The 46,826-nt window shown below is 69.6% G+C and carries 42 protein-coding genes; 27 read left to right on the plus strand and 15 right to left on the minus strand.

The genetic code is table 11. The annotated features are described in order from the left end of the window. Positions 1 to 211: 211 nt before the first annotated feature. Both ACFVM3_RS28340 and ACFVM3_RS28345 read right to left on the minus strand, forming a co-directional pair. Positions 212 to 1,951 carry a glycoside hydrolase family 3 N-terminal domain-containing protein gene (locus ACFVM3_RS28340; RefSeq protein ID WP_378443026.1) on the minus strand — a complete coding sequence of 580 codons (1,740 nt, stop codon included), beginning with the start codon at positions 1,949 to 1,951 and terminating at the stop codon, positions 212 to 214. Next, a complete protein-coding gene (locus tag ACFVM3_RS28345) occupies positions 1,948 to 3,438 on the minus strand; it encodes an MFS transporter (protein ID WP_378443027.1) in 1,491 nt (496 codons plus the stop codon). The genes ACFVM3_RS28340 and ACFVM3_RS28345 overlap by 4 nt, the downstream gene beginning before the upstream one ends. Positions 3,439 to 3,591: 153 nt before the next feature. Between ACFVM3_RS28345 and ACFVM3_RS28350 the strand changes: the two genes are divergently transcribed. Next, entirely contained in the window at positions 3,592 to 4,215 is a 624-nt protein-coding gene (locus ACFVM3_RS28350) for a TetR/AcrR family transcriptional regulator (protein ID WP_378443028.1), read from the plus strand. Between the two features lie 19 nt (positions 4,216 to 4,234). On the opposite strand, the gene ACFVM3_RS28355 is transcribed toward ACFVM3_RS28350, so the two are convergent. Continuing rightward, entirely contained in the window at positions 4,235 to 5,011 is a 777-nt protein-coding gene (locus ACFVM3_RS28355) for an IclR family transcriptional regulator (RefSeq protein WP_378443029.1), read from the minus strand. A gap of 104 nt (positions 5,012 to 5,115) precedes the next feature. On the opposite strand from ACFVM3_RS28355, the gene ACFVM3_RS28360 reads away from it, so the two are divergent. The 5 genes from ACFVM3_RS28360 to ACFVM3_RS28380 all read left to right on the plus strand — a co-directional run bounded on the left by ACFVM3_RS28360 (position 5,116) and on the right by ACFVM3_RS28380 (position 10,576). Further along, complete coding sequence (locus ACFVM3_RS28360; protein WP_378443030.1) at positions 5,116 to 6,708, plus strand: FAD-dependent monooxygenase; 1,593 nt, start codon at positions 5,116 to 5,118, stop codon at positions 6,706 to 6,708. Positions 6,709 to 6,737: 29 nt separating this feature from the next. Continuing rightward, positions 6,738 to 8,132, plus strand: coding sequence for an MFS transporter (locus tag ACFVM3_RS28365; protein WP_378443031.1), 1,395 nt, complete (start codon positions 6,738 to 6,740; stop codon positions 8,130 to 8,132). Between the two features lie 65 nt (positions 8,133 to 8,197). Beyond that, positions 8,198 to 8,809, plus strand: coding sequence for a TetR/AcrR family transcriptional regulator (locus ACFVM3_RS28370; protein ID WP_378443032.1), 612 nt, complete (start codon positions 8,198 to 8,200; stop codon positions 8,807 to 8,809). After that, on the plus strand, positions 8,806 to 10,074 hold the full coding sequence (locus ACFVM3_RS28375; RefSeq protein ID WP_378443033.1) for a glycosyltransferase: 1,269 nt from the start codon (positions 8,806 to 8,808) through the stop codon (positions 10,072 to 10,074). The genes ACFVM3_RS28370 and ACFVM3_RS28375 overlap by 4 nt, the downstream gene beginning before the upstream one ends. Before the next feature lie 10 nt (positions 10,075 to 10,084). Further along, complete coding sequence (locus ACFVM3_RS28380) at positions 10,085 to 10,576, plus strand: DUF6653 family protein (RefSeq protein WP_378443034.1); 492 nt, start codon at positions 10,085 to 10,087, stop codon at positions 10,574 to 10,576. 16 nt (positions 10,577 to 10,592) lie between these two features. Here the strand turns inward: ACFVM3_RS28380 and ACFVM3_RS28385 are convergent, their stop codons facing one another. Continuing rightward, complete coding sequence (locus ACFVM3_RS28385; protein ID WP_378443066.1) at positions 10,593 to 12,614, minus strand: APC family permease; 2,022 nt, start codon at positions 12,612 to 12,614, stop codon at positions 10,593 to 10,595. Positions 12,615 to 13,048: 434 nt separating this feature from the next. Between ACFVM3_RS28385 and ACFVM3_RS28390 the strand changes: the two genes are divergently transcribed. From ACFVM3_RS28390 to ACFVM3_RS28435, 10 genes are all read left to right on the plus strand, one after another. Then, a complete protein-coding gene (locus ACFVM3_RS28390) occupies positions 13,049 to 14,413 on the plus strand; it encodes a TrkH family potassium uptake protein (RefSeq protein ID WP_378443035.1) in 1,365 nt (454 codons plus the stop codon). Next, positions 14,403 to 15,065: a potassium channel family protein gene (locus tag ACFVM3_RS28395; RefSeq protein WP_378443036.1), complete on the plus strand. Its 663-nt coding sequence runs from the start codon at positions 14,403 to 14,405 to the stop codon at positions 15,063 to 15,065. The genes ACFVM3_RS28390 and ACFVM3_RS28395 overlap by 11 nt, the downstream gene beginning before the upstream one ends. Before the next feature lie 133 nt (positions 15,066 to 15,198). Next, a complete protein-coding gene (locus ACFVM3_RS28400; RefSeq protein WP_378443037.1) occupies positions 15,199 to 15,711 on the plus strand; it encodes a DUF1772 domain-containing protein in 513 nt (170 codons plus the stop codon). Beyond that, positions 15,708 to 16,163: a hypothetical protein gene (locus ACFVM3_RS28405; RefSeq protein WP_378443038.1), complete on the plus strand. Its 456-nt coding sequence runs from the start codon at positions 15,708 to 15,710 to the stop codon at positions 16,161 to 16,163. The genes ACFVM3_RS28400 and ACFVM3_RS28405 overlap by 4 nt, the downstream gene beginning before the upstream one ends. A gap of 18 nt (positions 16,164 to 16,181) precedes the next feature. Next, complete coding sequence (locus tag ACFVM3_RS28410) at positions 16,182 to 17,363, plus strand: histidine kinase (protein WP_378443039.1); 1,182 nt, start codon at positions 16,182 to 16,184, stop codon at positions 17,361 to 17,363. Then, entirely contained in the window at positions 17,360 to 18,019 is a 660-nt protein-coding gene (locus tag ACFVM3_RS28415; RefSeq protein WP_378443040.1) for a response regulator, read from the plus strand. Before ACFVM3_RS28410 ends, ACFVM3_RS28415 begins: the two co-directional genes overlap by 4 nt. Before the next feature lie 101 nt (positions 18,020 to 18,120). Next, positions 18,121 to 19,215, plus strand: coding sequence for a sensor histidine kinase (locus tag ACFVM3_RS28420; protein WP_378443041.1), 1,095 nt, complete (start codon positions 18,121 to 18,123; stop codon positions 19,213 to 19,215). Continuing rightward, complete coding sequence (locus ACFVM3_RS28425; protein ID WP_378443042.1) at positions 19,212 to 20,318, plus strand: hypothetical protein; 1,107 nt, start codon at positions 19,212 to 19,214, stop codon at positions 20,316 to 20,318. The genes ACFVM3_RS28420 and ACFVM3_RS28425 overlap by 4 nt, the downstream gene beginning before the upstream one ends. Continuing rightward, a complete protein-coding gene (locus ACFVM3_RS28430; protein WP_378443043.1) occupies positions 20,297 to 20,971 on the plus strand; it encodes a response regulator in 675 nt (224 codons plus the stop codon). Before ACFVM3_RS28425 ends, ACFVM3_RS28430 begins: the two co-directional genes overlap by 22 nt. 165 nt (positions 20,972 to 21,136) lie before the next feature. Then, complete coding sequence (locus ACFVM3_RS28435; RefSeq protein WP_378443044.1) at positions 21,137 to 21,787, plus strand: hypothetical protein; 651 nt, start codon at positions 21,137 to 21,139, stop codon at positions 21,785 to 21,787. 14 nt (positions 21,788 to 21,801) lie between these two features. Here ACFVM3_RS28435 and ACFVM3_RS28440 read toward each other — a convergent pair whose 3' ends face one another. Both ACFVM3_RS28440 and ACFVM3_RS28445 read right to left on the minus strand, forming a co-directional pair. Next, positions 21,802 to 22,749, minus strand: a complete 948-nt coding sequence (locus tag ACFVM3_RS28440) for a phosphotransferase (RefSeq protein ID WP_378443045.1) — start codon at positions 22,747 to 22,749, stop codon at positions 21,802 to 21,804. Between the two features lie 77 nt (positions 22,750 to 22,826). Then, positions 22,827 to 23,609, minus strand: coding sequence for a helix-turn-helix domain-containing protein (locus ACFVM3_RS28445; protein ID WP_378443046.1), 783 nt, complete (start codon positions 23,607 to 23,609; stop codon positions 22,827 to 22,829). Here ACFVM3_RS28445 and ACFVM3_RS28450 point away from each other — a divergent pair. Beyond that, positions 23,579 to 24,454: an FG-GAP repeat domain-containing protein gene (locus ACFVM3_RS28450; protein WP_378443047.1), complete on the plus strand. Its 876-nt coding sequence runs from the start codon at positions 23,579 to 23,581 to the stop codon at positions 24,452 to 24,454. The two genes, ACFVM3_RS28445 and ACFVM3_RS28450, sit on opposite strands and share 31 nt — an antisense overlap. Before the next feature lie 196 nt (positions 24,455 to 24,650). Next, positions 24,651 to 25,961 carry a PQQ-binding-like beta-propeller repeat protein gene (locus ACFVM3_RS28455; protein WP_378443048.1) on the plus strand — a complete coding sequence of 437 codons (1,311 nt, stop codon included), beginning with the start codon at positions 24,651 to 24,653 and terminating at the stop codon, positions 25,959 to 25,961. Here the strand turns inward: ACFVM3_RS28455 and ACFVM3_RS28460 are convergent. After that, on the minus strand, positions 25,951 to 28,647 hold the full coding sequence (locus tag ACFVM3_RS28460) for an AAA family ATPase (protein WP_378443049.1): 2,697 nt from the start codon (positions 28,645 to 28,647) through the stop codon (positions 25,951 to 25,953). The genes ACFVM3_RS28455 and ACFVM3_RS28460 overlap by 11 nt on opposite strands. 77 nt (positions 28,648 to 28,724) lie before the next feature. Between ACFVM3_RS28460 and ACFVM3_RS28465 the strand changes: the two genes are divergently transcribed. From ACFVM3_RS28465 to ACFVM3_RS28480, 4 genes are all read left to right on the plus strand, one after another. Continuing rightward, positions 28,725 to 30,089: an MFS transporter gene (locus ACFVM3_RS28465; protein ID WP_378443050.1), complete on the plus strand. Its 1,365-nt coding sequence runs from the start codon at positions 28,725 to 28,727 to the stop codon at positions 30,087 to 30,089. A gap of 26 nt (positions 30,090 to 30,115) precedes the next feature. Further along, entirely contained in the window at positions 30,116 to 30,964 is an 849-nt protein-coding gene (locus ACFVM3_RS28470) for an SDR family oxidoreductase (protein WP_378443051.1), read from the plus strand. Between the two features lie 14 nt (positions 30,965 to 30,978). Beyond that, positions 30,979 to 31,416 carry a Dabb family protein gene (locus ACFVM3_RS28475; protein WP_378443052.1) on the plus strand — a complete coding sequence of 146 codons (438 nt, stop codon included), beginning with the start codon at positions 30,979 to 30,981 and terminating at the stop codon, positions 31,414 to 31,416. A gap of 135 nt (positions 31,417 to 31,551) precedes the next feature. Beyond that, the gene (locus tag ACFVM3_RS28480; protein ID WP_378443053.1) at positions 31,552 to 32,793 is read left to right on the plus strand and encodes a DUF222 domain-containing protein; all 1,242 of its coding nucleotides are present in this window, start codon (positions 31,552 to 31,554) and stop codon (positions 32,791 to 32,793) included. 326 nt (positions 32,794 to 33,119) lie between these two features. Here ACFVM3_RS28480 and ACFVM3_RS28485 read toward each other — a convergent pair whose 3' ends face one another. Both ACFVM3_RS28485 and ACFVM3_RS28490 read right to left on the minus strand, forming a co-directional pair. Then, positions 33,120 to 35,510 carry an NB-ARC domain-containing protein gene (locus ACFVM3_RS28485; protein ID WP_378443054.1) on the minus strand — a complete coding sequence of 797 codons (2,391 nt, stop codon included), beginning with the start codon at positions 35,508 to 35,510 and terminating at the stop codon, positions 33,120 to 33,122. A 7-nt stretch (positions 35,511 to 35,517) separates the two neighbouring features. After that, entirely contained in the window at positions 35,518 to 36,522 is a 1,005-nt protein-coding gene (locus tag ACFVM3_RS28490) for a helix-turn-helix transcriptional regulator (RefSeq protein WP_378443055.1), read from the minus strand. A gap of 77 nt (positions 36,523 to 36,599) precedes the next feature. On the opposite strand from ACFVM3_RS28490, the gene ACFVM3_RS28495 reads away from it, so the two are divergent. Further along, the gene (locus ACFVM3_RS28495; RefSeq protein ID WP_126729979.1) at positions 36,600 to 36,938 is read left to right on the plus strand and encodes a nuclear transport factor 2 family protein; all 339 of its coding nucleotides are present in this window, start codon (positions 36,600 to 36,602) and stop codon (positions 36,936 to 36,938) included. Between the two features lie 55 nt (positions 36,939 to 36,993). Here the strand turns inward: ACFVM3_RS28495 and ACFVM3_RS28500 are convergent, their stop codons facing one another. The 4 genes from ACFVM3_RS28500 to ACFVM3_RS28515 all read right to left on the minus strand — a co-directional run bounded on the left by ACFVM3_RS28500 (position 36,994) and on the right by ACFVM3_RS28515 (position 40,960). Further along, positions 36,994 to 37,728 carry a hypothetical protein gene (locus ACFVM3_RS28500; protein ID WP_378443056.1) on the minus strand — a complete coding sequence of 245 codons (735 nt, stop codon included), beginning with the start codon at positions 37,726 to 37,728 and terminating at the stop codon, positions 36,994 to 36,996. Positions 37,729 to 38,021: 293 nt separating this feature from the next. Further along, positions 38,022 to 39,443, minus strand: coding sequence for an amino acid permease (locus ACFVM3_RS28505; RefSeq protein WP_378443057.1), 1,422 nt, complete (start codon positions 39,441 to 39,443; stop codon positions 38,022 to 38,024). A gap of 88 nt (positions 39,444 to 39,531) precedes the next feature. After that, the gene (locus tag ACFVM3_RS28510) at positions 39,532 to 40,146 is read right to left on the minus strand and encodes a DUF2238 domain-containing protein (RefSeq protein WP_378443058.1); all 615 of its coding nucleotides are present in this window, start codon (positions 40,144 to 40,146) and stop codon (positions 39,532 to 39,534) included. Positions 40,147 to 40,180: 34 nt separating this feature from the next. Next, positions 40,181 to 40,960, minus strand: a complete 780-nt coding sequence (locus tag ACFVM3_RS28515; RefSeq protein WP_378443059.1) for an isocitrate lyase/phosphoenolpyruvate mutase family protein — start codon at positions 40,958 to 40,960, stop codon at positions 40,181 to 40,183. Between the two features lie 97 nt (positions 40,961 to 41,057). Here ACFVM3_RS28515 and ACFVM3_RS28520 point away from each other — a divergent pair, with 97 nt between their 5' ends. Then, positions 41,058 to 41,372 carry a hypothetical protein gene (locus ACFVM3_RS28520; protein ID WP_378443060.1) on the plus strand — a complete coding sequence of 105 codons (315 nt, stop codon included), beginning with the start codon at positions 41,058 to 41,060 and terminating at the stop codon, positions 41,370 to 41,372. A 3-nt stretch (positions 41,373 to 41,375) separates the two neighbouring features. On the opposite strand, the gene ACFVM3_RS28525 is transcribed toward ACFVM3_RS28520, so the two are convergent. After that, positions 41,376 to 42,620 carry a PucR family transcriptional regulator gene (locus ACFVM3_RS28525; protein ID WP_378443061.1) on the minus strand — a complete coding sequence of 415 codons (1,245 nt, stop codon included), beginning with the start codon at positions 42,618 to 42,620 and terminating at the stop codon, positions 41,376 to 41,378. 89 nt (positions 42,621 to 42,709) lie between these two features. On the opposite strand from ACFVM3_RS28525, the gene ACFVM3_RS28530 reads away from it, so the two are divergent. The 3 genes from ACFVM3_RS28530 to ACFVM3_RS28540 are packed head-to-tail and all read left to right on the plus strand — an operon-like array spanning position 42,710 to position 45,944. Next, positions 42,710 to 44,203 carry a flavin-containing monooxygenase gene (locus ACFVM3_RS28530; protein ID WP_378443062.1) on the plus strand — a complete coding sequence of 498 codons (1,494 nt, stop codon included), beginning with the start codon at positions 42,710 to 42,712 and terminating at the stop codon, positions 44,201 to 44,203. Next, positions 44,200 to 45,099, plus strand: coding sequence for an alpha/beta fold hydrolase (locus ACFVM3_RS28535; protein ID WP_378443063.1), 900 nt, complete (start codon positions 44,200 to 44,202; stop codon positions 45,097 to 45,099). The genes ACFVM3_RS28530 and ACFVM3_RS28535 overlap by 4 nt, the downstream gene beginning before the upstream one ends. Beyond that, positions 45,096 to 45,944, plus strand: a complete 849-nt coding sequence (locus tag ACFVM3_RS28540) for an SDR family NAD(P)-dependent oxidoreductase (protein ID WP_378443064.1) — start codon at positions 45,096 to 45,098, stop codon at positions 45,942 to 45,944. The genes ACFVM3_RS28535 and ACFVM3_RS28540 overlap by 4 nt, the downstream gene beginning before the upstream one ends. 117 nt (positions 45,945 to 46,061) lie before the next feature. On the opposite strand, the gene ACFVM3_RS28545 is transcribed toward ACFVM3_RS28540, so the two are convergent. Continuing rightward, positions 46,062 to 46,706, minus strand: coding sequence for a TetR/AcrR family transcriptional regulator (locus ACFVM3_RS28545; protein ID WP_378443065.1), 645 nt, complete (start codon positions 46,704 to 46,706; stop codon positions 46,062 to 46,064). Positions 46,707 to 46,826: the final 120 nt, after the last annotated feature.

The raw sequence follows: 46,826 nt of genomic DNA on the forward strand, positions 1-46,826 counted from the left end.
GCTTTTGGGGTTTTAGGGCTACAACCCCAAACCCCCACTCACGACCAGCGCACGACCCAGGGCCGAAGGCTCCCATCACCGCATCAGACGCGACGAAGGGAGCCTTCACCCCGCCCACGAGCACGACACGTTTGACTTACCCCTCAATAAGACACCCTTGGTTAGAGCCGAAACGCCACTCCGACCACCTGTACCGACGTCCAGGCGGGGTTCAGGACGTCGGGTACCGAAGACCATGGCCGAACGGGAAAAGCGGATCGAGGCTTTCCTTCGGTACATCGGGCCTCCCGCGCTCCACTTCGGACATCGAGCGCGGAAGCTGGAACGGTAACGTCCCTTCCGGCGCCGACCGTCCGAAAAGGACATCCAGCAGCGCCCGATCGTCCGTCCCGTAGGAGGCGACCAGCGCCGAGCAGCGGCCGGCGATCTCCGGGATGACAGCGGGCCGTTCCAGGTGGATGACCACCACGGTCGGTACCGCGTCCAGCAGGGTGAGAATCTCCTTGAGGCGTTCGGGGCCGAAGTCGAGGCGGCCGGCGTGAAAGAACGACTCGAACCGGCCGGGACGCGGCTCGTAAGGCGTGCTCAGCCGCAGCACCGCGAGGTCGGCCTCGTCCGGCGTCGCCACGAGTTCGGCGTACTCGGCGACGGCCTCCGCGGCGATGCCGTGCACGTACAACCGAGGGCGTCCGCTCATCGGCAGGATCCCGCCCCGGTCGTGCAGCAGGGTCAGCGAACGCCGTTGCGCGTCCCGGCCGTCGGCTCGGAAGTCGGCGTGGCCGACGATCTCCTCGGCGGCGTCCGGATCCACGTACCGGCGGTCGTCGAACAGGCCGAGCCGGAACTTCTCGGCCAGCAACCGGGCCGCCGATCCGTCGATCCGGGATTCGGCGAGCCGCCCGGTCCGCACCAGCTCCACCATCAGCCCGGCACAGGATTCGCCGCCGAACTGGTCCACCCCGGCCTCCAGCGCCAGCAGCATCCGCCGCGCCGGATCGAGGTCCTCCACACCCCACGCCCGCGCCTGATGCGGTTCCCCCATGACGAGCTGATCCGTGAGCAGTCCCCAGTCGGTGCACACGATGCCGTCGAAACCCAGCTCCTCGCGCAACAATCCGGTGATGATGCCCTTGTTGAAGCCGAACGCGACCTCTTCGTAGACCGTCCCCATCGGTTTGCCGTAGTACGGCATGATCTGCGTCGCGCCCGCGGCGATGGCGGCCCTGAACGGCCGGAGGTGGTAGTCGAAGAACCCACCGGGGTAGATCTGTTCCTTGCCGTAAGGGAAATGCGGGTCCTCGCCGTCGGCCTGCGGGCCGCCACCGGGGAAGTGCTTGACCATCGCGGACACGCTGTCCTTGCCGTCGCCGGGTCCGCGCAGCCCCTCGAGATAGGCGATGCCCAGCCGTGTGCTGAGATCCGCGTCCTCGCCGAAGGTGCCGGAGATCCGTGCCCAGCGTGGTTCGGTGGCGAGGTCCAGCTGGGGATGCAGGGCGACCCGCAGGCCGACGGCGAGGTACTCCCGGCGCACGGTTCCGGCATGGCGGCGGACCAGGTCCGCGTCGCCGATCGCCGCCAGGCCCAGGGTTTCCGGCCACTGCGAGAACGAACCCGACAGCATCGCGGTGCCCGGATTGTCGGTGAAGGAGTGCCGGGGGTCGGTGGACAGCGTGACCGGTATACCGAGTTCGCTTTCCTCGGCCTGCTTCTGCAAGTCGTTGTGCAGCAGGGCGATTTCCCGCGCGGTGCCCGAACCCAGCAGGTTGAAATGCGTCATCCGGCTTTCGGACAGCATGTTCTCGCCGGTGCGGCCCGCCGGTGCGGGCAGCTCACCGATCCCGATCACCTGGTGGAACAGCAGCCCGGCCTTGTCCTCCAGGGTCATCCGGGGCAGCAGGTCCGCCACCCGCTCGGCGGTACCCCGGCCGGGATCCTGGTACGGGTGGGTCATTTCTGCTCCTCGTCGGTCTCGTGTCGGGGGTGGAAGGCGTCCGGTTCGCCTCGCTGTCGCGGGATGAACAGCGAAAGCACCAAGGTCGCCGCGGTCAGGATCGCGCCGATCCAGAACGCCCAGGCGAACCCCGTGTCCCGGTAGAACAGGGTGCCGTGGAAAACGGTGCCGTGTTCGGTGAGGACGGCGAACGCGATCGCGGTCACCACCGCTCCGCACAGGTTCATCAGCATGTTCAGCATTCCGCTGCCGATGCCCTGTTCGTCCTTGGACACCACGCCGACGACCAGCGCGGGTGACCCGGCGAGTACGAATCCGGCGCCGAAGTTGGCCAGGCACGCGGTCAGCACGAGTTCGATCTCGTTGCCGTGGAAGAACCCCATGAGCCCGTACCCGCTGCCCATCAGGAGCAGCCCGGTCCACCAGACGAGCCGAGCGTCGGTCTTGCGCAGCAGGCGGCTCGCGAACAAGCCGGTCACGAACATCACCAGGTTCCAGCTCACCCCGATCACCGCGTTGTGCTGCCCGGTCCAGCCGAGTCCGCCGGACACCCCGGGAATGCCGGGGAAGAGGGCGAGCATGATCCCGATGACGGGCAGGGTGAACGCGATCGACTGCGCCAGTCCGCCGGTGATCAGCACCAGGGCGACCGGGCGCCGGGTGAGCACCTTCAGGTCCAGGATCGGATGCGCGCTGCGCCGCTCCACGAAGACGAACAGGACCAAGGCGATCAGGCCACCCGCGAACCACGCGAGGGTCTTGCCGCTCAGCCAGCCCCAGCTCGGCCCCTGGCCGAGGGCGAAGACCACCGCGGTCAGCCCGCCGCCGAGGGTCAGCCCGCCGAGCCAGTCGAAGCCGGGACGGCGGTCGTGCCGCGGTGTCCGCGGCACGATGAACGCGATCAGCGTGAACGAAAGCGCGGTCATCGCGGCCAGGAACCACATCACGCCGCGGTAGCCCCAGTTGTCGACCAGCCAGCCCGCCAGGAACGGCGCCGCCAGCGCGACCAGGCCCATACTGCTGCCGAGGATGCCGCTGGCCGATTTGACCAGGTTGCGCGGGAAGATGTCGCGGACGGCCGGGAACGCCATCGCGGCGAACGGTCCGTAACAGCCGGCGATCGCGCGGCCGAGCAGCAGCACCGGGAAGCTGCCCGCGGTCGCGGCGATGATGTCACCCGCGACGCCCAGCACCAGCATCGCCAGCATGACCGGCTTCCTGCCGTACCGGTCGCCCCATTTGATCACGAACGGCGTCAGCAGGGTGGAGACCAGCACCACGGTCAGGCTGAACCAGGCCACCTGCGAGGTCTGGAAACTCTGCGCCACGCTCGCGGTCGCGTTGGCGCTCAGGATGCCGGCGGCCGCGAGCAGCTGCGTCGGCAGGGCCAGTGCGATCAGCACCGTGACCAGCCGAGGTGTCCACTTCCCGTCTTGTCCGGTTGGCGCTGGGGTGCCGAGCTGCGGGCTCGCCGACGTCGGTGTCATGAGCCGCTCCTTTCGGGGGCAGGGGAGGCGCTTCAGCGCGTGCAGAAGATGATGAGCCTAAAAGCTAGTGATCACTAGGTTTTGGCGAAGTGGCGCGCGTCACACCGTGGTCCGGGTGCTCTGCGGCCGCCCTCGTGCCCGTACGGTGACCACATGGTGACCTCGAGAGGGCCGCGCGGGGCGTACGCGGCCGGATTGGCCAGGCGCAACCAGATCCTGGACGCCGCGCTGGTGCGGTTCGGCCGGGACGGCTACCGCAAGACCTCACTCGCGCAGATCGCCAGGGACGCCGGGATCACCGATGCCGGGTTGCTGCACCATTTCCGGGACAAGCAACAGCTGCTGCTCGCCGCCGTCGAGTATTGGCACGCGCAGCTCGACGTGCGGTGGCGTCGCGTCTCGGATTCCGTGCGCGACGCGTTCCGCTGTCATCTCGAGGACGCCGAGGAATCGTTGCGAACGCCCGGAATCGTCGAGCTTGCCGTGGTGATCGGCGCGGAGGCGACCGCCCCCGAACATCCGGCGCACGAGTTCTTCAGTGGCTGGCAGGACAAGGGTGTGCGGGAGCTCACCGACCGGCTGCGCGCCGCCGCGGAAGCCGGTGAGCTGAAACCGGATCTCGACTTCGAGGCGATCGCCCGCGAGTGCGCGGCGATGGACATCGGCCTGCGCTGGCAGTGGCTGACCGCCGGGCGCTCCTTCGATCTCGTCGCCGTCATGCGCGGCCACCTGGACCGCCTGATGCGCGCGATCTCCAGCGACGGCGAGGGATTGTGATCCTCCGCCGCGGCCGGGCTCATCGCACTCGTGCCCGCCGTGCGCCGAGCGTGCGGGAAACGGCCAGCGCGGTGGCGCGGACGACCTGCTCGTAGGCCTGCGGTTTCGCCGCGTCGACCGGTACCACCACCGACACCGCGGCGACCACGCGGTCGTCGGCGTCCCGCACGGCGACGGCGACCGAGGACACCGCGGCGGGTTTGTGGCGGGCGAACACCGCGACCCCGGTCCGTCGCACGTCGGCCAGTCGCCGCCGCAACGTCGCCGCGGCGGAAGCGTCCAATGTGGACAATGTCCGTTCGCGGACGGCGGGGTCGGCGAAGGCCAGCAAGACCAGCCCGACGCCGGTGTCGTGCAGCGGCATGCGGCCGCCGACCCGGTAGGCCACCTCCACCGCGCCGAGCGTGGACAATCGCTCGACGAGCAGCGCGGCCCCCTGATCGAGCACCGCCAGCAGCACGTGCTGGCGGGTGATCTCGTGCAGGTCTTCCAGATACGGCAAGGCGGCTTCGCGCAGACCGTGACTGCGCGGCGCGAGCGACGCGACCTCGAACAGCCGCAGCCCGATGACGTAGCGCCCGCGTTCGTCGCGTTCCAGCGCGCCCCATGTCTGCAGCCGTGCGGCCAAGCGCGACGCGGTGCTGCGCGGTACGCCTGCCCGGCGGGACAGTTCGACCAGCCCGAGCGCTCGGTGTTCTTCGGTGAAGGCGGCCAGCAGCGCCAGTGCCCGGTCGACCACCGGGTCACCGCTCTTGGGGCGTTTGCCCCGGACCGGCCGCGCGTCTGGAGCCGACATGCCTCGCAGTCTGACAGGCCCAACCAATGGAACTCCTGGTGACCCCGGCCACAGTCGTTCCGCATGCTTCGCCCACCCGAACCGGTGCCGAAAAGGAGAACCGAATGCCCGAACACGTTCCGGTGCTGATCGCGGGCGGCGGCCCGAGCGGGCTCGCCGTGGCCATCGAGCTCGGCCGGGCGGGTATCCGCTGTCTCGTGATCGAACCCCGCGAAACGGTCGGCACCGACCGGCCGCGCGCCAAGACGACCAGTGTGCGCACGATGGAACTGCTGCGCCGGTGGGGGCTGGCGGACCGGGTGCGGGACGTGGCGCCGCTGCCGGTGTCTTACGCGCAGGACGTGGTCTTCTGCACCGCGGTCACCGGCCGCGAGATCACCCGGTTCCCCAACGCGTTCGGCCTGTTCGCCCACCGCCGGGACGAGTTCGCCGAATGCGGGCAGCAGATTCCGCAACCCGCGGTGGAGGCGGTGTTGCGGGAGGCCGCGGCGGAACTGCCCGCGGTGGAGCTGCGCACCGGGCACCGGGTCGCCGAGGTCCGGGACGGCGCGGACGGGGTGCGCGCGGAGATCGCCGGACCGGGAGGCTCCCGATACGTGGTCGACGCCGGGTACCTGATCGGCTGCGACGGCGCCAACGGGGTCAGCCGCGCCGCGATCGGGGCCCGGTTTTCCGGCGGCAGCGGGGAACTGCCGAATCTCAACATCACCTTCCGCGTACCGGGACTGACCGAGGAAGCGTTGTGCGCGCGGGGAGTCCACTACTGGGTGCTCGGACCCGACGGCGGCGGCATCGTCGGCCGCATGGACCTCGACGGCACCTGGTGGGCCATCGCGCACGGGGTCGACGCCCGTGCCGGCACGGGCGATCCGGCCGCGCTGGTCCGCCGGATGCTCGGCCGGGAGCTGGATGTCGAGGTACTCGCCACCGATCCGTGGGCCGCCCGGATGCTGCTGGCCGACCGGTATCGCGGCGAGCGGGTCTTCCTGGTCGGCGACGCGGCGCACCTGAACCCGCCGTGGGGAGGGCACGGGTACAACACCGCCATCGGCGATGCGGTGAACCTCGCCTGGAAGCTGGTCGCGGTGCTGCGCGGGTGGGCCGGTCCGGCACTGCTGGACAGCTACGAGGCCGAGCGCCGTCCGGTCGCCGAGCAGACGATCGCCGACGCCGCCACCCAGGAAACCCAGCTGGCGTGGGCCTACGCGCATGCCGACATCGACGCGGACACGTCGGCGGGAACCGCCCGTCGCGCCGAGGTCGCCAAGGCGCTGGCGGCCAAACGCGTCGAGTTCCACAGTCTCGGCCTGGTGCTCGGCTACCACTACGCGGGCTCGCCGATCGTCGTCGACGACGGCTCACCGGTGCCGAAGCACGAGCCCTTGACCTACCACGGTTCGGCGCGGCCGGGAGCGCGCCTGCCACACCGCTGGCTGCCGGACGGCTCGTCGCTCTACGACCACCTCGGCTCCGGCTTCACCCTGCTGCGGCTCGACGGCGCTGCCGACGTGACGCCGTTCGTGCGGGAGGCCGAGAAGCGGCGGGTTCCGCTCACCGTGCTCGACGCCCGCGGCTTGGCGGACCCGGATTCCTATCGCGCCGTCCTGCTCCTGGTGCGACCCGACCAGCACGTCGCCTGGCGTGGCGACGACGCCGCGGACGCCGCGGCCGTGCTCGACACCGTCCTCGGCTCGTAACCGTTTTCGTCCTCAACGTGGAGGAACCCATGAACGTCGAACCCGCCACCGCGGCCACCGGGGCACGCTTGCTGGCCAGGGTGGAGCGCATCCCGCTCACCCGGTTCCACTTGCGCGTCGCGTCGATCCTCGGGGTCGGCACCTTCTTCGACTCGTTCGACGCGCTGATCCTTTCGGTCGCCCTGACCGCCGTGCTGACCTCGCTCGGCGCGCCGATGTCGGTGGCGGGTCTGCTGATCGCGGCCGGGTACGTCGGGCAGATCCTCGGCGCGCTGCTGTTCGGCGTGCTCAGTGAGCGCGCGGGCCGCAAGGTGGCGTTCGTGGCCGCGTCCGCGTTGTTCGGGGCCCTGTCGGTGGCCTCGGCGCTGGCGTGGAGCGTGGAGAGCCTGATGACCTTCCGGCTGCTGCAAGGCATCGGACTGGGCGCGGAGGTGCCGGTCGCGGCGGCGATGTTCAACGAGTTCGTCCGTGCCAAGGCCAGGGGACTGGTCGTGCTGGTCTACGAAAGCCTCTTCGTCTGGGGCATCCTCGGCGCGACACTGATCGGTGCGCTCGTTCTCTCGGTCTTTCCGCCGGACGACGCCTGGCGGTATCTGTTCTTCCTCGGCGGCGTCCCGCTGCTCACCGCGGTGTGGGCGTGGTTCCGGCTGCCGGAGTCGCCCCGGCATCTGGTGCACCGGGGAGATCTGGCCGAGGCCGAAAGCGTAGTCGCCGAGATGGAGGAGTCCGCCCGCCGCGGTGGGCGGACACTGGAGGAGCCCGCCGAGGCCGCGCCCGCGCCCGCCGAACCGCCGACGAGGTTCGGCGAGCTGTTCTCACCCGGCTACCGGACGCGCACGCTGACCTTGTGGTGCCTGTGGTTCACCACCTTCCTGCCGCTGGCCGGATTCACCACCTGGATGCCGACACTGCTGATCCGCGTGGGCGGCCTGACCCCGTCGGTGGCGTCGCTGCTGACCGGCGCGATCGTGGTCGGCAACCTGGCCGCGCTCTACCTGGCCGCGTCCACTTTGGACAAACTGGGGCGGCGGTTCTGGTTCGGTGTCGGCTATGGGCTCGCCCTCGTCGGCAGCGGTGGCGGAGTGATCGCGCTCGGTCTCCTGGGGTGGCAGGGCTGGCCGGTGCTGTTCGTCTGCGGCGCGCTGGTTTTGTTCGGGGTGAACATCAACGCCCCGATCGCCTATCTCTACACCGCCGAGCTGTATCCGACCCGGATGCGGGCCTGGGCCACGATGGTGAGCAGCACGATGCGCAATCTGGCGTCGGTGGTCGCGCCGATCACCATCGGCCTGCTCCTCGGCGCGGTCACCGGGGTGCTGTGGAGTTTCGTGCTCACCACGATCGTGCTGGTGATCGGCCTGACCGTTCTGCTGCGGCACGGTGTCGAAACACGGCAGCGAAAGCTGGAAGACCTGGCCCGGTAGGTCGGCCCCGCTCGCGAAGATCCTCGTCACTTGACCGGACTGAACAACTGTTCAATACTCTGAACATGAGTTCAGTCTCCGATCTGACGGCCCGCGCCCGTATCCGCGATGCCGCGTTGGCCAGGTTCGGCGCCGACGGCATCGCCGGGACCTCGGTGCGCGCGGTCGCGGCGGACGCCGGGGTGTCTCCGGGCTTGGTGCTCCACCATTTCGGTTCGAAGGACGGGCTGCGGCAGGCCTGTGACGAGCATGTGCTCGACTCGATCCGGGGCGGAGGCGAGGCAGGTGACGACGCGCTGGCCGAGGTGCTGAGGGCGGCAACGCCGGTGCGGCGCTATCTGGCCAGGGCGTTCCTGGACGGCTCGAGCGCGGCCTCGGGGTTGTTCACCGAAATCGTGGACCGCACCGAAGCGTGGCTCGCCGACGGCGAGCGGGAGGGCTGGGCGCACCCGTCGGACGACTCGCGTGCGCGCGCGGTCGTCTACGTGTCCTGGCTGCTGGCACCACTCGTGCTCGGTGATCACGTGGGACGGCTGCTCGGCGGGGACGCCGCGGAGACCGCGACCGCGGTCCGTGGTGCCAGGGCGGGGCTGGAGATCCTGACCAACGGCCTGTTCACCGATGACCGCTGGCTGAACGCCTACGCCGCCATCGACGACCAGGAGCGGTCGAAATGAGGGCGCTGCTGGTCACCCACGGAACCCGCGGTGACGTGCAGCCGATGCTCGCCCTCGCGGTCGCCTTGCTCGCCCGCGGGCACGAGGTGGTCCTGGCCGCGCCGGACTCGTTCGCCGACGCCGCCGGCGAGTACGGCGTCGAGTTCGCGTCGCTGGGCGAGGGGCCGAACCGGATGATGAACGATCCGGTGGTGAAGGAGGCCATCGAGGGCGGATACCGGGGTGTGCGGGGCAAGATCACCGCGCTGCGGACGGCGAGCCGGGTCAAGCCGTTGATGGCGGAGGTCCTGCACAACGTCGGCGTGGTCGCGAAGTCCTCCCGTGCCGATGTCGTCGTGCACACGACCGGGGTGCCCGCCCACCACGCGGCCGAAATGCTCGGCGTGCCCGCGGTGGTCGTCGCGCTACAGCCCGGCTGGATCCCCACCGGTGAGTTCCCTTGCCCGATGATTCCCTTGCCCCGCCTGCCGAGAACGCTGAACCGCGCCACGTATCTCGCGGTGGGCGCCGTCCTGCGGATGTTCGCCGGTATCACGGCCACCTGGCGCACCACCGAACTCGGACTGCCGCGCCGCCGGGGCATGCACGACATCCTGCGCGACGCCGACGGCGAGCACCGTCCGGTACTGCAGGCGTTCAGCCGCCAGGTCACCCTCGCGGCCGCTGACTGGCCGGATTCCGTGCACACCACCGGTTTCTGGTACCTCGCCGCCACGACGGGGTGGGAACCACCCGCGGCGTTGCGGGACTTCCTCGACGCCGGACCCGCTCCGGTCTACATCGGATTCGGCAGCATGGCGGGCAGGGACTCACGCCGCACCCGCGCGGTGGTCGAGGAAGCCGTCCGGCGGGCCGGGGTGCGCGCGGTGCTCGCCACCGGCTGGGGTGGCATCGCCGCGGACGCCGGAAGCGGCGATCTGTTCGTGCTCGACCACGCGCCGCACGACTGGCTGTTCCCGCGGACAAGCGCGGTCGTGCATCACGGAGGCGGCGGCACGACCGGCGCCGCCTTGGCCGCGGGCAGACCGCAAGTGGTGTGCCCGTTCGTCGCCGACCAGCCGTACTGGGCGAACCGCATGCACGCCGTCGGCGTCGCGCCGCCCCCGATCCGCCAGCAGCACCTCACGGCCGACCGGCTCACCGCGGCGCTGCGGCAAGCCACCGGCGACGCCGGCATGCGCGAACGGGCCGAACGGCTCGGCCGGGAAATCAGGGCGGAGAACGGCGTCTCCGCCGCGGTCGCCCTGCTCGAAAACCTGACCTGACAAGGAGACCATGATGGAACTCACCGACGCGGTGACGAAAACCTTCCGCATGGACGACGAAGCCTGGCGCCGCCACGCGAACCCTTGGAGCGTATGGACCCGCTTCGCCGCGATCCCGCTGATGCTGCTCGCGATCTGGAGCCGGACCTGGATCGGCTGGTGGTGCCTCGTGCCGATCGCGGCGGTCGTCTTGTGGCTGTTCCTGAACCCATCGGCGTTCCCGGCGGTCGAACCACGCAGCTGGGCGGCACGCGGCATCTACGGCGAACGCGTCTGGGCGCACGACAAATCCTTGGTCCCGCCGGACCACCGCGCGGTGCTGCGGGTCCTGGTCGCGCTCGGTCTCGCCGGTTTCGGGTTCATCACCTGGGGCCTGATCGCGCTCGACTTCTGGCCGACCCTGTACGGCGCGACGGTGGTCGTCGTGGCACAACTCTGGCGGATCGACCGGTTCGGCCGGCTCTGGGAGCGGGCGCAGGAGCAGGCGGCCGGCACACTTTGACGCTTTCTCCGCAGGCTTACGGGTTGTGCCGGTCTTCGCCGTTGGTGTCCTTCGTGTAGAGGCCCCGGCGGATCGAGCCGGGGGCCATCTCGGGCCGGTGCCGGACCTTGGTGGAGGAGTCGAGTTGCCAGGGCACGCTGGTGACCATGACGCCGGGCTGGAACAGAAGGCGTCCTTTGAGCCGTAGTGCGCTTTGGTTGTGCAGGACGTTTTCCCACCAATGGCCGACGACGTATTCGGGGATGAACACGGTGACCACGTCGCGCGGATTGGTGGTGCGGACGCGTTTGACGTAGTCGAGGATCGGTTTGGTGATTTCCCGGTAGGGGGATTCGATGACCTTGAGCGGGATGGAGAAGGGTTGTCTGGCCCACCGGTCGAGGAGTTCGCGGGTTTCCTGGTTGTCGACGTTGACGGTGATCGCTTCGAGGACGTCGGGCCGGACCGCTTTGGCGTAGGCCAGTGCGCGGCGGGTGGGGCGGTGCAGTTTCGAGACCAGGACGATCGCGTGGTTGCGTGAGGGCAGGACGATCGGTTCGTCCTCGTCGCTGTCGTGGAGTTCGTCGCCGACGCGCTGGTAGTGGCGGCGGATCGCGGTCATCAGCAGGTAGATGGCGGCCATGGCGGCGAGGGAGATCCACGCGCCCTGGGTGAACTTGGTGACGAGGATGACGATGAGGACGAGCGCGGTCATGGAGAAGCCGAAGGCGTTGATCGCCTGCGAGCGGCGCATCCTGCAGCGTGCGGCCGGGTCGGTTTCGGTGCGCAGCAGCCGGTTCCAGTGCCGGATCATCCCGCTCTGGCTGATCACGAAGGACATGAACACGCCGACGATGTAGAGCTGGATCAGCCGGGTGACCTCGGCGTCGAAGGCGACGACGAGCAGGATCGCGGCCGCGGCGAGGAAGACGATGCCGTTGGAGAACACCAGCCGGTCGCCGCGGGTGTAGAGCTGGCGGGGCAGGTAGCGGTCCTGGGCGAGGATCGAGCCGAGCACCGGGAAGCCGTTGAACGCGGTGTTGGCCGCCAGTACCAGGATCAGGCCGGTGAAGAAGATGACGTACCAGCTCGCGGGCGGGAACCCGGCGAAGACCGCGTTGCCGAGCTGGGCGATCAGGGTCTTCTGTTCGTAGCCCTCCGGTGCGCCGATCAGCTGGTGCGCGGGATCTTCGGCGACCTGGGCGCCGGTGAGCCGGGCGAGCATGATCAGCCCGAGGAACATCGTGATCGCGAGCACGCCCATCATCAGCAGGGTGGTCGCGGCGTTGCGGCCCTTGGGTTTGCGGAAGGCGGGAACGCCGTTGCTGATCGCTTCGACCCCGGTCAACGCCGCGCTTCCGGAGGAGAACGCGCGCAGGATCAGGAAGGCGAAGCCGAGACCGGCGAGATGCCCGCCTTCTTCGACCAGCGTGAAGCCGGCGCTCTCGGCGCGGATCTCTTCGCCTGCCACGAAAACCCGCACCAGCGCCCAGCCGATCATGGCGAGGACGCCGAACACGAAGGCGTAGGTCGGAATGGCGAACGCGGTACCCGATTCCCGGACACCGCGCAGGTTCATCGCCGTCAGCACCAGGATCGCTCCGACGGCGAACTCGACCTTGTGCTCCCCGACGAAGGGCACGGCCGAACCGATGTTGGCCGCGGCGGAGGCGATCGACACCGCCACGGTCAGGACGTAGTCCACGAGCAGGGCGCTGCCGACCACGAGGCCCCAGCGGGGGCCGTGGTTGACGGTCGCGACTTCGTAGTCGCCGCCGCCGGAGGTGTAGACGCGGACGTTCTGCCGGTAGGAGGCGACGACCGAGATCATCACCACGGCGACCAGAAGAGCGATCCAGGGACTGAACACGAACGCCGACGCACCGGCGACCGAAAGCACCAGCAGGATTTCTTCGGGTGCGTAAGCCACGCTCGACATCGGGTCGGAGGCGAACACCGGCAACGCGATCCGCTTGGGCAACAGCGTGTGGGACAGGCGATCGCTACGGAAGGGCCTGCCGACCACGAGACGCTTGGCGATGGAGGCGAACTTGGGCATGGACGGCGCGGCCTGGCTTTCCGTGAGGGTGCGGGTCCGGGGGAGCACGATCCCGATCCGGGTACCGAACCCGGCCACCGGTGTCCGACCGTGCCTTCAGGACCTCCGCGAGGACCCTAGTGAGATACGCCTGAATTGTCCGCATACGCCAACGGTTCCTGACGCGGTTTTGATAGCCCCAGGTCGAGCACGCGACGGCCGTCAAAATATCGCAAAAATTGTCCCGGCCGTCTTGCTGCTGTCGAAGGAATCCGCGGGTGGCCGCGAGGTGATCGGTCCCGTGTTGTTACGTCCGGCTCTTCCGGACAAGAGCTACCGTGGCCGACGACAGGGGCGGAGATCATCGAGAGGACGAAAGGGCACCGGATGCAGGGGGCGGTCGCGCCGAGCGGTTTCATGAGCACCGGAAACCCGATCGAGCGTCGTGGCAGGCCGTGGTGAATTCGTTCCTCGGTGCTTCGCCGTGGTGGCGGCGGCTGATGTCCAGCTGGCGGCACCCGGCTCGGGTGGTCGTGTTCGGCTTCGGGATGGCGACCCTGGCGGGCACGCTCCTGCTCAGCCTGCCGGTCGCGACCGAGTCCGGCGAGTCCGCGAGCGTGGTGAGCGCGTTGTTCACCGCCGTGTCGGCGATCTGCGTGACCGGCCTCGTCGTGGTGGACACCCCCACCTACTGGTCGACGTTCGGCGAACTCGTCGTGCTCGGCCTCATCCAGGTCGGCGGGTTCGGCATCATGACCCTGGCCTCGCTGCTGACATTGCTGGTGTCGAGACGGATCGGGCTGCGGATGCAGCTCACCGCCCAGGCCGAGACGAAAACACTCGGGCTCGGCGACGTCCGCACGGTCATCCGCGGTGTCATCGTCGTCAGCCTCGGCATCGAGGCGATCATCGCCACCGCGCTGACCATCCGGTTCGCCGCCGGATACGGCGAACCGTTCGGGCGCGCGGTGTATCTCGGGGTCTTCCACGCGGTGTCGGCGTTCAACAACGCGGGTTTCGCCCTGTACACCGACAGCCTGATCGGATTCGCGACCGACCCTTGGATCTGTGTGCCGATCATGGTCGCGGTGATCGCCGGCGGGCTCGGCTTTCCGGTGCTGTTCGAGGTGCTCCGGCGACGTCACCGGCGGCGCTGGTCAATGCACACGAAGATCACCGTGCCCGTCTACTTCGGACTGTTGCTCATCGGGACCGTGACGGTGCTGTTGTTCGAGTGGGGAAACACCCTCGGCAAGCTCGACTTCCACCACAAGCTACTGGTCGGCTTCTTCCACGGTGTCATGCCGCGCACGGCCGGGTTCAACAGCCTCGACGTCGGTCAGCTGCGGCCGTCGACGTTGTTCGTCAACGACATCCTCATGTTCGTCGGCGGCGGCAGCGCGGGTACCGCCGGCGGTATCAAGGTCACCACGTTCGCGTTGCTCGGATACGTGATCTACGCGGAGATCCGCGGCGAACCGACCGTGCACGTGATGGGCCGCAGGCTCACCGACCAGGTACAGCGCCAGGCACTGACCATCGCCCTGCTCGGTGTGGGTGCCGTCGTGGCGGGCACCCTGGTGCTGCTGTCGGTCACTTCGTTCGCCTTGGACGACGTTCTCTTCGAGGTGACGTCCGCGTTCGGCACGGTCGGCATGTCGACCGGTATCACCGCGCAGCTTCCCGTCACCGGCCAGATCGTGCTGATGGTGCTGATGTTCCTCGGCAGGCTCGGCCCGATCACGCTGGCGTCCGCACTGGCACTGCGCGAACGGGCGCGGCGCTACGAATTCCCCGAGGAGCGACCCATTGTCGGATAAGCAGGTTTCCCGTGTCGTCGTGATCGGTCTCGGCCGGTTCGGCAGCTCGCTCGCGTCGGAACTCGTCGCCCGCGGATCGGAGGTACTCGGGATCGACTCGGATCCGAAGATCGTCCAGCGGCACGCCGACGACCTCACCCACGCCGTCGTCGCCGACACCACCGACCCGGACGTGATGCGCCAGCTCGGCGTGCACCAGTTCTTCCGTGCCGTCGTCGGTATCGGCACCGACCTGGAAGCCAGCATCCTCACCACCGCGCTGCTGGTCGACTTCGACATCCCGAACATCTGGGCCAAGGCGATCAGCCGTCAGCACGGCCGCATTCTCGAACGGATCGGCGCGCACCACGTCGTGCTCCCCGAACACGAGATGGGCGAACGCGTCGCCCATCTGGTGACCGGCCGGATGCTGGACTACATCGAATTCGAGGACGATTACGCGATGGTCAAGACCCGCGCGCCGGAAGAGGCGGTCGGGCGTCAGCTGGGTGACAGCCGGCTGCGGGCCAAGTACGGCGTCACCGTGGTCGGGGTGAAACGTCCGGGGGAGGGCTTCACCTACGCGACCGCGGACACCGTGGTGAACCGGGGCGACGTGCTGATCGTCGCCGGACGGACCGCCGAGGTCGAGCGGGTGGCGGACCTGACCTGACCGGGGAAGCCCGGCCGGTGCCACTACGTCGATTTACGTACTCGGAGGGAGACCGCACGCGGATGTGAGGAGCCGGGGAGGGGACATACCTTCGACGAGGTAATGGTTCCTTTCCCGACGAGCGGAGAAGTACTTGCGACACAACGGCATTTCCCTTGCCGTTTCGGGCGCCTACGTCTGGATCGCCATGGTGGCGTTCGGAGGTATCGCGGTCGAGACCATCGTCATCTATCCGAATGTCTTCCACGACGCCCCGGCGTCCTTGGCCAAGGCGACGGATTTCTTCGTGGTCACCGGACCGGCAGACTTCTTTCCACCGATGGGCGCGGTCACCGTGGTGGCGGCCGTGGTCACCCTGCTCCTGCTGCGCCGGTCGCGGCAGGCGAGGTGGTGGATCACGGGGAGCCTCACGACCCTGGTGGCCGGTGAATTCCTGTTCTCCGTGCTCTTTTTCTGGCCGCGTAACGACATCATGTTCGAGGAGGGGCTCGCCGCCCATTCCGTGGAGTTCCTCCGGCAGACGGCGGCCGAGTTCGAGACCGGGCACTGGTTCCGGCTGATGGCCGCGGCGGTCACCGCGACGCTGGCCTTCATCGGTTTCCTGCGCTACCACCGGGCGCGCTCGCTTCCCGGAGGGCAGGCGTGAAGGGCGGGGTTCGTCCGTCACTCGGCGTCTCCCTGCCGGGAATCCTCGGCCTCGCCGCTCTCGGCGTACCCAGGGTGGTCGCGCACGACCTCGGCCTGGTGGGGCCGGCGGGCAATGCGCTGCTGGTGTTCGTGCCGCTCGCCATCTGGCTCGCGATCGTGCTGTGGCGCCGGGTGCCGAATCCGTTCCTCACCTTGCTCATGGTGGGCTTGGTCCACGGTGTCCTGCTCGGCATCACCCATCAGCTGTTGTGGACCGAGGCGTTCCCCGGCGGGCCACCGAGTCTCGGCGGCGACCTGGCCGGCACGCTGTCGCCCGCCACGGAGGCAGTGGTGCTGCGGATCTTCGCGTTCGGCAGCAGTCTGCTCACCGGGGTGCTCACCGGCGCGGCGAGCGGCGCCGTCGCCTGGCTGCTGGCCAAGATGGTTCCGGGACTACGTCGGCGGAAGTGAACCGGAAGGGGCGGGATCGTGGCCATCGGACAGTCCACAGAGGATGCCGGACCCGGCGGCGCACGCCGGTTCCTCGTCGATCTCGGTCTCGGCATGCTCGTGCTGGTCGCGGTCGGCACGGCTGTCGCCGCGAACGTGGGCGGCCCGTCCTCGCCGGGGCTCGCCGCCTACGCGTTCGGAGCGGTGTTCGGCTCGTTGATGCTGGTGCGCCGACGCCGGCCGGTCGCGACGCTGCTCGTCACGGCCGTCGCCCTCCTGGGCTACTACATGCTGTCCTACCCGCCGATCGGTCTCGCCGTGCCGGTGGCTGCGGCGCTGTTCTCGGCCACCGAGTACGGCCGCCTGTACTGGGCCGTCGGCACGGCCGCTGGGTTGCTGGCCATCTCCACCGTGGTGCGGATCGGCCAGGGCGACGACCTCGGTTTCCTGCTCGGCCTGGAGGTGCCGACGTCGGCGGCCCTGATGGCGACGGTCATCGCGCTGGGCGACAGTCTCCGTTCCCGGCGCGGCTGGCGGGCCGAACTGGTCAAACAAGCCCAGGCCGCCCAGCTGGAGCGAGAGCGCGAGGCGGCGGCCCGGGTCGAGCAAGAGCGCGTGCGGATCGCGCGGGACCTGCACGATCTCATGGCGCATACGGTATCGGTGATCTCACTGCACACCGACGTGGCGAGGGAGGCGCTGGCCGACGACCCCGAGACGGCGGGACGTTCGCTCGCGGCGGCTCGGGCGGCGTGCCGGAACGTGGGCGAGGAGCTGCGGGCGACGCTGCACGCCCTGCGCGCACCCGAGGGGGCCCAGGAATCCCCGGCGCCCGGGCTCGACCGGTTGGACGTCCTCGTCGGCACCGCCACCGGCGCCGGACTCGAGGTACGAGTGCGCACCACCGGCACACCGGTCTCGCTGCCCGCGATCGCGGACGTGACCGCCTACCGGATGATCCAGGAGGCACTGAGCAATGTGCTGAGGCACGCCGATGCCAGTACCGTGCTCATCGAACTGGACTACGACAAGGACTCCGTGGGGATCAGCGTGACCGACAACGGCCGCGGCAGCGAAGCGCCCGACGGTGCCTCGGCGGGCTGGGGTATCGCCGGCATGCGTGAGCGGCTGGTCCTGCTCGGCGGCGACTTGGACGTCCGGTCCCGGCCCGGCGAATCGTTCGTGGTCCAGGCCAGGATCCCCGTGCGAGGACGCGCGTGATCCGCGTGGCGCTCGTGGACGACCAGCCGCTGGTCCGGGAAGGGCTCCGGTCCCTGCTGGAACGTGCCGACGACATCACCGTCGTCGGAGAAGCGGGCGACGCTGCCGGAGGGGTCGTGCTCGTCGCGCGGGAGCGTCCCGACGTCGTGCTGATGGACATCCGGATGCCGGGCGAAGACGGCATCGCGGCGACCCGCCGGATCGTCGCGTACCCGGAGCTGCGGCAGGTGCGGGTCGTCGTGCTCACCACCTTCGACACCGACGAACACATCCTCGACGCGATCAGGGCGGGCGCGGCCGGGTTCCTGCTGAAGGACACTAGCCCGGACGACCTGCGCGGAGCCGTGCGGACCGTCGCCCGCGGCGACGCCCTGCTCTCCCCTTCCGTGACGCGCCGGGTGATGCGGGCCGCGGCGGCGAGCCCGAAGCCAGGCTCGGCCGAGCCGCTCGACACGCTCACCGCGCGGGAACGCGAGGTCCTCGCCAAGGTCGGGGCGGGCCAGTCGAACGCCGAGATCGGGCGCAGCCTGCACATGAGCCCGGCCACCGCGCGCACCCACGTCGGCCGCCTGCTCGGCAAGCTCGGCGCCCGTGACCGCGCGCGGCTCGTCGCGATCGCCTACGAGACCGGACTGATCACCCCCGGCGAGCACTGAGCCCACGCGCTGGTCATCCGGAATCGGCACCACCCGGCCTCGGCTGCCGGTATGGTCACCCGCGCGAGGTTTGCCGGGTTCGACGGTTGGCGAGGTGTCGGGTGGCGGGGGAGGCCGGACGGTTGCTGACCGGTTTCGGACACCGGTACGCCGTCGTCGTGCGGGTCGCGACTTTGCCGCCCATAGCGGCGATCGGCCTGCTCAGGACCTCGCCCGCCGAGTTCGCGGCCACGGCCGTGGTGGTCGCCGTCGCCGTGGTCTGGACCTGTGCGCAGGGATGGTGGCTGCGGCGGGCCCCGATCGCCGTGGACGTGGCGGTGCTGCTGGGTTTGTGTCTCACCGTCTTCTGGACCGACGCCGAGGCGGACGGCAACACGGGCTGGCTCCGGCTCCTGGTCGTCTTCGCGTGCGTGACCTGGCAATGGCACACCCCGCTGCTGACCGGTGCCCTCGCGGCGCTGATCGCCGGTGGCGGGATGCTCGTCGTCTTCGCCGCCGCGGGGCTCAACCTGAGCGCGTCACAGGTGTGGGTGCCGGCGATGGCCGCGATGTCCAGGGTGGCCTGGGTGCTCGTCACCCGCGCCGCCGAACGCGCCGATCGCACGGCGGCCGAGGCCGAGCAGGCGCGCCGAGAGGCCGCCGTGGCGGAAGCGGTCCGCGCCGAGGAACGTGAGCTGGCGAACTCGCTGCACGACACGGCGGCCACCACCCTGCTGATGGTCGGCCTCGGGCAGGTGCCCCCGGACGCGGAGTGGCTGGCCCCGCAGGCGCGTCGCGACCTGGCCCGGTTGCGTTTCCTCGGCGACGGGCGGACATCGGCGGAGGCCGACCTCGTCGAGCTGCTCCGCGCGGACCTCGGCGCCGGTCATCTGACCGTCGAGCTCGACGCGCCGCCGCTGCTGCCGCTGCCGTCCGAGGTGGCGGGTGCGATCGCCGGCGCCGTCCGGGAAGCGCTCAACAACGTGCGCCGCCATGCCGGGACGGATCGGGGACGAGTCCGGTTGCGCGGCGACGCGCGGGCGGTCTCGGTCGAGATTTCCGACGAGGGCAAGGGATTCGCCGTCGGCGAGCGGGGGACGGCGCGACGCGGGCTGCGGGAATCCGTGCACGGCAGGATGAACCGGGTCGGTGGCACGGCGACGATCACCTCCGCCGAAGGGGCGGGCACCGTGGTCCGGCTGAAGTGGGCGGCATGAGCGGCGGCGAAGCGACCCAGGACCAGCTGAGGCGCGGCCTGCGGATCGCCGCGCTGCTCGTCGCGATCCTCACCGTGGACGTGCTCGGGACGAGCAATCTGGTGCGGGGCCTGAAATCCCACGAACTCCCCGCGGTCCAGTTCGCCGCGTTGGCCGCGCTGACCGCGGTACTGGCCGTCGAAGTGGTGCTGGTCGTCCGGCGGCGGCCGTGGGGAGTGGCGCGGTGGCCTGCCGTCGCGGTCGTGCTGGCCGCGTCCGCGCTGGCGTACCTGACCTTGCCGGACGGCAAGACGGCGTCCACAGTGGACTGGATGTTCGGCGCGGCCAACTGGGTCGGCGTCGTCGTCCTGCTCGACCGTCCTTTGCGGACGATGCTGGCCTTCCTGCTGGCCCACGAGTCGCTCGCCTTGGCGAACCTGGTGCTGTTCCAGGACGTGAGCCGGGGCCTGCTGGCCCGGTTCGTCACCGGTTCGGTGACGGTGATCGGTCTTCCGCTGTGCGTCGCCGTGGTCGCGGCCGTGCTGGGCCGGATCGGCGCGCGGGCGGCCGAGGCCACCCGGGAACTGGAACGTTTGCGCACCGCGGAGGCCGTCGCGGCAGGCGCGCACAACCGTCGCAAGCAGCGGCTCGCCGAGCTCGCCGACACGACCGTGCCGTTGCTGACGGGGCTGGCGGACGGTTCGCTCGCGCCCTCGGATCCCTTGGTACAGCGTGAATGCGCGATCGAAGCGGCCCGGATGCGCAGGCTGTTCGCCGAAACCGACGCGGTGGAGAACCCGCTGCTGCACGAGCTGAGACATTGCGCGGACATCGCCGACCGCAAAGGCGTCGAGGTCGACCTGGACGTGCGCGGCCACTGGCCCGTGCCACCCGTGGCCGTCCGGCGGGACCTCACCGACGCCGCGCTCACCGCGCTGGCGACGGCCGGATCCTGGGCGCGGGTCACCGTGGTCGGAAGCCCCGGAACGGTGTCGGTCAACGTGGTCGCGGACTGCGCCGAGCCGATCGCGGCCACGCCGAGGACACCTGATGTGCGGATCGAGATCTTCGACGGTGACGGAACAGTCTGGATGGAGGCCCAATGGCAGCCGGCGGAGAGCTGATCACGGCGGTGATCGTGGACGATCACGCGGCGATCGCGGCGGGAGTGCGGTACTGGTGTGAACAGGCGGCCCCGCCGATCGGTCTCGTCGACGCCGGAGCCCGCCTCTCCGACGTGTGGACCGGCCCCGGCGCCGCCGCCGACGTGGTGATCTTCGATCTCGAACTGGTGCCCCGCAAACCGGATTTCGGGGAACTCCGCCGCCTGGTCGAGAGCGGCCGCCGCGTGGTCGTGTACTCCCAGCACGCGGACAACGCCACCGCGATCAAATGCATCGATCTCGGCGCGCTCGCGTATCTGACCAAACGGGAAGGGCCTGAGCACCTCGTCCCCGCGATCAGGGCCGTCGCCGTCGGGCAGACGTACACGGCGCCGTCCCTGTCCGGCGCGCTCGCCGCGGACGACTCCCCTGGCAGGCCACGCCTGTCCCCACGGGAGATCGAGGTACTGCGGGCATGGTTCGCCGCCTCCTCCAAGGAACTCGTCGCCGCGAAACTCCACATCACGGTCAAGACCGTCGACACGCATATCGCCAGGGTGCGCGTGAAGTACTCGAACGTGGGACGCGAGGCCCGCACCAAGAGCCAGCTCGTCACCAGGGCACTCGACGACGGTGTCATCACGCTAGCCGAGCTCAACGAGGCTTCGATGTAAGGCGTTCACCTGACACCCCGGGAGCCGCGATCGGCCTAGCGTCACCGGAGCAGGGGGCGCCGCGGGCATTCGGTGTCGAGGGGACCGGATGCCCGCGGCGCCGCTTCGAGGAAAGACGCCCGAGGGAGTTCGATGAGCCAGCCCGGTCCGCCAGGGTCGTATCCCATGCCGCAACCGGGGTGGCAGTACCACCAGCAGCCACCTCGCAAGAAGAAGACCGGGCTGCTGATCGTGCTGCTGGCGCTGGGCACCGTCATGGTGCTCGGGCTGGCCTTCGGCGGCTACTGGTTCTTCATCAGGGAAGGCGATTCCGACGCGCCACCGCCCGTGGACGCCTCGCAGGACGTGGCGAAGGCGCCGATCGGTTGCGCCGTCTTCGACAAGAGCGAGGTGGCCCGCTACATCCCCGGCCGGACGGATTTCGAGGCGGGATCGAACAACTCGACCTCGGATTCCCTGGCGCAGGGGCAGTGCGTCTGGAACAACACCAAGACCTTCATCAAGGACAAGGTCCGGGCGGCGCACGTGATCGTCACCAGCTACGTCTACCACGCCACCCGCACGAAATCCGGCGTGGACGCCGCGACGGAACACCTGAAACGCCGGGTCCGGAACGGGGTCGCGGTGAACGTGCCGGGCGCGGACGAGGCGCTGCTCGTCGAGCACGGGAAACGCGGCCACGCGGTGGCGGTCACCGCCCGGTATCGCAACATCGTGTACCACGTCGACTACACCAACCAGACCGACGGCGCGCCGGTCAAGGACGGGGTGACCGCGCTGGCGACCGCCGCCATCGGCAAGGTGCCGAAGCACTGAGCGCCGACCTCCTCTCAGGCGTTCGCGCGGCGCAGGCGTTCGGCCATCTGCGCGCGGACGACGTCCCACGGACCCGGGGGAGCGCCGTGCAGCGCTTCCCAGCGGACGTCGTGCGCCGCCGGCCACAGGCTCGCCGCCCAGGCGACCTTCTGCTCCTCGGTGGTGAACCGGCGGCCCCGGATGTCTTGATAGACCGCCAAAAACGCCTCGGAGCCGGCGATCGGCGGAAGCAAGGCGGGCCCGGTCTTGGGAAAGACCGCGCTCGCCGCTCCCACCAGCGCCGCCTCCGGCTGCCACGCCAGGCTGTCCCAGTCGTGCACGGCCCAGATGCGGCCGTCGCGCCAGCGGAGATTCTGCGCTTCGAAGTCGGCGTGGCCGAGCACGCGGGGCAGTCCGGTGGCGAGCAGCCGTTCGCGGATCCGTCCGGCCGCTTCGACGACGTACGCGGGCACGGTGTCCTGATCCCGCCGATCGAGGTCGTCGATGGACGGCCACAACCCGGGATCCGTGTGGTCCCACCGTATCCAGCGGGGATTCGGTAGTGGTGGCGAGACGGTGACGTCGGCCAGTCCGGTCATCAGCCGCGCGAACACCGCCGCGTAGCGCGCGGCGACGTCCGGTGAGTCACCGCGCAGCAGTTCACCGCCGGGCCTGGATTCCTCGGCGTGCACGGCCAACGTCCCCACGCCCGTCACGGACGTGATCGGCCGGGCGCACGGAAACCCCCGATCGGCCAAGTGGGCCTGCGCGGCGACACACGGCGCGGCGCGGCCGTCGTCTTCCCGCGCCTTTACCACGACTTCGCGCCCGGTGGCCAACCGCAGCCCGAACACCGCCGACATCGACCGTGCCTCGAACAGCACGGCGACCGGCTCGTCTCCCAGGTGATCCACGCACCACCCGTGCAGCCAGCCCGGTAGATCGTCCCCTGCCACGTATCCGTTCCTACCGGAGACGTTCATGGTCGTACACGTCGAAGGCCTCCGCGGGCATCGGCAGGTGTCACGGAGGGACCGTAGCGCGAGACCGCGCACGTCGCTCAGCTCGCCAGCGCCGCGCCGAGGGTACGGGCGGCGCGGGCGACGGTGTCGGACATCGTGGCGGGTGACTGGGGCAGCGTGAGCACGGTCGCGATCGAGCCGACCGTCCGGCCGGTCGGCAGCCTGACGGACGCTTCGACGGCGACGAGTTCGTGTTGCGCTTGCCAGGTGGGGCAGATGCGGCCGGTGCGCTGGGGCACGGTCGATCCGGGCCGGAGAAGGACGCCGTCTTCCGGCCGGGTGAGGCTGGCGGCGGCGATCAGGATGCGGCCGTCGCAGGGTACGGCGAGTACCGAACTCGCCCGGGTGGCCGCGGCGAGACGGCGGAGTTCGCCGCGCGCGAGGTCAAGCAGCCGCGGATAGGGCTGCCACGATTGGCCGAGCCGGAATGCCTGCGCGCCGACGCGATAGCGGTTTTCGTCGCGCTGGACAACCTCCAGTGCGGTCAATTGCTCGAGTAATCGGTATGCCGTCGATTTCGGTATCGAACAGGAATTGGCCAGCTGGGTCAATCCTGCTTCACCTTGATGCCGCACCAAGGCATCCAATAGGGTGAAGGCGCCTTCGAGGACGCTTCTGGCTCTTCTCTTGGTCTCCACTGATAATCCCCTCGCGCGGTCCGCTGGACGGAATCCTTGCTGACACGGCCATGCCGCCGGTGTCAGGCTGGAACTGCCCCGGTCCGTATCTTCGGTCAAAAAGCGCGGGCTGGGAAGAGTACGTCCACCGAACGGAAAGAGGTTCCGGCAAAATGCGAAGATCCATTGGGCTGGGTACGGCATTGGCGGGTCTGCTCGCGGGCCTGCTCGTAATGCCACCGGCCGCGGGCGCGGACGATATCGGTATCGCCGCCTCGCCGTCGTCTCAGAAACCCGCCGCGGATTTCGACGGCGACGGGTTCGCCGACAAGGCGGTTTGGCGTCCGGGTAACGGTGTCTGGTATGTGATCCGCAGCAGCAACGGCAGTGTCGTGACCCAGCAGTGGGGTGTCTCGGGCGACGTGCCGGTCGCCGCGGACTATGACGGCGACCATCGGGCCGACTTCGCCGTGTGGCGGCCGAGCAACGGTATTTGGTACATCATCCAGAGCAGCACCGGCGCGGTGGTGACCCAGCAGTGGGGCGTGTCCGGCGACGTTCCCCTGACCGGCGATTTCAATGGTGACGGCCGCTCCGATTTCGCGGTGTGGCGGCCGAGTAATGGCACCTGGTACGTGCTCGGTATCGCCACGGTGCAATGGGGGGTCGCCGGTGACGTTCCGGTCGCCGGTGATTTCAACGCCGACGGGCGCGCCGACTTCACGGTTTGGCGCCCGAGCGACGGTGTCTGGTACGTACGGGGAATCGCGAACCAGCAATGGGGTGTCGCGGGCGACATTCCGGTCGCCGGTGATTTCAACGCGGACGGGCGTGCCGATTTCGCCGTTTGGCGGCCGGGCAACGGCGTCTGGTACGTGCTCGGTATCGCGACCCAGCAATGGGGTGTGGCCGGTGACGTGCCCATGGCGGGCACTTTCGGTGGTGACCCGCGGGCGGACTTCGTGGTGTGGCGGCCGTCGAACGGGACCTGGTATGGACTCGGCCTGTTCACCACCCAGTGGGGGACGGCGGGGGACATCCCGGTCTGAGCCGTGAACGGAACCTCCGTCTTCCGTTCGCGGAAGGCGGAGGACCGGACGTGGGCGGCTGCCACTGGCTCGACACGACGCTGTGACCAGCTGATAGTGACACTTTAGAGCAAAGTGCCACACAAGGGGTGCGAGTTCGGCTAACGTCCTGCCGTGGCTCCGATCGGAGCGGAGAATCGAGCAGGAAGGTGCGCATATGCGGCGATTTCTGGTCTTCGTGGCCTGTCTGGGGGCCGTGCTCACGGCGTCGGGCTGCGGAACCGACGACCCGGCCCCGGCTCCGAACGGCCCCGCGACCGGCGGGCAGCCGCCCGCGTCCGCCACACCGGAGGCGAAGACCGCCGATCCACCCCGGTCGTTCGACAAGAGCGCGCCCGTCGGGCTTCCCTCGGGCGCGGTGCGGTCCAACGTGGCGGGCCATGTCACTTCGCTGTTCATGACACTGCGCGATCGCACCGGCTACATCGTCACGCCCACCGCGTTGAACGTGGTGGATGTGCTGACGGGACAACAGAAATGGACCGTCCCGTTCGAGCGCACGCCCGGTGACCCGTACAACCAGAGCGGGCCGTTCGTCAACACCACCGGGCCACGGCCGCCCGCGGTCGGCGACCGGCTCGTCGTCGCCGCGGTCCCGGTCGTCATCCCGGAAAAGGGCACCACGCCCGGCTACGTCGCGCTGTCGGTGATCGCGGCGGATCGGGAGAAGGGCACCAAGGTCTGGCAGGCCGAGACCAAGGTTTCCGACGACCAGTACGCCGACGCGAGCAACGCCGTCACCCAGGTCGTCGCCATCACGGACAAGGCCGTCATCGCCCGCTACGGCCGCTCGGACGACCACGTCACGGTCGCGCTCGACCCGGCAAGCGGGAAGACCCTGTGGGAGCGCAAGGATTACGAAGCGGGCAGCGTGCACGGCGACGTCGTCGTCGGCGCCGACTTCAACGTCGCCGAGAACTCCTCGATGGTCCAGGCGACCGCGCTCGACCTGGCCACCGGCGGGCAGAAATGGGCCGGCGCCGCGCGATCGTCCTCGGTCGTCCTGGTCGCCGCCGATCCGGCGCTGGTCGTGCTCACCAGGACCGACTACGGCAGCGGGGATTCGTCGCTCCTGTTCCTCGATCCGGCCACCGGCGCGGAAAGGCGCAAGGTCGACGGCGAGGACCAGTTCGGCCCCAGCTCGTACGGAACCTGCCGCCACGACGAGCGATCGGTGCTCATCTGCGACGCCGGTGGTGTGCTCACCGGCTACGACGCCGCGACCGCGGCCCCGCTCTGGACCCTGCCGGACAAGGCGGCCAACCGGGTGGCTCCCAGCATCACGCTCGCCTGGCACGGCGCCGTCTACGGCAAGACCGGCGGTGGTCAGCCGATCGTGCTGGACGCCAGGACGGGCAAGGATCTGGCCACCGACGACGTCGGGCTCGTCCCGGCGCTCGTGAGCGAGTACGCCGGCATCGCGGCGGGCGAAAACGGCGAGTCACTGGCGTATCCGGTCAAGAGCTGAGCTCCGGGTCACGGAGATCGGGCATGTCCCTCAGCTGCCTGCGCGAGGTGATGCCGAGCTTGCGGAAGATGTTGCGGAGGTGGGCGTCCACCGTGCGGGGGCTGAGGAACAGGCGGGTGGCCACCTCCTTCGAGGTCGCGCCCGCCGCGACCTGGCGCGCGATATGCGTCTCCTGCATGGTCAGGTGGTCGTAGGAATGCCCGGAGCGGCTGCGCGCGACCTCCCCGGTCGCGCGCAGCTCGTCGGCCGCCCGCCGGGTGAACGCCTCCAGCCCGATCTCCGACAGCTGTTCGTGCGCGGTGCGCAGCTGTTCGCGTGCCTCGCGGCGGCGGCCCGCGCGGCGCAGCCACTCGCCGTACCGCAGCCGCGCCCGCGCGAGGTGCACCGTGAGCGGGCCGTCCGCCAGCTGGCGGAGTGCGTCGAGGTGGTCGGGTTCCGCGTCGCTGACCATGGCCCGCGCGCCCGCCACGATGCCGAGGGCGAACGCGGTTCCCGCGGGTTCGGTGCGGGCGGCCAAGTCGTCCAGCGCCGACCGGGCGACGGAGTCCTTCCCGCACCGCACCGCGGCTTCCACGAGTTCGGGCAGCGCGATACCGGCGAGGAAGAGGTCGCCGCTCGCCACGGCCCTGGTCGCCGCGTCCAGCGCGGCCGGATAGTCGGCGAGGCCGTTGTACAGCACGGCCGTCGCCCAATGGGCGTTCGCGGTCAGCTGCCCGTTGCCGCGGGTCGTCGCCTCGGCGAACAGGTCGAGCACTTCCCGGCGGCGTCCGCGCATCGCCGCCAAGTGCACGCGCGGGTACAGCTGCGGCGGATCGCCGACGGCGTCCGCGATCGCCTCCTCTTCGGCGATCGCGGCCATCGCCCGCCCGAAGTTCCCGGTGAGCACCGCGTGCAGCGCGACCTGGGACAGGCCGAGCCGGATGGTCATCGGCGATCCGGAGTCCCGGCCCGCCCGCACCAGCCAGTCGACGATCGTCGCGTGCAGGTCGATGTCCCACAGTTCGCCCGCGAGCACGGTGGCCAGCGCCGGTGTCCTGGTCCAGCCGTCGTCGTCGCCGGTGAGCACCCGGCGAAGCGCCGGCACACCGGCATGGTGTCCCTCGGTGGTCAATCGCACCAGCGCGTCGAGGAGATCCGGCGGTCCTGAGACGGGAGGCGCCGAGCGGGCCGCGTCGAGAACCCGGTCCAGCACTCCCGCGGCGCGCCCGACCACGAGCCCCATTTCCAGTGCCGCGACGAAGAACTCGCGTGACCGCTCCGGATCGACGGCGGCGAGCCGCTCCGCCGCCCGCAGGATGAGTTCCGGCCCGCGGACGGCCCCCTCCGCGCCTTGGACGAAGGCGATCTGCCCGCGAAGCAGGTCGACCGAGGCGTGCTGGGGGATATCCAAGGTCTCGGTGTCGACGCTGGCCAGCAGTTCCGCCGCCGCGTCCGTCGCGCCCGCCTCCAGTGTGGTCCGCGCGGCCGCGAGGGTGCGCTCGGTCTGTTTGACCGGGTCGAGGGAAAGCGCCGCCGCACGTTCGAGGAACGCCGCCGCGGCCGCCACCCCTCCGCGTGCCTGCGCACGCGACGCCGACAATTCCAGCTCCGCCGCGACCTGTTCGTCCGGACCGGTGGTGGCCTGGGCTCGATGCCAGGCCCGCCGGTCTCCGGCGGTTCCCGGGTCAGTGACTTCGGCCAGCGCTCGATGAGCCGTGTGGCGCTGCTCCGGTTCCGCCGCGCGATACGCCGCCGAGCGCGCCAGCGGATGGCAGAAGCGCGCCCGCGTGTCGAACCGGATCAGCCCGGACGCCTCGGCCGCGGCGCTCGCGGCGGGCACGTCGATGTCCAGCCGCCGCGCGGCCGCCCACAGCAGGGTGGGATCGCCGGTGGGATCGGCGCTCGCGAGGGTCAGCAGCCGCCGGGCATCGACCGGCAGCTCCGCCATCCTCGCCCGGAAACTCCGCTCGATCCGGCTCGCGATCGGCGACGGCGCGGGTGGCGCGAAACCACCCGCCTTCGGCAGTTCGATGAGCGCGAGCGGGTTGCCGCGTGCCTCGGCGAGCAGGCGATCACGCACGCGTTCGTCCAGCGTCACGGTCTTTTCCCCGGCCAGCAAGGCCCGCGCGTGCGTATCGCTCAGACCGCCGACGGTCAGCCCTGGCAACTCGTCCAGCCCGCGAACCGGGTCCTGGTCACGCGCGGCGAACACCATCGCGATCGGCTCGGCCGCGATCCGCCTCACCAGGAACGTCAAGGCCCTCGCCGACGCGGTGTCCAGCCAGTGCGCGTCGTCGACCACGCACAGCACCGGACGCGTCCCCGCGGCGGTCGCCAGCAGTTCGAGCGCGGCGAGACCGACCCGGAACGGATCCGGCGCCCCGTCGGCGAGGCCGAAAGCGACGAGGAGGGATTCGCGGTAAGGGGCCGACAGCGTGTCGAGGTGCGCCAGCACCGGAACACACAGCTGATGCAGTGCCGCGAACGGCAGTTCACCCTCGAATTCCGACCCGGACGCGCGAATGAGCTGAAACTCGTCCGCCGTCGCTCGTTCGACGTGGTCCAGCAGGGCACTCTTGCCGATACCCGGTTCGCCACGGAGGACGAGCACCCCGCCCTCGCCCCGGCCCGCCGCGTGGACCATGGCGAGGAGGCGATCGATCTCGTCTCGTCTGCCGACGAGCGAGCGGGGGGACGTCGTGGGCATGGTCTGAACCCTAGCGAGGGCGAAGTAGGTGATTGTCGCCGACGCGAGCGGACCGGTGCCCGCGCGATCGTGGCGGCATGACAGTACGAGCGACGAAACGGGCCTCACGCGGAGTGGCGATGCTCGGCCTGGCGAGCGCCATGTTCCTGGTCATCCTCGACGCCGCGATGGTGAACCTCGCCGGGTCCACGATCCGGCAGGGCCTGGCGCTCACCGCCGCCGAACTCACGGTGGTCGTGGACAGCTACCTGGTGACGTTCGCGGGCCTGCTGCTGCTCGGCGGCCGCCTCGCCGACGTGCTCGGGGCCAGGAAGGTGTTCCTGGCCGGAATGGCCGTCTACCTCGCGGCGTCGGCCTTCTGCGCGCTGGCCACCAGCGGCGGGCCGCTGATCGCCGGGCGGATCGGGCAGGGAATCGGGGCGGCGGTCCTGATGCCCGCCGCGCTCTCGCTCGTCCTCGGCCTCTACTCGTCGCCCGCGGAACGCACCCGTGCGATGGGGATCTGGGGCGCGGTCGCGGGAGCGGGCAGTCTCGTCGGCGTCTTCCTCGGCGGGACCCTGACCGAACTGCTCGGCTGGCAGGCGGTGTTCGTGACCCCGGTGCCGTTCGGTGCCGTCGGCGCGATCGTCGTCTGGCGCGCCGTGCCGCCGGTGCCGGGGAGGCCCGGCCGGTTCGACGCGCTGGGCGCCGTCACGATCACCCTCGGGATCTCCGGGCTCGCGCTGGGCATGGTCTCGGCGTCCGACACCGGATGGACCGCGCCCGGCACGGTCGCCGGTCTCGTGGTGGGAGTCGTTTCCCTGGCCGCGTTCGTGTTCGCCGAACGGCGTTCCTCGCGTCCTCTGGTCCCGCTGGGCGTGTTCCGCCGGAAGCCGGTGGTCACCGCGAACGTGGTGATGGTGCTGATCGGTGGCACCCTGACCAGCCTGTTCTTCTTCCTGCCCCAGTACCAGCAGGACGTGCTCGGGATGAGCCCGCTGGCGACCGGTATGGCCCAGCTCCCGCTCGCCGTCATGATCATCGTGGGCAGTGTGCTCGCGCCGATACTGGCGAAACGGATCGGGCTCGCCCGCGCGCTGCCGTCCGCCCTCGCCGTCCTGCTCGCGGGATTCCTTTGGCTGGCCTGGGATCCGACGACCAGCGGCTTCTCGGCCAGCCTGCTGGGCGCGTTCCTGCTGATCGGTGCCGGGCTCGGGCTGGGCGCCGTCAACGCCACCGCGATGGCGGTCCGCGACAGCGCGGACGGTGAGGCGGGCCTGCTCAGCGGTCTGGTGAACGCCGCGCAGCAACTGGGCGGCGCGGTCGGGCTCGCCGCGCTCGCCGGAATCGCCATCGGCGCCGCGGGGACACACGGGGACATCTCGTTCACGACCGCGTTCCTCGGCGAAGCCGCGCTCGTCGTCATCGCCCTCGCGGTGTCACTCTTCTCCACCCGTCGTTGAACTCTGTCGAGAAAGGACAATCCACAATGGACACGGTAGTGGTGACCGGTGCGACCGGAACCGTCGGATCCGCCCTGATCCCCGCCCTGCGAGCCCGCGGCGTCGCCGTCCGCGCGATGACCAGGGACCCCGCTCGTTCCGTTCCCGGCGCCGAGACCGTCGTCGCCGACCTGCGGGATCCCGAAGCGGTCCGCGCGGCGCTGAAAGGCGTCGACGCGGCGTTCCTCAACAGCCCCTCCGCTCCCGATGCCGCCTCGCTCCAGATCCGGTTCGCCGACCTCGCCCGCGACGCCGGTGTGCACCGGCTCGTGCTGCTCTCGCAGTACGCGGCGCGCGCCGACTCGCCGGTGCGGTTCCTGCGCTGGCACGCGGAAGTCGAGGCGCACGTCCGATCGCTCGGGATCGAGTACACCGTGCTGCGCCCCAACCTCTATCTACAGGCGCTGCTCGCTTTCGCCGGCACCATCGCGCAGGGCTTCTTCGCCGCACCCATCGGGGACGCCGCCATCAGCGCCATAGACACCAGGGATATCGCGGACGCCGCCGCGGCCGTGCTGACCGGTACGGGGCACGCCGGCCGGACCTACACGCTGACCGGACCGCGTGCGGTGACCCACGGCCAGATCGCGGAGGCGCTCTCAGCCGCCATGGGGCGGAACGTCGCCTTCCACGACACCTCCGCCGACCAGTTCGCCGCGGCGCTCACCGGGCTGCTCCCGCCATGGCAGATCGACGGTCTCATCGAGGACTACGCGCACTACGCCAGGGGCGAAGCCGCCGAAGTGCACACGGCCGTCGCCGACCTGACCGGAAAACCCGCGCGCGACGTCACCGACTTCGCCCGCGACCACGCCGCCGAGTTCCTGTCCGTGTGAAAGGGGGAAGCCCGATGATCTACCACTGCATCCGGTTCACACTCAAGGCGGACGTCACCGAGGAGGAAAAGACCGCGGGCCTCGCGCGGATGGGTGAGCACATCCACGCCATTCCTGTTGTCAAAGCACGTGTCGTCGGCCCTGACTTCGGCGGCGAATTCGATTATGGAGCCGTCACGGTGCTCGAAGACATCTCGTCTTACGAGCGCTACATGAATCATCCAGCGCATCTCGAAATGGACCGGGCCGGACTTCCGCTGATCGACACGTTCGTGTCCTACGACATCACCGACGACCCCGATCCGGAGATCGGCGCGAAGATCGCCGACGTGCACCGGCGCCGGTTCGAGAACGTCCCCGATGTGGCCGGGCTGGTCGCCGGTCTCAACGAGTACAGCGGCAGTGCCGCGCCGGGGAGGCATGGGCCGCCGGGTTCGCATTTAGTCGACTAATTGCGAAGGGGGGCGGCCGCCTTGCGCTAGGTGATTCCGCTCGGCGGCCGATTCACCCTTCGGTGTTGTTCTGCTTTTCGCTTGTCGCTTAAAATTACGAACGCATGTTCGATTGTTTTGCGGTATTATTGAGGGGTGTCCGAGACCTTCCTTCCCGAGTTGCCGCAGGAGTTGTGGCGTGCTGGCAAGCTGGAGCTTGCCCATGGCGTGCAGCAGTCCTTGCGGGTGATTCGGATGGCCACCGCCGGGCTGGGGAGATTCCTGGCGGAGATCGAGTCTCGGGGCGTCAAAGACTTGTACGGCTACGGGTCTACGGCCGCGTGGTTCGCGGATGTGGCCGGATTGTCTCGCGGTGAAGCAGGCCCGATGGTGAAGCGGGCGCTCGCGTTGAACCCGACCCGCGCGTTGGACGGCACCGAAGTCCCGCCTGTCGCACCCGCCACCGCCGCGGTTGCCGCCGAGGGTTTGGTCGGGGATGAGCGGATCGATCAGATCCTGGAGATCTTGAAGAAGCTCCCCGCTGAGGATCAGGCCAGTGCGGAGAAGATCCTCGCGAATCTCGCCCGCGACGCCGGTCCCCGGCAGCTGGCGGAGGCTGAGGCGAATCTGCTCGGGTTGCTGGACCCGGACGGGAACGAGCCGAAGGATCCGGAACCCAAGGAGCCGCGCCGGGAGATCACCCTGGAGCGCCGGAAAGACGGATTCTGGAAGCTGACCGGGTTGCTCGATGACGAGACCGGGGCTCGCACCGCCGCCGCGCTGGAGGCCTACGCCCAGCCGCGGCCCGTCGATGAATTCGGGCAGGCGGATCTGCGGATGAAATGCGAGCGCCTGGGCGACGCGTGGGTCGACATCCTCGACCTGGCGATCGCCTGCCCGGACCAGCCCGGCACCAGCGGCTACCGCACCCTGGTGAACGTCACCATCAGCCTCGACGAACTCAAGTCCGGCCTCGGGACCGCGTGCCTCGACTTCGTCGGCACAATGACCGCCCGCGAAGCCCGCCTCGCCGCCTGCGACTGCCTCATGCTGCCGGTCGTGCTGAGCGCCGCCGGAGAACCCCTCGACGTCGGACGACTCCGCCGGTTCGTCACCCCAGGCCAACGCCGCGCGCTGAACATCCGCGACGGCGGCTGCGCCTTCCCCGGCTGCCATCGCAAACCGAAGAATTGCCACGCTCACCACATCGTGCACTGGGCAGACGGCGGGCCGACGGATCTCCGGAATCTCGTGCTGCTGTGCGGATTCCACCACCGGCTGATCCACCACGGTGACTGGGAAGTCCGCATGGCGGCCGACGGGTTACCGGAATTCATCCCGCCTCAATATCGAGATCCGCTCCGGCAACCTCGCCGCAACACCCTGCACCACCGCTGAACCCCCGAGGAGCCCGTCGGCCACACCGGCGACGGGCCCCTCGGCATGCCCACACTCAGCCCTTCACTACCTGCCATGATGTGCTGCCTCGCCGACTCCCGAACCAGCGAAGCAACCAGAAGCGACCGGGCAGAAATCGCCGCCCGTTCTGCCGGGAAGGCTGCAGGACCCGAACGTCGCCCCGGCTTAGGTTTGTGCCGGTTGTCAGTGGCCACCCGGACAACCAGACCCAGACTGGGACGTTGTCCGCGACGTCCCCGCGCACGCCGAGGCCGGCGGGATACCGGCCTTGCGGCGATCGGCCCGTGCCATCGGACCAACGTCACCTAGGAGCCGGCACCGTACTGCGGTTTGCCCGCGTCGGATCGACCGAGCCGGTCACGGAGATCCATCGCGCGTTCCCGGTCCGCGCGGGCCGATGCCGCGTCGCCCATCTCCTCGGACAGCGCCGCTCTTTCTCTGAGCGTCTCGATCCGCGCCTGCGTCAGGCCGATACGTTCGTAGAGCTCTTCGGCCTCGGACAAACGGCGGCGCGCGTTCGCGTGGTCGCCCTGGCGCCGCATGAACCGTCCGGTCTCCTGCAGCGCGCGGGCCTGGCCCATGGCCGCGCCGTGACGGCGGAACAGGCCGAGTGCCGTCTCGCACTGGGTGAGCGCCCGATCGGCCGCGTCGAGCGCGGCCAGGTTCCGGGCCGAACGCAGCAGCACGTACGCGTAATTGGTGTCGTCCACCGGAGTGCGCGAGCCGCCGCGGTCCGGCGCGAAGTAGCGGACGCAGGCGTCGAACTCTTCGGCGGCCTCGCCGAACCGGCCCTCCCGGTACCAGTACGAGGCCCGCATCGTCCGTGCCACATGGACTCCGAGCGGATAGTCCGCCTCTTCGAACAGGCGCACGGCCTCGTCGAAAAGTTCAGGCGACGTCTCGCTGGCATGCGCGCTCGTCAGGTACACCCGTGCCCAGCCCTGTTCGCGCCGGTCGCCCGCCTTCACCGCGGCGTCCCAGGCCAGCTGGGCCATCCGGACGGCCTCTGCCGCCTGATCGCACAGCGAGGCCCGCACCCAGGACAGATAGTTCCGGTGGACCGCCTCCTCCCGGTCGCTGCCGAGCGCGATGGCCGCGTTCACGGCGAGTTCGAAGACGTCGTACCAGATGCTCGCGGTCCCGCCGATCTCCGAATACCAGTGCATGGATTCGGCCAGGTCCAGCACCGGCCGGTGGTCACCGCGCGCGGCGACGCTTTTGACCGCGGCGTGCCAGTTCTTCAGCTCGACCTCGAGCCACCTGCCCGCTCCGGAGTGGTCGCCGAACGACGGCGTCGCTGCCGGGTGCGGGCTGACCCCATCGGTCGGGTGGAAGTAGCGGCCCGCCGCCGTCGCGGTGCGCACCAGCCAGCAGGCCAGCCGGGTTTCCGCCGCTTCGACGACGTCAGCGGGCTCCTCGCGGGCCAGTCTTTCGGTCGCGAAGACACGCAGGAGGTCGTGGAACTGGTAACGCCCGCTCTCCTCCGACGGTTGCAGCAGACTCGCGTCGGTCAGTTCCTCCAGGAAGACGGCGGCGTCGTCCTCGTCGGCCGCTTCGATGAGCGTTCTCGCCGCCCCCACCGAGAAATCCGCCGCCGGGACGAGCGACAGCCGCCGGAACACGGCGGCGGCGTTCGGGCTGAGCTGGCGGTACGACAGTTCGAACACGCTGCGCACGTCGAGATCGCCGGCGGTCAGCGTGGTCAGCCGCCTGCCGCGGTCCCGGAGCTGATCCACCAGACGCGACAGCGGCCAGGTCGGACGGCTCGCCAGCCGGTTGCCCGCGATCCGCAACGCCAGCGGCAGCCGCCCGCACAGTTCGACCAGTTCGAGCGCCTCCCGCCGCTCCCGAGCGACCCTGTCCGCCCCGACGATGGCCGACAGCAGGGCGACCGCGTCGTCGTCGCCGAACACGTCGAGGGCGAGCCTGCTCGCGCCTTCCAGCCCCACCAGCATCTGACGGCTGGTGACCAGGGTGAGACACCGCGGCCCGCCGACCAGCAGCGGGCGGACCTGGGCTTCGTCGGCCGCGTCGTCCAGGACGATCAGGGTGGCCCGGTCCTGCAGGAGGGAGCGGCACAGGCTCACCCGGTCGTCCGGATCGGCCGGGATGCGGACGGCCTCGACACCCAGCGAGCGGAGGAGCAGATGCAGCATGTCCGCCGGGTTCGCGTGCTCGGCGGACATCCCGCGCAGCTTCAGGAACAGCCTGCCGTCGGGGAACTCCTCGGCGAGATTGTGCGCCACCCGGACCGCGAGGGTGGTTTTGCCGGTCCCGGGAGGTCCGCTGACGATCGCGACCCGCCCGGACCTGCGGCGGCCGGCGCCCAGATCCGCGGCGAGGGCGTGCAACGCGTCGAGATCGCTTTCGCGGCCGGTGAGGTCGTCGACGTCCGCCGGCAGGACGCCGATCAGGGGTGTACCGGGGGTCCCGGCCGGTGCGGGGGCACGGCCCTGCCGCGCGACCTTCTGCAGGCCGGTCAGCTCTTCGTCGGTCAAGGACAGTGGCGCGGCGAGCGCTTCGATCGTCCGGCGTTGCGGGCTCTTGGCGATCCCGCGTTCCATGTCGCTGATGGCGCGGACGCTCACCCCGGACCCCTCGGCGAGTTCCTCCTGCGTGAGGCCTGCTCGGACGCGGTAACCCTTCAGCAGCACCTTGAAACTCGTGGCTGCCCTTTCCAGGGCGGCGTTCGTCATGGCCGGATTATCCCGTCCCGGCCGTCGGGCTCGACTTGACTTTGGTCTCATCGTAGCGGGCGGTGATCGCCTCGGCCCGGTCACGCAGGGAAGCGCGTAACCAAGGAGGGGCAACGGCTTCCGCGTCCGTGGCGAGCTGCCACAACGCCCATTCGGCGTGGCGCGCGTCCTGGAAGGTCACCTCCATGCGCAGCTTGCCGTCCTCGGTGACTTCTTCCGCGAGTACGGCCAGCGCGGTGCCCACCAGTTCGTCCCGCCGCACCGGAGACACCAGCACCGACACGGCGACCTGGTCCCCGCCGCTCCGAAAACGGGTGCTGCGTTCTTGCCAGGTCCGGTCCAGGTCCACCCGGTCCGGGCGTTGCGCGGGTTCGGGGAGTTCCTCGGCGGCCCGCACCCGGGACAGCCGGTAGGTGCGGTCCTCACCGGATCTCGTGGCCAGCAGATATCCCCGGTCCCGGACGGTGACCAGGCCGATCGGATCCACCGTGCGCCACTGTGGTGCCCGGCCCTCTGGCGCGTAGTGGATGCGCAGTTTGTGCCCCGCGAACACCGCGCGCCGGATCTCGGAGACGACGGCGTCCGGCACCTCCTCGGTGACCTCCCGGCGCGAGAGCAGGTCGGTCTCCGGGTCGATGAGCAGGCGCCGGGCCGCGCCCGCCGCCGTGTCCCGCTGGCCTTCCGGCAGCGCGTCGACCACCTTGAGCATGGCCGACGCGAGCGCCGAGCCGAGGCCGAAAGCCTGCGCGCCGCGCCGCGATCCGGCGATCAGCAGCGCGAGCGCCTCGTCGTGGTTCAGCCCGGTGAGTTCGGTCCGGAAACCGGGCAGCAGCCCGAAACCGCCGTGCCTGCCGCGTTCGGCGTACACCGGGACACCCGCCGCCGACAGCGCCTCGATGTCGCGCAACACGGTGCGGGTGGAGACCTCCAGCTCGCGCGCGAGCGTGGTCGCGGACAGGCGGCCGCGGTGCCGCAACAGCAACACCAGTGAGACCAGCCGGTCGGCGCGCATGGCCGGAACTTTAGCGGAATACACGACACAGGATGTCGTGATTCGCTGCGAGGCTCATCCCCATGACAAGCAGGACTGTGGCCACCGAGCCGAACGATCTGGGCAGGTTCTTCATCGAGCGGGGCAACGCGGGCGATGTCGACGGACTGGTGGCGTTGTACGAACCGGACGCCGTGCTGGCGTTCCCGCCGGGCAACATCGCGAAAGGGCACGCGGAGATCCGCAAGGTGTACGAGGAGTTCGTCGCGGCCGCGCCGGAACTCCTGCCGGGCAGGCAGCATCCGGCGCTGGTGGGCGACGACCTCGCGCTCACGGCGTCCACGCTGACCACCGGTGAGGCGACCATCGAGGTCGCCCGCCGTCAGCCGGACGGATCCTGGCTCTGGGTGCTGGACCAGCCGGTCTTCGTGCCGTGACGGGACGGCCCGCCGGTGGCGGACCTTGTCCGTCGCCGGCGAGCCGTGCGCGGCGTCAGAGCGTGCAGTTCCTGGCCGAGCCCGTGTTCACCTTGGCTCCGGTGAACTCCTCGATGATCGCGACGTTCTCCGGGGCGTAGTTCTTGGCGACGATCGCGGCCACGTCCTTACTGCCGAGTTTGGCGGCGTGGGGCGCGGACTGATCCAGCCAGTAGGCGGTCCGGAGGAATTCGACGAGCACGAATTCGCGCAATTCGGGCTGTGCCTTGATCTTGGCCCAGTAATCGGGATGTTTCGTCTTGGCGACGCGAAGGTAGAGCTGAAGGTAGCGCATGTTCGTCGCCGCGATGTCCCGCGAATTGCTCGCGCCGACACCCTGGATGTACTCCGCGACGACCGTCGCCGCGGGCAATCCCATGAGTCCGGCGTTGAGTTCCGCGATGACCCCCTGCATCCGGTACGACCCTTGCTGCTGGTCCCGCAGGTAGATGTCGTCCATCGAACGCGTGAGACTGTCCGTGATCAGCGGCAGGATTTCGCGACGGGGGAATCCGCCGTGGATCGGGACCTTCATCGCCTTGCGGGAAGCGTCGATCCACGCCGAGACGTACACGTCCCACGATGTTCTCGACGGATCCAGATCCCACATGTGGGTCTCTTCGTGGATCGCCACCATGAGGGACTCGGCGAGCGCGTTGAAGCTGGTCTTGTTGACGAACTGGCTGAAGTACTTGTCCTTGGCCTGGGCTATCGCGAGGGCTTCGCCGCTCGGCCAGCGCCGCTTGTACACGGCTTGGATCGTCTGCAACCACTTCGTGGACTGGAAACCGGCCTTTATGTCACTGACATCGGCTTTCGGTTGTACGGGTTCTTCATAACAGAAGGGTGCCCGGGCGGTCGCCGTCTCTTGAGCGGAGACGGGGAATGGGGTGAGGGACAGGGCGAGGCACGCGGTCAGCACGGTAATGCCATAGCGGCGCATAAGGACCTCGGTTCACGGTAGGGTTTTCCGTGGGTCGGACGGAAGTGTCCCCTACCGATCACCGTCATTCAATGATCGAGCCCGGACTGCGGCTGGACAGGCTAGGAATTATGGCGGCGAACGGGCGAATCCACGGCCAGCCGGGATCGGCGCATGCTGTAACCGAAGTAGATGAGCAGGCCGAGCGCCATCCAGCCGGCGAAGACGATCCAGGTCTCGCCGTCGAGGCTGAGCATCATGTAGCCGCAGCACAACACCCCGAGGATCGGCGTGACGGGGGAGAACGGCACGCGGAACGAGCGCGGTGCCTCCGGTTGGCGCTTGCGCAGCAGCAGGACGGCGACGTTCACCAGCCCGAAGGCGAACAGCGTGCCGATACTGGTGGCGTCGGCCAGTTTCCCGAGCGGGATGAACGCGGCCAGCGCCGCGACGAAACCGGAGACCACCAGGGTGTTGATCCTCGGCGTGCCGGTCTTCGGGTCCACTTTGGACAGGGAGGCGGGCACCAGTCCGTCGCGGGACATCGAGAACAGGATGCGCGTCTGTCCGTAGAGGACGGTCAGCACGACGCTGGAGATCGCCACGATCGCGCCGACGGCGAGCAGCCCGGCCCACAGCGGGTTGTCGGACACGGCGCCGAGCACGTGCGAGAGCGCGGCCTCCTGGCCGTCGAAGTCCTGCCAGGGCAGGGCGCCGACCGCGGCGACGGCGACGAGGCAGTACAGCACGGTGACGATCGCGAGCGAGAGCAGGATCGCCCTCGGCAGGTCCCGCTGCGGGTTCTTCGCCTCCTCGCCCGCGGTGGAGGCCGCGTCGAAACCGATGTAGGAGAAGAAGAGTTTCGCGGCACCGGCGCTGAGTCCGGCAAGGCCGAGCGGCAGGAACGGGGCGAAGTTCGCCGCCCGCACCGCCGAGAACGCGATCGCGCAGAACAGCACCAGCGTGCCGACCTTGATCACGACCATGATCGCGTTGGCCCGCGCGCTCTCCTTCGCACCGGACAGCAACAGGAACATGGCGAGCAGCACGACGACGATGGCCGGGACGTTGACGATCCCGCCCGAGCCCGGCGGCTGGCTGAACGCGTCGGGGATGGCGAAACCGAACGCCAGCCGCAGCAGTTCGTTGAGGTACTGCCCCCAGCCGACGGCCACCGACGCCACCGAGACGCCGTACTCGAGCACCAGGCACCAGCCGCAGACCCAGGCGACCAGCTCGCCGAGCGTGGCGTACGCGTAGGAGTAGGACGAACCGGACACCGGGATCATTCCGGCGAGTTCGGCGTAGGAGAGTGCCGAGAACAGCGCGGTGATACCGGCGAGCACGAACGACAGGACGACCGCGGGGCCCGCCACGGGGACCGCTTCGCCGAGTACGACGAAGATCCCGCTGCCCAGCGTCGCGCCGATGCTGAGCATGGTCAGCTGCCCGAGGCCGAGTGATCGCTTCAGCGTGCCGTGATCACTGTCGGCGATCAGATCGGCGACCGGTTTCCGCCGCACCGCCGCGGCTCGCAGAGTCATGCCGAGGACCGTATCTGCCGTGCCGGACACGCAGAACAGGAGATCGTTGCTTGGTTACCTGGATTACAGGCGGTTCGTGAAACGCGGCCTACGCGCCCGAAAGTTGCCGATCGTGCACCCTGCGCCAGATCAGCAGGGAGAGCACCGCGCCGCACAGGCAAAGGAACATGTCCCACTGCGTGTCCCAGACGTCTCCCTGTGTGCCGAGGAAGTCGTCCGCGCCCGCACCGGCGACCATGGCGCTGAACCATTCCACGAACTCGAAACCGGCGGCGATCGTCACGCAGACGCAGACGGTCAGGAACGCGACCCAGGCACCGGGCCGCAGCGGGGTCCGGCGCAGAAGCACCTCGCGCACGGCGATCGCCGGGACGAAACCCTGGACGACGTGGGCGAACCGGTCGTAGTTGTTCCGCTGGGTGCCCATCAGCCCCTGCACCCATTCCCCGGCCGGGGTCTCCGCGTAGGTGTACTGCCCGCCGTAACAGAGCACGATCGCGTGCAGCACCAGCAACCAGCACAGCAACCGGGTCAAGGGAAAACGTTTGCGCAGGAGCACCACCAGCGGCAGCCCGATCAGCACCCAGACGACTTCCAGCAGCCAGGTGCCGGGCGACCTGGCCTGGACTCCGGTCAGCACGAGCACGACGAGAACGGAGCCGGCCAGCAGGATGCCTTCCGTCCGGCCGACTCCGCGCACCATGCGTGGGACCCTACTGTGACGGGCCCCGGCTCGCTCAGTTCAGCTTGCGCATGTCGGCGGGCAGGCCGCCGCCGGCGTAGACGTCCTCGGCGAGCTTCGCCAGCGCGGTGAGCGCGACGTTCTGGCTGAACGGCCCGTAGGACACCCGGGAGACGCCGAGCTTCTGCGCGGTGGCCAGCGGGATCGAGCCAGGCACGCCGATCAGGTTCACCTTGCGCTCACCCAGCGCTTCGACCAGCCTGCCGACCTGGGTCTCGTCGAGCTTGCCGGGTACGAAGACGTTCGATGCGCCGGCGTCCAGGTACGCGCGGCCGCGGGCGATCGCGTCGGCCAGCACCTCATCGGGGTCGCGGTCGCCCGCCCGGAGGAAGGCGTCGGTGCGGGCGTTGAGCACGAAGTCGATCCCGGCGGACTGGGCGGCGGCGACCGCGGCTTCGACGGCCTTGACCGACTCGTCCAGCGGCTTCATCTGGTCTTCGAGGTTGCAGCCGACCGCGCCCGCCTCGATCGCGCGGGCGACCGTGCCGCCAGGGTCGCCGTAACCCGCCTCCAGGTCCGCGGTGACCGGCAGATCGCCCGCCACCCGGACGATCAGGGCGACCTCGGCGATCATCTCGTCGCGGGGGATGACCTCGCCGTCGGGGTAGCCGCGGGCGGCGGCGATACCGTGGCTCGGGGTGGCGAGTGCCTGCGTACCTGGGGTTTCGGCGACGACCTTCGCGGTGATCGCGTCCCACACGTTGACGACGAGCAGCAGTTCGGGGGCGGCGTGCAATTCCTGCAGCCGGGTGGCCTTCTCGGCGATGGAAACCATGCCGTCAATCTAGACGTTTCGCGCGTCGGCGCCGATTCCTGTTACACCTCGGGCCAAGGCCGCGACTGCTAGGGATAGCGCGTCGAGGGAGGTCCCCGTGGAGCTGACGATCAACGCCGCCGGCGACGAACAAGCGCTGACCGAGTTCTACAGCCGGCTCCGCGACGACGCCGATGTGACGCGGTCCGCGACGATCAGCCTCGCGGGCTCGCGGAGCACGGGGGAGAGGGGGACCTTCGAGGTCATCCGCATGTCCATCGGCTCGCTGACCGGGCTGGCGAATCTGGGCATCGCCTGGAGCAACTTCCTCCGCTCCCGCAAGGAAACTCCTCCGTTCACCATCACGGTCGAGGGCGAGCTGACCGCCGAACAACGCGCCATGCTCCGGAACTTCGACCTTCCGCTGTCCTGAACGTCAGGCGCCGCTTCCCAGCCACCGCAACGTTTCCAGTGCGACGGCCACGTCCACCGCGTTCTCCGCCAGCGGCCGGGGGAGCAGTTCGTCGGCCCGTGCCAGCCGCCGGACGACGGTGTTCCGATGGGTGTAGAGCCGTTCCGCGGTCCGTGTCGTGTTCCCGAGTTCGTGTACGTAGGCCCGCACGGTCTCCCGGGTCTCGGCGTCGGCGTGCCGCAGTTCGCCGAGGGTGTCGGCGATGAATTCGCCCGCCTGCGCCGGATCGCCGGTGAGCAGGGCGAGCAGCTGGATGTCCTGGTACCGCGCGATCTGCTGCGGCGAGGTGAGCCGGGCGAGCATCCGCTGGGTGGCGGCGGCGTCCAGATGGCTGCGGCGGAACCCGTCGATCCCGCCGCCGGGCCGTCCCAGCGCCACCCGGACGTCGGGATGCGGCGCTAGGTCTTCGGCGAGCCGGTCCGCGCGCGGTGGGGTCCGGCCGGGCAGCCAGACCCACAGGGCGGCGGCGCTGGCGACGACGGTCAACCGGTGCGAGGCGCCACTCGCCCGCATGAGCGTTTCCGCGGCGGTTTCGAGCTGCTGGGACGACGGGGTCGCCGAGCCGCTCCAGACGATCGCGGCCGTATGCGGTCCGGCGAGCGGGTAGCCGAGCTGGGCCTCGGCCCGCGAGCGGCTGATGGGCGCGCCTTCCAGCAGCAGGGTGACCGTGGCCCGCCGTTCCGCGTGGGCGCCGCGGGTCAGTTCCGAGCGTTCGGCGGCCATCCGTTCCGACACGGCGGCGACGGTGTCCTCGATGAACGTGGTGATCGACAACGACGAGACGTCCAGCAGTTCGCGGAGCAGGACCGGATCCGACGTGAGGTCGAAACAGATCTCGATCCACCGGCGCCAGGCCACTCCCTGCGCCCGCCGGTAGGCGTCGAGGCCGCCGGAGTCGAAGCCGCGGCGGACCATGTCACGAGCGCCGTCGAGCACTTCCTGGTTCAGGTTGGCGGCGACGCGCTCACCGGGGCGCTGCACGTTGGCGGCCGCCCAGTGCAGCAGATTCGCCAGATTGGCGCGTTTGGTCCCCTCGGTGAGCACGGGGTCCTCGGCGACCGCGCGCATACTGCCCCCGCCGAGCGAGGCCTCGTGCAGCTCCTCGATCCATTCGGCGCGTGGATGCAGCACGATCTCCGCGCCCCGCCGGAAGAGATCACGTGCCTCGGGCGAGAGGGTCGGCCACGGCGATGCGGCACTTTGCACCATCCATACATCATGATGGTGCAGATAGCGCTAGCGCAATTCCTCGGTGGACCCGCATCGTGGAGGCAACCGAGACGAGGCTGGAGTACCGCATGACGACGAGCACACCCGTCGAGCATCTCGACGTGGTCATCATCGGTGCCGGGATTTCCGGGATCGGGGCCGCGCGCTACCTGAAGACCGAGAACCCTGGCAAGACGTTCGCCATCCTGGAGGCCCGCGGCACGTCCGGCGGCACCTGGGACCTGTTCCGCTATCCGGGCATCCGGTCGGACTCCGATCTCCACACCTTCGGCTACGAGTTCAAGCCGTGGCGGGACAAGCAGTCCATCGCCGACGCGCCGCGGATCCTGTCGTACCTGCGCGAGACGGTCGCCGAGAACGGCCTCGAACCCAGCATCCGCTATCACCACAAGCTGCTCTCGGCCGCCTGGTCGAGCGATGAGGCCCGCTGGCTGCTCGAGATCGAGCGGGCCGACACGGGCGAGCGCACGAGCCTCAGCGCGGGCTGGCTGTTCAATGCCGGCGGCTACTACCGCTACGACGAGGGCTTCACCCCGCGTTTCGAGGGCAGGGACCGGTTCGCAGGCACGATCGTCCACCCGCAGCACTGGCCCGAGGACCTCGACTATGCGGGCAAACGTGTCGTCGTGATCGGCAGCGGCGCCACCGCGGTCACCCTGATCCCGGCGATGGCGGGCACCGCGGCACACGTGACGATGCTGCAGCGCACTCCGACCTACGTCATGCCGGTGCCGCGCGAGGACAAGATCGCCAACGGCCTGCGCAAGATCCTCGGCGAAGAGCGGGCCTACGCGCTCACCCGCCGCAAGAACATCCGCAAGGGACTGGCGGTCTGGCAGTTCTGCCAGAAGTTCCCGAAGACCGCTCGCGGGCTCATCCGTTACGTCAACAAGAAGCAGCTTCCCAAGGGCTATCCGGTCGACGAGCACTTCAACCCGCCGTACGACCCGTGGGACCAGCGGCTGTGCGCCGTGCCCGGCGGGGACCTGTTCGCCGCCATCCGCAAGGGCAAGGCCGACGTCGTCACCGACAAGATCGCGACCTTCACCGAGAAGGGGATCCTGCTCGAATCCGGGCGTGAGCTGGAGGCGGACATCATCGTCACCGCCACCGGCCTGAACCTCCAGGTGTTCGGCGGAGCGAAGCTCAGCGTCGACGGGAAACCGGTGATCCTGCCGGAAACCGTCGCGTACAAGGGAATGATGCTTTCGGACGTGCCGAACGCCGCGTTCGCGATCGGCTACACGAACTCGTCGTGGACGCTCAAGATCGGCCTGCTGTGCGAGCACTTCTGCCGTCTGCTGGCGCATATGGACGCCCACGGTTATGACGTCTGCCGTCCCGTCGTCGCCGACCCGGACATGCCGACGAAGCCGTTCCTGGACTTCGCCGCCGGGTACGTCCAGCGCGCGCTCGACCAGCTCCCGCGTCAGGGTGACCGCATGCCGTGGCTGACGTCGATGAGTTACCACTCCGACATCAAGCTGCTGCGCGCGGACGACATCACCGATCCGGAGCTGCACTTCTCCCGCGTCGAGGTCCGGGAAGCGGTGAACTCGTGACCGACGGTTTCGCCGAACTGCCCGGCGGCCCCCGGATCTGCTACCGCGAGGACGGCCCGGCCGACGGGGTGCCGCTGGTGCTGATCGCCGGTCTCGGCCTGGATCTCACGTCGTGGCCGCGGCCGATGATCGAGGGGTTCACCGGCCGTGGTTTCCGCGTCATCCGGTTCGACAACCGGGACGCGGGCTGCTCGGATCGCATCAAGGCGCCGAATCCCGGCAAGCTCCGGCAACTGCTGGCCCGGCCGCTGCCGGACGCCTACGACCTTGGCGACATGGCGGCGGACACCGTCGGCCTGCTGGACCACCTCGGCGTCGGGAAGACGCATCTGGTCGGCATGTCGATGGGCGGCATGATCGCGCAGACCGTCGCCGCCCGGAACCCCGGCCGGGTCCTGTCGCTGACGTCGATCTTCTCCACGACCGGGCATCGCCGCGTCGGGCAGCCCGCGAAGTCGACGCTGGTGCGCATGGCGAGGCGGCCCGCCCGGACGGTCGAGGAATCCGTGGCCGGGCACCTGTCGTTGATGGGTCACCTCGGCTCGGCCACGTTCCCACTGGACAAGGACGTCGAAACGGCCTGGGCCGAGGGCCTGTGGGAACGGGCCGGGGGACGGCGCGCCCGCAGCGGTATCGCGCGCCAGATCGGCGCGATCCAGGCCAGCGGCGACCGCACCGCGGAACTCGCCCGCATCGCCTGCCCGACGGTCGTGGTCCACGGCGACACCGACCGCATGGTCCACCACAGCGGCGGGCGGGCGACCGCCAAGGCCATCAGGGGTGCCCGCTACGTCGAAATCCCCGGAATGGGGCACCACATCGCCCCAGACCTGGTCGATCGGCTCGTCGAACTCACCGCCGAACTGGCCCTCGACCCGGCAGGGGAAACGCGATGAGCGGCGTGCGCGGCAAGGTCGCCGTCGTCACCGGTGCCGGTTCGGGGATCGGCCGTCAGCTGGCCCTCGAACTCGCGCGGCGCCGAGCCCGGCTCGCGGTGTCCGATGTGGACGAAACCGGGCTGGCCGAGACCGTCGCCGAGGTCAAGGCCCTGGGCGCGGAGGTGCAGGGCGCCGCGCTGGACGTCAGCGATCGGGCGGCCGTGCTGGCGTACGCGACCGCGGTCGCCGGTCAGTTCGGTGTGGTGCACCAGATCTACAACAACGCGGGGATCGCGGGCGGCGGCCAGACCGTGCTCGACGCCGAATGGGAGCTGTACGACCGGACACTCGCGGTCAACCTCTTCGGCGTCATCAACGGCACCAAGGCCTTCCTGCCGCATCTGATCGATTCCGGCGACGGCCACGTCGTGAACATCTCCAGCCTCAACGGTTTCATGGCCCAGCCGACGCTCAGCGCCTACTGCGCCAGCAAGTTCGGCGTCCGCGGGTTCACCGAGGCGCTGCGTACCGAGATGATCGCGGGCGGGCATCCGGTGCGGGTGACCGTCGTCCATCCCGGCGGGGTCAAGACCGGTATCGCCTCGGCGGCGTTGAAGGAAGCCGAGGCGCGCGGTATCGAGCCCACCGCCGAACAGCGGGAACGCGTCCGCGTGTACAACGAAAAGCTGCTGAAGATGCCGGCGGATCAGGCCGCCCGCATCATCGTCGACGGGGTCGAGGCCGGGAAACCGCGCGTGCTCGTCGGGAACGACGCGAAACTGGTCGACCGGCTCGTCCGGCTGCTCCCGCGCCGGTACCCGAAGCTGATCGTCGACTTCGAGCGGCGGCGCCTCGCCCGCTAGGACGCGTCCCGCTCGAAGCCGGCGCCCCGGTGCACATGTCGCGAAAGCCACTTTCGGGACATCAGACGTCCCGAAAGTGGCTTTCGCGGCGCACCCACCCTCACTATGAAGTACGCCCTAGGCGTCGACGCTCCGGTGTCCGAACAAGCCGAGCAGCCACGTGTAGCGGACAGCTTCGCGTGCCTGGCCGTACGCGTCTTCGGTGCCGATCCAAATGGCCTGGGTGATCAGTTCGATGGTGGCGGCGACGACCGTGCGCGCCGTGAACGGCGGCGGTGACGGCAGCGCGGGGTCGGTGGCACGCAGCCATCTCGCAGTCCGGTCGAAGACGGCTTCCCCGGCACGCAAGGTGTTCTCCCGTACTTCGAGGCCTGCGTCGCCGAGTGCGTAGATCTCCAGCAGGACGGCGCGGACGGCGAGGGGACGCCGGTGCACGTAATCGACGAGGAAGTCGCAGCAGGCGGCGACGGCGGCCAGCGGGGTCGCGGCCTCGGCGCCCACGGCGACGCCCTGGGTGATGAACTCGGTGGTGATCTCGCGGTAGGCGGCGAGGAACGCGTCCTGTTTGCCGGTGAACTGTTCGTAGAACGAGGTCCGGGACACGCCCGCCGTCGCGGTGATGTGGCCGACGGTCGTGGCGACGTAGCCGCGCTTGCCGGTGTTCTCCAATACCGCGTCGATCAGCCGGGCGCGCTGGGTTCCGGCGACCTCGTCGCGGCTGAGGTTGTGCGGCCCCTTCGGCAGCTTGCGGTGCTCGGTCACGTGCGGCACCGTACCGGTCCGGAAATCCGTGAAGGCCTGGTGGATTCACGTGGTGGTTGCAACACGCATTGTTTGTTGGCCTGAGAGTAGTGCTTCGAGGGCTTCGGCTGGGGTGTGCCA

Origin of the sequence: Amycolatopsis sp. NPDC057786, assembly GCF_042797905.1 — a bacterium.
Lineage (GTDB): Bacteria > Actinomycetota > Actinomycetes > Mycobacteriales > Pseudonocardiaceae > Amycolatopsis.

What these genes read in the sequence shown, in the direction of transcription:
- ACFVM3_RS28340 (WP_378443026.1), bottom strand. Translation starts at nt 1,951, where the DNA reads ATGACCCACCCGTACCAGGATCCCGGCCGGGGTACCGCCGAGCGGGTG.
- ACFVM3_RS28345 (WP_378443027.1), bottom strand. Translation starts at nt 3,438, where the DNA reads ATGACACCGACGTCGGCGAGCCCGCAGCTCGGCACCCCAGCGCCAACC.
- ACFVM3_RS28350 (WP_378443028.1), top strand. Translation starts at nt 3,592, where the DNA reads ATGGTGACCTCGAGAGGGCCGCGCGGGGCGTACGCGGCCGGATTGGCC.
- ACFVM3_RS28355 (WP_378443029.1), bottom strand. Translation starts at nt 5,011, where the DNA reads ATGTCGGCTCCAGACGCGCGGCCGGTCCGGGGCAAACGCCCCAAGAGC.
- ACFVM3_RS28360 (WP_378443030.1), top strand. Translation starts at nt 5,116, where the DNA reads ATGCCCGAACACGTTCCGGTGCTGATCGCGGGCGGCGGCCCGAGCGGG.
- ACFVM3_RS28365 (WP_378443031.1), top strand. Translation starts at nt 6,738, where the DNA reads ATGAACGTCGAACCCGCCACCGCGGCCACCGGGGCACGCTTGCTGGCC.
- ACFVM3_RS28370 (WP_378443032.1), top strand. Translation starts at nt 8,198, where the DNA reads ATGAGTTCAGTCTCCGATCTGACGGCCCGCGCCCGTATCCGCGATGCC.
- ACFVM3_RS28375 (WP_378443033.1), top strand. Translation starts at nt 8,806, where the DNA reads ATGAGGGCGCTGCTGGTCACCCACGGAACCCGCGGTGACGTGCAGCCG.
- ACFVM3_RS28380 (WP_378443034.1), top strand. Translation starts at nt 10,085, where the DNA reads ATGATGGAACTCACCGACGCGGTGACGAAAACCTTCCGCATGGACGAC.
- ACFVM3_RS28385 (WP_378443066.1), bottom strand. Translation starts at nt 12,614, where the DNA reads ATGCCCAAGTTCGCCTCCATCGCCAAGCGTCTCGTGGTCGGCAGGCCC.
- ACFVM3_RS28425 (WP_378443042.1), top strand. Translation starts at nt 19,212, where the DNA reads ATGAGCGGCGGCGAAGCGACCCAGGACCAGCTGAGGCGCGGCCTGCGG.
- ACFVM3_RS28430 (WP_378443043.1), top strand. Translation starts at nt 20,297, where the DNA reads ATGGCAGCCGGCGGAGAGCTGATCACGGCGGTGATCGTGGACGATCAC.
- ACFVM3_RS28435 (WP_378443044.1), top strand. Translation starts at nt 21,137, where the DNA reads ATGCCGCAACCGGGGTGGCAGTACCACCAGCAGCCACCTCGCAAGAAG.
- ACFVM3_RS28440 (WP_378443045.1), bottom strand. Translation starts at nt 22,749, where the DNA reads ATGAACGTCTCCGGTAGGAACGGATACGTGGCAGGGGACGATCTACCG.
- ACFVM3_RS28450 (WP_378443047.1), top strand. Translation starts at nt 23,579, where the DNA reads ATGCGAAGATCCATTGGGCTGGGTACGGCATTGGCGGGTCTGCTCGCG.
- ACFVM3_RS28445 (WP_378443046.1), bottom strand. Translation starts at nt 23,609, where the DNA reads ATGCCGTACCCAGCCCAATGGATCTTCGCATTTTGCCGGAACCTCTTT.
- ACFVM3_RS28455 (WP_378443048.1), top strand. Translation starts at nt 24,651, where the DNA reads ATGCGGCGATTTCTGGTCTTCGTGGCCTGTCTGGGGGCCGTGCTCACG.
- ACFVM3_RS28460 (WP_378443049.1), bottom strand. Translation starts at nt 28,647, where the DNA reads ATGCCCACGACGTCCCCCCGCTCGCTCGTCGGCAGACGAGACGAGATC.
- ACFVM3_RS28465 (WP_378443050.1), top strand. Translation starts at nt 28,725, where the DNA reads ATGACAGTACGAGCGACGAAACGGGCCTCACGCGGAGTGGCGATGCTC.
- ACFVM3_RS28470 (WP_378443051.1), top strand. Translation starts at nt 30,116, where the DNA reads ATGGACACGGTAGTGGTGACCGGTGCGACCGGAACCGTCGGATCCGCC.
- ACFVM3_RS28475 (WP_378443052.1), top strand. Translation starts at nt 30,979, where the DNA reads ATGATCTACCACTGCATCCGGTTCACACTCAAGGCGGACGTCACCGAG.
- ACFVM3_RS28485 (WP_378443054.1), bottom strand. Translation starts at nt 35,510, where the DNA reads ATGACGAACGCCGCCCTGGAAAGGGCAGCCACGAGTTTCAAGGTGCTG.
- ACFVM3_RS28490 (WP_378443055.1), bottom strand. Translation starts at nt 36,522, where the DNA reads ATGCGCGCCGACCGGCTGGTCTCACTGGTGTTGCTGTTGCGGCACCGC.
- ACFVM3_RS28505 (WP_378443057.1), bottom strand. Translation starts at nt 39,443, where the DNA reads ATGACTCTGCGAGCCGCGGCGGTGCGGCGGAAACCGGTCGCCGATCTG.
- ACFVM3_RS28510 (WP_378443058.1), bottom strand. Translation starts at nt 40,146, where the DNA reads ATGGTGCGCGGAGTCGGCCGGACGGAAGGCATCCTGCTGGCCGGCTCC.
- ACFVM3_RS28515 (WP_378443059.1), bottom strand. Translation starts at nt 40,960, where the DNA reads ATGGTTTCCATCGCCGAGAAGGCCACCCGGCTGCAGGAATTGCACGCC.
- ACFVM3_RS28525 (WP_378443061.1), bottom strand. Translation starts at nt 42,620, where the DNA reads ATGGTGCAAAGTGCCGCATCGCCGTGGCCGACCCTCTCGCCCGAGGCA.
- ACFVM3_RS28530 (WP_378443062.1), top strand. Translation starts at nt 42,710, where the DNA reads ATGACGACGAGCACACCCGTCGAGCATCTCGACGTGGTCATCATCGGT.
- ACFVM3_RS28540 (WP_378443064.1), top strand. Translation starts at nt 45,096, where the DNA reads ATGAGCGGCGTGCGCGGCAAGGTCGCCGTCGTCACCGGTGCCGGTTCG.